We start from the raw sequence: 48025 nt of genomic DNA on the forward strand, positions 1-48025 counted from the left end.
TAATACCACTTATTAGCCAGGTTCCAGCAAGTGCTCCAACCATGAGTAAAATAAGAAGCGCACCGGTAGTCGATTTAATATTTTCGGCTACTTCTTCCATCATTTGTGCAAAGGTCACTTTATTAAAAAAACCAATGATGGCGGCAACAGCGCCTCCAAGTAATAATATAAACTGATTGGAGCCACTCAACGCATCATTACCAAAAACAAAGACATTATAAGCCAACATACCTACAAGTATGAATATAGGAATTAAGGCTTCCCAAATACTTAATTGTTTGTTTTCAACAATATGTTCGTCTTGTGGTAGTGTTGGTTTTATGTTTTGGCTATCCATATTATTCTAGAATTTATCCTCGTAATAATACAATTTTCGTAAACGCTATGCAAATGGTTACTGTTCTTAAATAAAAGCATGATGATATAAAGGGATTGAGTTTCTAATAATTAAAAATTAGCCATTAATTTCATTAAAACAACCGTTGAAAATATGAGTCGTGAAAATTTGCGTAATGCGTGTCTTGTTATTATTAATTTGGAGTAACCTTAAAAGGTTATCATAATAATTTTAGAATCTTTTTACTACTTTTAACCAACAATTTTTCCATCTAACCAAAATTAATCATGAAACACCTAAGCTATATTATTTTAGGAATTATTATCGGGGCAGTTCTTACTTATTATTTTTGTCCCAGAGTTGTGCAACCTCCAGAGAAGATTATAAAACCAAAAGGCGTTATTTCCATTGAACAGGCGCAAGCATTGAGTGATAACTGGACGCTATACCGAAAACCAGCTGTAGATTCCGCTGCCAAAAAGCAGGGCAGGGAGCAAGATGACCGCTCAACGTACTGGGATTTAGAAGATATTGAAAACTATTTAGGGTATGCCAAGAATTACTCAGATAGTTTAGGGTATACCATGACAGGTATTAGAGTGTATCTTGGTGAATATGGCGAAAATGCTGGACAAACTAAAAAAAATCTAACTACCATGATTATTGTGCCAACTGGGCATAAAGTTAAATCTCAGGCTAGCAGTCTTAATATGAATTTTCAAGGAGGTAAGGGAGGTATACCCGTGCCACCTTTAAATGAAGGTGAAGGAGGGGAGCAAGGTTACCCAAAATAAATATATGGATGAATTCATACTAAAAAATTACTCATTAATCACCCGTATGGTAGAGTTTACCGCTGCTATCACGGGTATTTTTTTGTTGCGTAAGTATAAAAATAAAGAAGTTAAACATTTTATTTATTTTTTGGTATTTGTAGCCATTTGCGATTTGTTGAGTTCGTATACAAGATATGTTCTTGATGATCGTTTTTTATCATTCTTAATTGGAACCAAAATAGAAAAGAACCATTGGTGGGCTACCTTATTTTGGAAAATAGGAGCCATTGTATTTTATTCTTATTATTATCAAAATATTTTGATCACACCCTTGTTTAAAAAAGTAATTAAAATAGCGATTAGTTTGTTTTTGATATTCTCGACATTTTATATCATTTTCCATTGGCAAGATTTTTTTATTCGCTTTTTTCCAATTATTAGTGTTTTGGGTGCTATTATTATCATTTTATGCACCATATTGTATTTCTTTGAATTGCTTCAAAGTGATAACATTTTAACATTTTACAAATCCATAAACTTCTATATTAGTGCTGCCATTTTCATTTGGTGGCTTATAATTACCCCTATTGTTTTTTTTGATCAATATCAAGCATATATATATAATGTTTACGAAAGGGATTGGGATTATATATATCTTAGAAGGTATATTTATTTATCATGCAATGTATTAATGTACGGTACTTTTACTTTTGCCTTAATATTTTGCAGACCAAAAACCCTAGAAAGTTGATTGTATGTTTTTCAATTCATTCTTAATGTTATTACAGAATAAATTACCAAAGAGTTCTGATGCAGAGCGCTATTTACTTATCTATATGATAGCTATTTTGGTACTTGTTTCCTCATTGGTTATCCTATTTTTTATAGTGTTTTTAAAGCGGAAAAACAAATTGCTTTTAGATCAAATAAAGCAGCAACAAGCTTTTGAAGCGGAAATTGCAAATGCACAAACGGAAACCCAAGAACAAACCTTAAAGAATATTGGTTGGGAACTTCATGATAATGTGGGGCAGTTATTGTCGTTTGCCAGTATGCAATTAAGTATTTTAAAAATGCAAGTATCAGATGATGTGAAAGAAAAATTTAAAGAAACCTCGGAGGCTCTAAAAGAAAGTTTAGCGGAAGTCAGGCTGCTTTCCAAAACACTAAATAATGAGGTGGTTCTTAATATTGGTTTTGAAAAGTCCATAACCAATGAATTGAACCGATTGAAGAAGATGAAGTTTACATCAGCCGAACTTCGGGTAATTGGTGAAAAACAGCCATTTGCCGACAGAAAACACGAAATCATTATTTTTAGGATTATTCAAGAGTTTTTATCTAACTCAGTTAAATATTCAGATGCCGAAAATTTAAGTATCATTCTGAATTATCAACAAAATAATCTTATCATCACAATGAAAGATGATGGTAAAGGATTTAATATTGACAGTGTTGAAAAAGGGTCTGGTTTGCTAAACATGAAGAGTCGAGCCACGTTGATCAATGCGAAATTGGACTTGACATCTGAACCCAATGAAGGCGTTACTTTAGTATTGAATTATTCATTTTAACAAGCATTCCAAATCGCATCATGAGGTGGAGGCGCAATAATGTTTATTACTTCATTACTTACGGGATGAATAAAGTTAATTTGCCTGGCATGCAGATGAATACTGGCATCAGGATTACTTCTATCAAAACCATATTTTAAATCACCTTTAATCGGGCAACCAATACTCGCTAATTGTGAGCGTATTTGGTGATGCCTGCCTGTTTCCAAATTCACTTCCAATAAAAAATAATTGTCTAGTTTTTTTAAAACCTTATAATGAAGAATCGCTTTTTTGCTATCAGTCACTTCTTTAATATGTGCAACTGATTTATTGTTTATTGGATTTTTTTTCAACCAGTGAATTAAAGTGTCCTCAAGCTTTTTAGGTTCATTTTTAACAATCGCCCAATATGTTTTTTTTGCTTCTTTGTCAACAAAAAGTTTATTTAATCTGGGTAGTGATTTACTTGTTTTTGCAAAAATAACAAGGCCGGTTGTAGGTCTATCAAGGCGATGTACCACCCCTAAATACACATTACCAGGCTTATTATATTTTTCGGCTATATATTCTTTTACAACCTCGCTCAAAGGCTTATCGCCCGTTTTATCCCCTTGTACAATATCCCCTGCACGTTTGTTGACAACAATGATGTGGTTGTCTTCGTAGAGAACTTGTAAATTAGACTTATTAGATAAGGTTTTAGACATGTTAGAATTTTAGACTGCTTAGAAATTTAGACTAGTTAGATGGTTAGATTGTTTGACTTCTTAGAATTGATAGATTTTTAGAGTTGATTTGAATTTGGAAATCATTTTGATAATTTCATCCAATTCTTTTGAAATCTCCTGTAATTCAAGTTCGGTAATAAATTTTAAATCGAAGGAAATAAGCAATTGTGTTTCAATTTCATAACAAGACCCTAGAGTGATTTCTAAAAACCTTGAAAAATCTTTATTGGATTTTCTAGAAGAACCTTCAGCAATATTAGAAGCTATTGAAACAGAAGCTCTACGAAGTTGATTAGTTAAACCAAATTTTTCTGATTCTGGAAAATTAGAAGTTAACTTATAAACCTCTGAGCAAAATAATCTACTTCTTTTCCAAATCTCCAGTTCTTTAAATCGATGCATTTTTTAATAGATTTTTAGATTGTTAGACTATCTTCGATCGTTAGATATTTATTTTTTAAAATTACCAGATTCTTTACTAACAAGTCTAAAATTCTAACAAGTCTAACTAGTCTAAGATAGTCTAACCTAATATTGTTCATTCCCATTAGGAAAATCAACGGCTTTTACATCGCTAACATATTGTGTAATAGCGGTAGTCATATCCTCATATAAATTCATATACCGACGTAAAAACCTTGGGTGGAATTCATGGGTCATTCCCAACATATCATGTAAAACCAAGACTTGTCCGTCCACATCACGTCCCGCACCAATTCCTATGATAGGAATACTAACGCTTTCAGCAACTTCCTTGGCAAGTTTGGCTGGGATTTTTTCCAATACGATTCCGAAGCAACCAATGCGCTCCAACATTTTGGCATCTTCAATTAAATCCATAGCTTCTTGTTCTTCCTTCGCCCGCACGGTATAGGTTCCGAATTTATAAATGGATTGTGGCGTTAAACCCAAATGCCCCATGACTGGAATCCCAGCATTTAAAATGCGTTTGATGGATTCCTTTATTTCTTTGCCACCTTCCATCTTTACGGCATGTCCGCCACTTTCTTTCATGATTCTAATAGCAGAACGTAAGGCTTCTTTCGGATCACTTTGGTAACTTCCAAAAGGTAAATCAACCACTACCAGCGCCCTGTTTATGGCACGAATTACGGAAGAGGCATGATATATCATTTGATCAAGTGTAATCGGTAAGGTGGTTTCATGCCCCGCCATTACATTACTGGCCGAATCCCCCACAAGAATCACATCTACACCAGCTCCATCAACGATTTTTGCCATGGTGTAATCGTAGGCCGTTAGCATCGATATTTTTTCGCCATTGGCCTTCATATCAACTAAGGTTTTCACGGTAATGCGCTTGTATTCTTTTTTTGCTGTAGACATCGTTTTTGTTTTAATAGAGTGTAAAAGTACTAAATATTATAAAGTTAAATTTCATTAGCAATCCGACATATTAACACCAATAGCTAAACCGCCCTCACTGGTTTCCTTATATTTAGAATTCATATCCTTTGCGGTTTCCCACATGGTATTAACTACTTTATCTAAGGGAACTTTGATATCTTTTGGATTGGTTTCCATTGCCAATTCGGCTGCATTAATCGCTTTTATGGCACCCATGGAATTGCGTTCAATACATGGAATTTGCACTAAGCCGCCAATGGGGTCACAGGTCAATCCCAAATGATGTTCCATGGCAATTTCAGCCGCAATCAATACTTGTTCTGCCGAGCCACCCATCAATTCGGTTAATGCGCCAGCAGCCATCGCCGCTGATACCCCAATTTCCGCTTGGCAACCACCCATAGCAGCAGAAATAGTAGCGCCTTTTTTAAAAATACTACCAATTTCGCCTGCAACCAACAAGAATTTTTTAATATGATTAAAATCGGCTTCATGGTTTTCAATAACCATATAATACATAAGAACTGCCGGGATAACACCAGCACTGCCATTGGTGGGCGCTGTAACGACACGGCCTAAGGAGGCGTTAACTTCATTGACACTTAAAGCAAAACAGCTAACCCATTTAAGAATGCCTCTGAATTTAATCTCTGTTTTACGAATGGCTTCCAACCATTCTTGTGGATTGGAATATAAATTGTTACCTATTAATTTTTCATGGATATCATGTGCACGGCGTTTCACGTTCAACCCACCGGGAAGATTGCCGTTGGTATGGCAACCAATATACATGCATTCTAACATGGTGTTCCAGATACGGCTTAATTCGAAATCTATTTGTTTTTCGGTCCTTATGGATTTTTCGTTTTCCAATACCACATCAGAAATGGATACGTTAAGTTTTTTGCAATAGTCCAAGAGTTCCGTCCCTAAGGTGATGGGGTAAGGAAACGTGTTAAAAATGGACTCTTTTATTTTAGCATTTTTACGTTTTTTCTTGACAACAAAACCACCTCCAATGGAGTAGAATGTGGATTTTTTGTTTTTCCCATTTATAGTTGCCCTGAAAGTTAAGGCATTGGCATGGAAAGGCAAAAAGGTTTTGTTGAATATGATTTGGGTTTTTGGATCAAAAACTATGGGTTTCTCGTTATTTAGATAGAGCGTTTTTGTTTGATGAATGTTATCAATAATCCTTTGGATGTTTTCAGTAGGCACATATTCTGGATCAGCACCACTTAATCCCAGCATGATGGCATAATCGGTAGCATGGCCTTTTCCAGTTAAGGATAATGAACCGTATAAATCAACAGTAATGTTTTCAATGTTGTCAAAACGATTTTTTTCCTTTAATTCCTTAATCCATCGTTCGGCAGCACGCCATGGACCAAGGGTATGGGAACTTGAGGGCCCAATACCAATCTTAAGCATGTCGAAAACTGAGATACATTCCATTTTACAGAAAAAGATTGAAACAAATATAACTTAAATAAAAAGGCTGCCTATAGATTTTCGACAGTCTTTAAAAAAACTATATTCTCTAAGATTAATAAACCTGAAGGAATTATAAAGGTAAGATTAACTTGTGGAAACTGTGGAGAAAACTTAACAAGTCGACTAACAATGGACAACGGGATAATATGACATCATGTCAGTATTTCTTAGTTGGCATAATCATTGACTTTAACACAACGAAGTTAAAAAAGAACATTCAACACAATTAAAAAACATACATATTATGAGTAAAATTATTGGAATCGATTTAGGAACAACCAACTCTTGCGTTTCTGTAATGGAAGGTAACGAACCTGTTGTAATCCCAAACGCAGAAGGTAAACGTACTACACCATCGGTGATTGCTTTTGTAGAAGGCGGCGAAATTAAAGTAGGAGATCCAGCAAAACGTCAAGCAGTTACAAACCCAACAAAAACGGTTTATTCCATTAAACGTTTTATGGGAAATAAATATTCTGAATCTCAAAAAGAAGCAGAACGCGTACCATATAAAGTTGTAAAAGGCGATAACGACACCCCAAGAGTTGATATTGACGGCCGTTTATATACACCACAAGAATTATCGGCTATGATTCTTCAAAAAATGAAGAAAACTGCTGAAGATTATTTGGGAACAACGGTAACAGAAGCAGTTATTACAGTACCTGCTTATTTTAATGACTCACAACGTCAAGCTACTAAAGAAGCTGGTGAAATTGCAGGTTTGAAAGTTCGTAGAATCATCAACGAACCTACGGCTGCTGCATTGGCTTATGGATTGGATAAAAAGGGAAAAGATCAAAAAATTGTGGTATTCGACTTTGGTGGAGGAACACATGACGTATCTATATTAGAGTTAGGCGATGGCGTATTTGAAGTATTGTCAACAGATGGTGATACCCATTTAGGTGGTGATGATGTTGATGAAAAAATCATAGGTTGGTTAGCTGACGAATTTAAATCTGAAGAAGGTATAGACTTGCGTAAAGACCCTATGTCTCTACAACGTTTAAAAGAAGCTGCTGAAAAAGCTAAGATTGAACTATCATCTTCAGCACAAACAGAAATCAACTTACCATATATCACGGCTACAGCAAGTGGACCAAAACACTTAGTGCGTTCATTAACACGTTCTAAATTCGAACAGTTAATTGACGACTTAGTAAAACGTACCATTGCACCTTGTGAATCTGCTTTAAAAGCTGCAGGATTATCAAAAACCGATATTGATGAAGTGATCTTGGTAGGTGGTTCTACACGTATCCCAGCAGTTCAAGCTGCTGTTGAAAAATTCTTCGGAAAAGTACCAAGTAAAGGTGTTAATCCAGATGAAGTAGTCGCATTAGGAGCAGGTATTCAAGGAGGTGTATTGTCTGGAGATGTAAAAGATGTATTGCTATTAGATGTGACTCCATTATCACTTGGTATTGAAACTATGGGTAATGTAATGACCAAACTTATTGAAGCTAATACAACGATTCCGACTAAGAAATCACAAGTATTCTCTACAGCAGCAGATAATCAGCCATCAGTTGAAATACATGTATTGCAAGGAGAAAGAGCTATGGCAGCCGACAATAAAACAATCGGACGTTTTCATTTAGATGGTATTCCACCAGCAAGACGTGGAACGCCACAAATTGAAGTGACTTTTGATATTGATGCAAACGGTATCATTCACGTAACCGCCGGCGATAAAGCTACAGGAAAAACTCAAAATATCCGTATTGAAGCATCTTCTGGTTTAACTGAAGAAGAAATCAAAAGGATGAAAGCAGATGCAGAAGCAAATGCAGAAGCAGATAAAAAAGCAAGGGAAACTGCAGAAAAATTAAATGCAGCTGATGCCATGATTTTCCAAACAGAAAGTCAGTTAAAAGAATTTGGTGATAAATTATCTGATGATAAGAAAAAGCCAATTGAAGATGCCTTGGAAGAACTTAAAAAAGCTTATGAAACTAAAGATTTAGCGGTTATAGACCCAGCTTTAGAAAAAATAAACGAAGCTTGGAAAGTGGCTTCAGAGGAAATGTACAAAGCTCAAGCGGAGGCGCAACAAGGTGGTGCAGCTCCAGGGCCTGATGCAAGCAGCAACGGACAATCATCTGAAAGTAGTGATGTTGAAGACGTAGATTTCGAAGAAGTAAAATAAAATCTTGTCATCCTGTCCCGATAGTTATCGGGATTGTTTCAGGATCTCATAAAAACAAAAACGCAATCAGAAATGGTTGCGTTTTTTTATTCATCAAGTTCTTTACTTAATATTTCATTAAGTATGTATTGAATAGAGCTGCCATCTGCGGGTGGATTATTTATTCTAATTTTGGAGACACTAATTTTATAGGTATAGCCAGTTTCGTATTGCTCGTCAAAACCTTCAATGACATCGTAGAATAGTAACCACTCATTGTCTTTAATAACAGTATTTTCTTGAATTCTATAACAAGTTTGTTCGGCAACACCCGTACAACTTACTCTTTGCGAATCTATCCAAAGGGTGGTATTAATAACATTTTCATTGTCAGAACATGAAATATTTAAAAAGATAAACGCGGCTAAAAAGGTGAATTTAATTTTCATCATCTTGTTTTCTAGAAGATGTAATTTATAGAAAATGGTTGCGTCCCATTTCAAATATATTCGTATTATCTTCCTGTAATAAAAATATTATATATTTACAAAAATTAATAAACCCAAGTTTCATGAAAAAAATCAACCTATTTATCATTGCAATAGTTCTCGTTTTATACTCTTGTTCAAACGAAGAAGTTACACCTCTAATATCTTCGGATATTTTAGGCACATGGATTGCTACCTCTGTAGATTATGGTGGACAAACCGTTACAGAAGTTTCAGGACAAATTTTATCAAATACTTTTACTGGTGAAGGCTATGATATTGATTTTACGGTTACATTTAACGATTCTCCAAAGACTTATATTTCAGATGGGAGTTATAGTATTCATTTAACCAATACAGTTCTAGGACAAACTTATACTCAAGATATTGAAAATCTAGAATTTCTACAAGATGGCTCCTGGGAACAAAATGGCAATAAGCTTATAATTGAATCTCAAGGAGAAGAAACTGAAGGTACTATTGAGAAATTAACACAAAATGAATTAGTTCTATCTGTAGAAACCATTGAAGATTTATCGGAACAAGGAGCAACTATTATAAGCACCATAGTGGCTAAAGTGACGTTTGTAAGAAATAATTAAATATACATATTGATTTTTATTAAGAGAAATTTTCTAATTCCTAGTTAGAAGGTTATCTTTTTAGTTTCATTGCATTCAAAGCAAAATAGATTATTATGCCCGCATGCTGTTTTTGTATATTTGTTTAAATGCAATCCATATGGCAACTAAACTCACCGAACTTCTTAATATAAAATATCCCATAATACAAGCACCCATGTTTTTGGTTTCCAATACAGCTATGGTAAAGGAAGCTATGAAAAGTGGTATTGCTGGTTGTATTCCAGCACTTAATTATAGAACCTTGGAGGAATTAAAATCAGCTATCAATGAACTTAAATTAGCCAAAGTAGACGGTGGTTCCTTTGGATTTAATTTGATTGTAAACAAATCCAATTTAAAATTTAGAGAACAACTGCGTGTTATTTGTGAAGTCGGTTGTGATTTTATCATTACATCACTCGGAAGCCCCGAAGAAACGATAAATCAAGCACATAAATATGGTATAAAAGTATTTTGTGATGTGGTGGATTTACAATTCGCAAAAAAAGTAGAACATTTAGGTGCAGATGCTATTATCGCTGTTAATAATGAAGCGGGAGGCCACAGGGGCAATATGAGTCCGAAAGATTTAATAACAGAATTGGTCACGCATTGCAATATCCCCATCATATCAGCTGGCGGTGTAGGTTGTAAAGCGGATGTAGATAAAATGTTGAGTTATGGTGCAGCTGGGGTTTCAGTTGGGAGTCCATTTATAGCTTCGATAGAATCTGGTGTGACCAATGAATATAAACAAGCTTGCGTAGATTATGGTGCCAAAGATATTGTGATGACCGAACGTATTTCCGGCACACCTTGTACCGTCATCAATACACCATATGTTCAAAAAGTGGGCACTAAAACTACTTGGTTAGAATCCGTTTTAAACAGAAACAAAAAACTAAAAAAATGGGTAAAAATGCTTCGTTTTGCTAAAGGCATGCGGGATACCCAAAAAGCAGCGAATGAGGTCACTTATAAAACCGTTTGGGTGGCTGGACCAAGTATTGAACAGACAAAGGCTATATTGCCTGTAAGAGACATTGTGGCTAAATTAACAATGTAAAGATTATTTTTTTAGAGCCTCCACCAATTCCAATTGCTCCAAGCTTACATTGGTCGTAAACATGCCATAATTAACAACCGCTTTGTTTTTTTCGATTTTATCAATGCTTCCAATCGCGCGGCCATCTTCCATGCGGACTCTGTCACCGACTTTTAAAATGGCTTTGGGCTTCGGGGTTTCAATCGCTTTTTTCTTGGCTTCTTTCTTTTTTTCTCGAATGACTTCAACCACTTTTTCAGCTTCCTGCTTCACAGCTTCTTCTTTGGCTTTGATGACTTTTTTCTCTTTAACCGTGACTTTTTTGCGCTTGGAATTTTCTATTTGAACCAATTTAAAGAGTTCTGCCATCAATTCCCTTTTTTGATTGTTTTCAAAGTATTTTTCGGAAATGTCATTTATTTTTTGTCCTAAATAGATTAAGCGTTGGTTGCTATCATATAATTCTTGGTAGCTTTCCAGTTTCTTTTGGATTTTAAGATTGATTTCCTCAAGCTTATCAGCTTCTTCAATCTTTTTCTTTTCATTGAGTTTTAAGGAAGCCCCTGTTTTTTCGAGTTTGCTGCGTTCTTTTTGAAGCTTTGCAATGGTTTCATCAAACCGAACTTTACTACGTTCTATTTTCTTTTTCGCTCGATTAATAAGTCCGAACGGAATACCGTTTTTTTGCGCGACTTCAAACGTAAACGAACTTCCAGCTTGACCTATAACCAGTTTAAACATAGGTTCTAACGAGCGTTCATCAAAAAGCATGTTGGCATTCAACATATACGGCAACTCATTTGCCAACATTTTTAAATTCGAATAATGGGTAGTTATGATTCCAAAAGCCTCCCGATGGTAAAACTCTTCTAAAAACGTTTCAGCCAAGGCACCACCGAGTTCGGGATCACTTCCTGTTCCGAATTCATCAATCAGAAAAAGTGTATTATTGTTGCACTTCTTTAAGAAATAATTCATTTGTTTTAATCGGTAACTATAGGTGCTTAAATGGTTTTCAATGGATTGATTATCACCAATATCGCTTAAAATCCGATCAAATAAACACACTTTACTACGTTCATGAACAGGAATCAACAAGCCACTTTGCACCATAACTTGTAACAAGCCAACGGTTTTTAATGTAATGCTTTTTCCGCCGGCATTGGGACCGGAAATGACTATAATCCGTCCTTCAGCATTCAATTCTATAGTCTGCGGATAGGTTGTCTTGTTCTCATGTAGATGATTTAAATAAAGCAGTGGATGATAGGCATCACGTAAATAAATATGTCTGTCATCTGTTATTTCTGGAAGAATGCCATTCATGGAACGGGCATATTTTGCTTTGGCAGCAATGACATCGATATTGATTAAAAAAGTCTGATAATCTTCTAATAATGGTAAAAACGGACGGATATAATTAGTGACTTCTTTTAAAATACGAATGATTTCTTCTTGCGCTTCGTACTCTAAATTGTTCAGTTCCCTAGAATATTGCAAAGTGGTTTCAGGTTCCATATAAACAATGCTTCCCGTTTTACTGCCACCCATAATGGCACCTTTTACCTTACGGCGGTACATGGCTTTTACGGCTAAAACTCGTTTGTTGTCCACCACGGATTCTCGAATATCATCCAAATAATCCAATCCGTGATACATGTTAAGTGCCGAAGTAAAACTTTGATTTATTTTTCCTTTTATGTTGTTAATGGACTGGCGTAATTCAAAAAGTAGATGAGAGGCATTGTCTTTAACATCTCCAAATTTATCAACAATCGTATCTATTTTTTCAATGATGGCTTTGGTGACGTTAATATGCGAAGCGAAATCACTCAACGTTGGATAATAGTCCTCAAACTTATTTAAAAAGATAATAATCTCATTGACTGTTGATGATATAGAAGATATTTTTTTTAAACTATGAACTTCCAAATAGGTGTTTTCAATCTTTAAAAGCTTTAATTCTTTGGTGATGGCATCAAAACCATGATTGGGAATGCGGTTATCGTTGTAGAATGACGATAGATATTCATTCGTCAATTTAAGCGCATAAAGCAAGTCTTCCTTCGTTTTTAAAGGAGCAATTTGTAAGGCACTTTCATTACCTAAAGGTGTGACACAAAGCTCACTGACCTGCTTTAAAACAGTTGGAAATTCTATATCGCGTAATGTCTTTTCGTGAATGTGTATCATTAAGTTTTGTGAAATCTAATAAAAGGGCAAAGTTAAAAATTCTTTAGGTAAATCATTTGCATATAATTTATATTAAATCATGCTATTTTTGATATAATACCTTGTAAAAACTAAAACTTTTAGGTTCTTTGTAACATTAATTTCTATTACACTACAAATATTAAAAAATATAAATCATGAATTTTATAAAACGTGTATTATCGACAGTAGTCGGCATTTTTGTGTTTCTGTTTATTTGTTTCGGATTGCTCATTATAGTTGGATTGGTTATTGGGTCATCTTCAGAAGAAATTGTAACTGTAAAGCCTAATTCTGTATTAGAACTCACTTTAGATTTCCCCATAAAAGATTATGCGGGCAAAGTTGAGTTTAAAGATTATACTTTTTTGAACGAAGACAGAAAAAATGGTCTTTTTAATATTATTGATGCTATAGAATATGCTGCTACCGATGATAAAATCAAAGGGATTACGATTGATAATAGTTATATTGATGCTGGCATTACCCAAACCAAGGAAATCCGTGATGCCCTTTTAAAATTTAAAAAATCAGGGAAGTTTATTACGGCGTATTCCGATATATATACCCAAAAAGATTATTATTTAAGCTCTGTTGCAGATACTATTTATATGAATCCCGCTGGGACTTTAGAGTTTAAAGGCTTGTATTCTGAACAGTTGTATCTTAAAGACATTCAAGATAAAACAGGCTTAAAAATGGAAGTCATCCGCTACGGAAAATACAAAAGTGCCGTAGAACCTTTTTTGGTAAATGAAATGAGTGATGAAAATAGGGAACAAATAAGTGTGTACTTAAATTCCATATGGAAGCAAGTTAAAGAAGAGGTTTCGGAGAGCAGACACATTTCAGTTGCAAATTTAGATACCATAGCTGATAATCTTTTGGCTAGAAATGCCACGTTAGCGAAAAGCAACAATCTCATTGATAAAATAGCCTATTATGATGAATATATTCATGGTTTAAAAGTGGCCTTGAATGTCGACTATGATGATGATATTGAGCGCATCACTATTGAAGATTATGCCATTCACACAGCTAATAAACTAAAATCAAAGAGCAGTAAAAATAACATTGCGGTCATTTTTGCCGAAGGCGATATCATTTATGGTGAAGGTGATGAGAATAGTGTCGGACAAGGCACAATGAGTATGGCCTTAAAAGAAGCTAGGGAAGACGACAAAGTAAAAGCCATTGTATTGCGTATTAACTCTCCGGGGGGTGATGCTTTGGCTAGCGAACTAATCTGGAGGGAGATTGAACTGACCAAAAAAACAAAGCCTGTTATTGTGTCTATGGGTGATTTGGCTGCTTCTGGGGGGTATTATATAGCTTGCAATGCCGATAAAATCATTGCAGAACCAACAACTATTACAGGAAGCATTGGCGTTTTTGGCATGTTGCCCAATGGTAAGGAATTAGCTGATAGTTGGGGTATTAATGCAGAACAAGTGGTAACCAATAAAAATGCCGTAACATACAGCTTTTTTGAGCCTTTAAGTGAAACACAACATGACTTTATTAAAGAAGGTGTTGTTGATATTTATGAATTGTTTACAAAGCGCGTAGCTGATGGCAGAAACATGAGCCAAGATGATGTTAAAATAATAGCAGAAGGACGTGTATGGACAGGTGCAGATGCTATAAATAATGGTTTGGTGGATGAATTAGGTGGTTTGGATGTAGCTTTAAAAAGAGCCGCCGAAGCTGCCAATATTGAAGATTACAAAATCAAGGAACTGCCTATTTTTGAAAAAGACTTAGATAAAATATTAAGAGGTTTTGGTTTGGTTAAAACCAAAGAAGATATCTTAAAAGAAGAGTTGGGTGAGGAAAATTATAAGATTCTTAAAAAAGTTAAATCCATGACAGAAAAAAAAGGGGTGCAGTTATTGTTTCCTTATAGCATAGATATTAAATAGAAATAAAATTTTCGTAAGATTTATCTTTTTTTTTCATAAATTTGGAAAAAGCATCATTGTTTTGAAGTTTTTTAAATTTTGATAAAATTTATGAAAAAAGCCATCTCTTACTTTCTAATATTTATCGTTTTAACATCATTTGCGGTTTTAAATAGGAGCCTTGTTGCTGAATTGGTTGAGGAAAAACTCAAAAATTACTCCGAAACCGAATGGCCCGAAAAAATTTATGTACAAACAGATAAACCTTATTATTCCTTAGATGATAACATTTGGTTTAATGGTTATTTAGTTAATGGCGTTACCCATGCCAAAAGCACAAAAAGCTTGGTAGTTTATGTAGAGCTTATCAATGATAGAGACAGCATCATTGATAAAAAGAAATTCTTTACCGAGGATATTAGCTTTTCAGGTGATTTTAAGATAGATAAAAATTGGGAATCGGGAAGTTACTTGCTTAGGGCTTATACCAACTACATGAGAAATAATGAGCCAGATTATTTTTTTCAAAAAGAACTTTTTATATGGTCCCCGGACAATACTAACGATTCAAGTTTAACAGAAACAATTGGAGATCCTGAGGTTTTAATCTCTGAGAAACCAGATCTGAATTTTTACCCCGAAGGAGGCCATTTAGTAGAGAATATAAGGGGCAAAGTAGCTGTAAAAGTTAAAAATGATTTATACAATAAAATAAACCTTTCCTCTTTTGTTACCGATAGTGATAATAATGTTGTTTCCCAATTTTCAACAACCGAATTTGGTCTCGGTTTCTTTTCGTTCGTTCCCGAACCAAACAAATCATACTATGCCCATGTTGAAGTTAATGGCTCAGAATATAAGTATCCATTGCCCAAAGCATTACCAAAGGGCTATACTCTAAACGTTACAAATAATGAGGGCCATTTTTTGGTAAATGTAAAATCGAATATACCCTTAGGCTTAAAGGGTTCTTATTTTGTGGCGCACCAACGTGGTCATATGATATTCAAAAAGCTGGAATCTGAAGCCGTAAATGATTATACGCTAAAGTTGTTTACCCATGAACTCAAAGATGGCGTAGTCACTTTAACATTGTTTGACCCCAACGGAAACCCTGTTTGCGAACGTTTAATTTTTGTAGATAATATAGATAATAAAGGTATTATAGAGATAACAAAAGCTAAAGAGAAAGTAGGGGTAAGGGAGAAAATCGCTTTAAATATTTCTACAAAAGATGTTGGTGGCAATACGTTGCCAAGCCAATTATCTATGAGTGTAAGGGATATGAATGCCTTACCATATAATAATAGGCAAGACAATATTAAAACATGGTTATTGCTCAACTCAGATTTAAGAGGAGAAGTCAAGGATCCTGGCTATTTTTTTACCAAGGATGCCGATTTTAGGACAAGGTTTCTTTTAGACCTGGTTATGATGACCCATGGCTGGAGGCGATTTACATGGCAAAATTTATTGCATCGTGAAGAGGCGGCTGATAAATTTCCTATCGAAAAAGGGATCACTATTTCTGGAACTACCAAATTGTTAAAAAAGCCCTATACCATTACTAGTGCGGCTACAAGGTTAACTTTTTTAGGAGATATATTATCCCAAGAACCAGTTCAAAAATCCAATTCGCAAGGAAAATTTAGTTTTGGCCCTTTTGTATTTTTTGATTCCATACCCATGATGATTGAATCGAGACTTACAGATTTTCAATCAAAGGAGTTAAATGATAGGAATGTTGAAATCCTTATTGATAAAGACAATTACCAAAGTCCAGGAGTAAATAGAAGTACTGTTTTAAAAAATAAAAGCGCTAATGAAACCCAGATTGCTAATTTTCTAAAAATGTCCCAATACATCAATCAGATTAATGCTGAATATGATAAAGATGTGGAAAGGTTGGAAGAAGTAACCGTGATTGCAGAAAGAAAAAGTATGTTACAGGAACGGCAAAAAGAAATGGACAATAGGGCTCTACATGGTGGATCGGCAAATACTAGGATAGATGTAGAAACTCGTAAATTGGATGAGTACGGAGCATTTACTGGCCGTAATCCGATAGACGCTTTAGTCGAGGTAATGGTTCCTGGCAGTAATCGAATGAGCTCACTATCTAATGATCATCCTACAGGTAGAATGTATTTATTAAATAACATGAAGGTAGATGTTGATGCCGTAGAGTCAATACCTTTACAGATGATTTCCTTTATAGATGTGCTTAAACCACCAGATGCACTTATGTACACTAGCCAGAATATTTGGGTTATTGCTGTTTATACCCGAGAAGGAGCAAGGGTTTTCGATGAGAAACGTAAACCAGGCATCACCGATTTTAAAGCCAAAGGATTTTATACAGCCAAGGAGTTTTATGCACCAGACTATAGTAAAGAATCCCATACTGTCATGAAAGCCGATGTTAGGACTACACTGCATTGGGAACCTAACATTAGGACTACATCGCAAAATCCTTCGAAGGACATTTCGTTCTTTACCAGTGATACTAAAGGTGATTATATTATAGAGATTGAAGGTATTTCAGATTCTGGTATACCATTGCATGAAATCACTACCTTTTCAGTGCAATAAAATAATTTCTTTTAATGTATTTTTGCCATTATGATTACAAACGAGCAATTTGCAGAGCTTACTAAAAGAAGTAAAAAACTAAAAACCTATTTAGAGATTGACAAAAAACAAATCCTGATTCAGAATGAAGAGGAAAAAGTTGCCAATCCAGCGTTTTGGAACGACCCCAAAGGGGCAGAAATAATAATGAAAAATCTGCGCTCATTAAAAAAATGGGTACAGGATTATCACACCATTGCCACTCAAATTGAAGAGCTGGAAATTCTTTTGGAATATTATAGAGAAGGTGAGGCCACTGAAAAGGAAATCAATGAGTTACAAAGCAAAGTCGTTTTACTTTTAGAAGAAGTAGAATTTAGAAACATGCTTTCTGATGAAGGTGATAGTTTAAGTGCTGTTTTACAAATCACGGCAGGCGCAGGTGGTACCGAAAGTTGCGATTGGGCAAGTATGCTTATGCGTATGTACTTGATGTTTGCCGAAAAAAGTGGTTATAAAGTGAAAGAACTCAACTTTCAGGAAGGCGATGTGGCAGGTATTAAAACCGTTACTTTAGAGATTGAGGGCGATTTTGCCTTTGGTTGGCTAAAAGGTGAAAACGGTGTGCACCGATTGGTGCGTATTTCTCCCTTTGATAGCAATGCCAAACGCCATACCAGTTTTGCTTCCGTTTATGTATATCCGTTGGTTGATGATACTATTGAAATAGAAATCAATCCAGCTGATATAGAAATCACCACCGCACGTTCTAGTGGTGCTGGCGGACAAAATGTGAATAAAGTAGAAACAAAAGTACAGTTAACGCATAAACCCACAGGCATTCAAATTTCTTGTTCAGAGACGCGTTCGCAACACGATAATAGGGCGAGAGCGCTTCAAATGTTGAAATCGCAACTTTATGAAATTGAGCTTCAAAAGCAATTATCCCAACGAGAAGACATTGAAGCAGGAAAAATGAAAATAGAGTGGGGCAGCCAAATTAGAAATTATGTGTTACATCCTTATAAATTGATTAAAGATGTTAGGACAGGTCATGAAACGGGTAATGTCGATACGGTTTTGAATGGTGACATTACGCCATTTTTAAAAGCCTATTTAATGACTATGGGACAAAAAGAAGAAGCTCCAGATTCTTTGTAAATTTATGAAACAGATTGATACTATTATATTCGACCTAGGTGGTGTGTTGATTGATTGGAATCCAGAATACGTTTTTTTGGATGTTTTTAATGGTGACAGACAAAAAATGAGGTGGTTTTTTGATACCATTTGCACGCATGATTGGAATGAAAACCAAGATGCTGGCTACCCAATCAGTCAAGCTACGGAAGATTTAGTGTTACGTTTTCCAGATTATGAAACTGAAATAAGAGCTTTTTACGGCAGATGGGAAGACATGCTCGGGGGCGCTATTCATGGAACGGTTGACATTCTTGAAAAACTCATCGCTTCAAAAAAATATAAAGTCGTTGCATTGACCAATTGGAGTCACGAAACGTTCCCAATCGCTTTAGATCGATTCGAATTTTTACATTGGTTTGAAGGCATATTGGTGTCTGGTGTAGAAAAAACAAGAAAACCGTTTGAGGAGATTTATCATTTAACACTCAACCGTTTCGACATAAAAGCTGAAAATGCGGTGTTTATTGATGATAATTTACGCAATATTGAAGCAGCGAATAGATTAAATATCAACGGCATTCATTTTAAAAATCCAGATCTGCTTTTAGAACAATTAAAAGCCTACAACATTCACTTATAATGATTAAAATATATCACAATAACCGATGCAGCAAATCACGCAGCGGATTGGAAGTTCTTGAAAAATCTGGAAAGCCTTTTGAAATTATTAAATATCTAGAAGATGTCCCAACTGAAAAAGAGTTAAAGGACATTATTAAACTTCTGGGTATAAAGCCTATTGATTTGGTTAGACAAAATGAATCCATTTGGAAAGAGAATTTCAAAGGAAAAGATTTGAGTGATAGTGAGATTATAAAAGCTATGATTCAAAATCCGAAGCTTATTGAACGTCCCATTGTGATTAATGGTAATAAAGCCGTGATTGGCAGACCAACCGTAGCTATTTTAGAGATTATTTAGAAGTTTTTATACCATCCATTTCCAATCCAAAAAACAATAACTTATGAAATGTTGGTAGCATGGCGCCCGTTTCTGTAGTTGTCCAATCCGTCCAAGTAGCTTCAAGGCCATCAATAGGTAAAATGGATGCCCAAATTTTAAAACTAATCGGTTTCCCTGTCTCATCTAGTTCCCATAAATAGGAGTCGCCCGGAGTATCTCCACCAGAATTGTAGGTGACCAATAAAGAATTATCGCCCACCAATTTTCTATCAACATCTTTATTAAAAACAGTGTAAGGGGCTGTAAGCCAAAAAGAATCGTTATAAAAATATTTTAATGCTTTTTCCTTAAGTTCTTTAGCGATGTCGTTTTCCACCTTAAAACTATGCACATAGGCTTTGCTTAAATCAGGATTGTTTAGATTGAGGGTGACTCTAAATTCTTTCCAATATACATCACAAATATGGTTTTGTTTTTGCCATTCGTAATGATGTCTGTTTTTAAAATCCCACTCAATATAATTGGTGTTTTCATAAGCTTCATGATTTAGGGAATTCAGCATTTTTTGTGCTAACATATCCGCTTTTTCTCCTGAAACGCCCATAGGTAAATCTTCATTATATTTAAATAAAACATATCCAAAAAGTAACAGACTGGGAAGAGTGAAAAAGATAATGATACCAGTAATTATTTTGAAAATGCTTTTAGATTTGGCGGTCATTACATTAGTTATCTTTTTGTTAGATAAGGTTTTACGAGTTCTAAAATATTAAATACGATTGACCTGTTCAAAGAATAATGTTAAAATCCGTTACAAGTAGCATCACTTCGATTATCGGTAATATCATTTGCATTTAATCTATGAAAAGAGAATTCTAACGAGCGTATATTTTTGATAATTCCTTTAATTTCTGCTTTGAAGAGAGGATGAGTTCTTCAAAAAAGTGTATGAATTCTGCTTCAAACGATTCGTAAAAAACTTCCAATTCGTAAACGGCCTCATTCATTCCAGAGCGATTTTTTGTTCGTCGGTTCATCCCTTCCAACACCCTAGAAATGCCATCAATAGACGCATAACTTAAAAGCCAATTATCAGCCATCATAAATGGCATCATTTTTTGGATGCCCATAGGTAGTAAATCATAATGTTCTTCTAAGGAATTATAAAAATTTTCAGCATAATCTTCTAAGGGAACATCAGAATACAAATGCCAATTTTTAGCCAAAAAGTGGTCGTATAAAATATCGACAATAATCCCAGAATAATGCCCGTATTTTTCATGTAAACGCTTCGTACTTTGCCTAACGGTTTCGTGGGCATCCGTAAAGGTATCTATATGCCGGTGCAATAAAATACCGATTTGAAACTCTTTATTGAAATTCTTATAGTCGTTGCCCTTAATGCCATCAGCAATAAAATTTCCAATAGTAACCAAGTCGTTGTCCCCTGAGAGATAAATATGTGCTAGAAAATTCATTGGTGTAATTTACAAATTGCAATTCTAGATTTACAATTTATTACTATTATATTTGTTAAAAATACGAAACTACATATGACACTTATAAAATCAATTTCAGGAATTAGAGGAACAATTGGCGGACATGTTGGCGATAACCTAACACCTATCGATGCCGTTAAATTTGCAGCCGCTTATGGGGTTTGGATTAAGCAACAGCGTGATAAAGACAGCTACAGAGTAGTTGTTGGAAGGGATGCTCGAATTTCTGGGGAAATGATTCAAAATTTGGTGATGAATACGTTAGTCGGACTCGGAATCCACGTTATTGATTTGGGATTATCCACTACACCTACGGTGGAAATGGCGGTGCCCATGGAACATGCTGATGGTGGTATCATTCTAACGGCAAGCCATAACCCAAAACAATGGAACGCTTTAAAATTACTGAATAATGAAGGCGAGTTTTTAAATGCTAATGAAGGTGCTAAAATTTTAGAGATTGCCGAAGGTGATACCATTGCTTTTGCCGATGTTGATAGCTTGGGAAAAATAACCAAAAACAAAGCTTATTTTGATTTACATATTATTGAGGTGTTGGATTTAGAGTTGGTAAATGTGCAAGCCATTGAAAATGCCAAATTTAAAGTAGTGGTTGATGGTGTAAACTCAACGGGTGGTATTGTGATTCCGTTACTTTTGGAACGTTTGGGTGTGCATGTGGTGAAATTGTACTGCGAGCCAAATGGTGAGTTTCCACATAATCCAGAACCATTGAAAGAACATTTAACTGATTTGTCCAAAAAAGTGGTGGAGACGGGAGCGGATTTAGGCATTGTGGTCGATCCAGACGTGGACCGTTTGGCGTTCATGGACGAAAATGGCGAGATGTTCGGAGAGGAATATACCTTGGTGGCTTGTGCCGATTATGTGCTGAGTAGAACACCAGGAAATACCGTCAGCAATATGAGTTCTACAAGAGCATTAAGGGATGTCACCGAAAAACATGGTGGCATGTATGAAGCAAGTGCCGTTGGCGAGGTGAATGTGGTAAGTTTAATGAAAAAAAATAAGGTTGTTATTGGTGGCGAAGGTAATGGAGGCATTATTTATCCTGAGTCTCATTATGGGCGCGATGCCTTAGTGGGGATTGCTTTGTTCTTAAGTTTGTTGGCGGATAAAAAAATGAGTGTTAGCGAACTGAGAAAGACCTACCCAAATTACTTTATGAGTAAAAAAAAGATAGAATTAACACCTAGTTTGGACGTAGATGACATTTTAAAAACCATTGAAAATCGTTACCAAAACGAGCAATTAACCACCATTGATGGGGTTAAAATAGACTTTTCTGAAAGTTGGGTGCATTTGCGTAAGAGTAATACAGAACCTATTGTTAGAATATACACAGAAGCCAAATCACAACAAGAAGCAGATACTTTGGCGGATAGATTTATTAAGGAAATTGGTGAGATTGCCGGTGTTTAACTTTTTCTAAAAAATATTTCTATTTATAAAAACAGAAATTCAGAAGTGAAATTAAAACGAAGAAGAAAATTAGTAACCTATTTAAACATTTTAGACCAACCAGTAAGGTTCAATCCTTTTGTTTTTAGCCGAACTTTTTTATTGTGGGCTTTTTTAGGATTAATTGGTGGAGTTATAGCTGGAATCTATTGGATTGGACTTGAATATTTGACTCATGCATTAGCATTTTTTGAAGACTGGAAAGTAATCCCTGTGATGGCAACTTGTGGGCTATTAGCAGGTTTGATAATTCATTTCATTGGTGATCCAGGAGAAATACATTTGATTGTAAATAATATCCGTTTTAATAAAGGGAAACTTGATCCTAAAAATAATCCATCAATGATTCTTTCTTCTTTATTGTGCGTAGCATCTGGAGGAAGTTTAGGTCCAGAAGCTCCTTTAGTTCAAGTTACAGGTTCAACAGGCACCTGGATAGGAAAATTATTCAGATTAAAGGGGGAAGAATTAAGGTCATTAAGTATAGCTGGAATGGCTTCGGGTTTTACGGCATTATTTGGAGCTCCTTTGGGTGGGAGTCTGTTTTCGTTAGAAATACTTCACCATAAACACGCAGTTGAATATTATAAAGCCATTATTCCTGCATTTGTGGCAAGTTGTTTTAGCTACTTGGTATTTGCTTTAATCATTCATTTAGGTCTAGGACCGATATGGGATTTGTCCGCGTATGAATATTCAGGAATATTTGATTTTGGTTATGCGGTTTTATTTGCCATAATTGGTGCTCTTTTTGGATGGGGCTTTATTTTCTGTACTAAATTTTTCAAATCAATTTTCGAAAAAAGACCCATCCCCATTTATATTAAAACCCTAATAGGTGGTATTCTACTTGGTATCATCGCATTTTATTTTCCAATAACGCGATATTTCGGGCATCACGAAATCAACGAATTATTAGCAGGCCATTTTTCTTTGACGTTATTGTTTGCCATTTTGATTTTTAAAATAATAGCTATTTCCATAACTGTGACATCAGGTTGGAGAGGAGGATTTATAATTCCCTTGTTCTTTGTAGGAGCAACATTGGGACTCATAATTCATCAATTATTTCCGTCAATAAATCTTTCATTAGCAATTGTCAGCTGTATGGCGGCCATTAATGCTTGTGTGACTCGAACACCAATGAGTACAACAATTTTATTAGCGACTTTAACGGGCTTCGGACATTTTGTACCAATCTTATTTGCGAGTTTGACAGGTTATTTTTTAGCACCAAGAATACCTTTTATACATTCTCAAATGGATAAAGAATGAAATACTTCCTAGAAAATTTAGTATTGGTAAGTTTTCATTGATATTTCTTAAATTTCTGGTCTTTAATTTATTGTAAATTATATTTGTTTATTTAGCTTTATCCAGATGTTGGTAATCATTAATAAAATAATCAATAATAAGATGAGGGATACTCTTATTGTTTTTAGTTTAGCTTTTTTATCATGGATGTCATGTAAAGAAAAAGAAATACCAACCGCTAATAAAATGGAAGTAGTAAGAGATAGTTTGGACTTCAAAAGTGGCTATTCAGAAGTGAATGGACTTAAAATGTATTATGAAATATATGGTCAAGGCAAACCTCTTGTTTTAATCCACGGTGGAGGTTCTACCATTCAGTCAAATTTTGAAAAGATTATTCCATTATTAGCTAAAAATAGAAAAGTGATAGCTATGGAATTGCAAGCTCATGGCAGGACAAACGATAGAAATACAGAAACATCATTTGAACAAGATGCTGATGATGTAGCTACACTTCTCAAAAACCTAAAAATTGATAGAGCTGATTTTTTAGGTTTCAGCAACGGCGGTACAACGACGCTACAAATTGCGATGCGCCTTCCTGAAATCGTTGACAAAATTATTTTAGGTTCGGCTCTTGCCAAACGTAACGGCGTTCCTGAACAATTTTGGGGATTTATGGAACAAGCAAGATTGGAAAATATGCCACAGCAATTAAAAGAAGCTTATTTAAAAGTGTCCCCAGACCTAAATGGTTTGCAAATGATGCATGATAGAGATGCCAAAAGAATGATTAACTTTAAAGATATTTCTGATGAACAAATCAAATCTATTAAAGCTCATACTTTGCTTATAATTGGCGATAAAGATGTGATTACCCCAGAACATGCTATTGAGATGCACAGACAAATTACTAATTCCGAATTGGCAATCATTCCAGGAGGGCACGGAGACTATATAGGAGAAGTAACAACCTTAAAATCTGATTTTAAAGAGCGTGATTTAGTTGTACCAATGATTGAAAAATTTCTCAATAAAAAAGCGAATTAGTTTTTTCCCGATGCATCCAAAATTAATATTGAGGATATTTCAATAACATAACGTCATTACGAAGGAGGCACGACTGAAGTAATCTCATGAAATTTACTAAAAAATGTTAAACAGATTGCTTCACTGCGTTCGCAATGACGGAAGCAATTAGCGAGTATTGCTCTCCCGATGTTTCCACCGTTTATGCGTCCAAAAATAATATTGGGAAATTAGAAGTATTGTTAATTAATTACTAAAGCCATACACGATTAGAGTTATTTTAAGCTTATTTGTAATTCGTATAAACAAACTGACAAGATATGAAAAAAATAATCTACATAATTTTCCTAATGTGTGGAATAAATTCACTTCTTGCACAAGTGGAGCAACATGTTTATGAGTTAATTGCCATAAATAATTTGCTAACAAAACAAGTAAAAGAAGTATTAGACAAAAATTTGGTATATAAAAAAGTGGTTTTCTTGGGAGAATCAGAACATCACATTGGTTCAGAATTTTTAGTTAAAACAGAATTTGTTAAGTACTTAGTAGTTGAGAAGGGATACAAGGATATTGCTTTTGAAAGTGATTTTTTTGGATTATTATTTGAACATGATAAAAAGAATATTTTAAGTATTTGGTCTCATTCTGTACAATGCCAAGAGCTTTTTGAATTTTTAGAAAAAAATAATGTAACTATCTGGGGGTTTGATAATCAAATGTTTTCTCCATATGCATATTTCAATTTCTCAAAAAACTTAGAAGAATTTTTAAATGAAAATAAAATTGGATATGATAAAAGACTTATTGAACTTTCAGATTTAGTAGTTAAAAGTAGATTTAAACTTAAAAAAAAGGTAAGTAAAAAAGATTTAGAATATTTAACAGTGACAATTGATAGACTTTTAAGTAATATAAAAATCCAATCAAACTCTATGTGGAATCATATTTTAAAAAGTTTCAAAACCACAATTCCAATGCTTACAGCGAAAAATGATATTGAAGGAATAGCCATAAGAGATGCCCAAATGGCAAAAAACTTAGACTTTCTAATCAAAACTATGCCGGATAAAAAATTTATAGTTTGGCTGGCTAATGCCCATATGACAAAATATGAGTATGATTTTATGAAAGGACAAACTATGGGAGGCCAATTTGTAAAGCTAAACCCTGAAATATCATATCATATAGCCGTATCTACCATATATATGCCTTATAGAAGTGGTATTGAGAAATTAAGTGAGGATAAAGAGAATCTATTGCACTTTTTACCATCAGTAAAGAATAATTATTTTATTGATTCAAAACAGTTAATAGTAGATTATCCTGAATTTTCTGAAAAGGAGTATCACGGAATGTTTAATCTAAGGAAAAATAAAACAAATTGGTTTAAGCATTTTGATGCGCTTGTATTTATATCAAAAGGAGAAAAAGTGAAATTTTTAGAATGATTGATTATTTATTAGTATTCTCCCGATGTTTCCACCGTTTATGCGTCCAAAAATAATATTCTGGGGCCTCATAAATTTGTTTTTCAACTTCAGCCAAAAACATATCAGTTAATTGGTAATCTTTATATTCTTTCGGGTTTTCAGCAAGTGTCATAATTTCAGCTTCATAAAAACCACGTTTCACTTTGGTCACTTTTAGGTAAGCCGTTGTTAAATCCAGTTTTTTTGCCAATCGTTCTGCACCTGTAAAGCAGGGTACTTTTACACCCATAAACCCTCCCCAATACACATCTTTGGTCAGTCGTGGGGATTGGTCACTTAAAAAACCGGTAATGGTTCTAATATTTTTAGCTTCATGGTCATTAATAACGCTAATGATTTCTTTGGTGCTTATTAAATCGGTGTTGAATTTGGAACGGATGTTTTTTACCAACCTATCAAAATATCTGTTTGCAAGCGGCTTATAAACAGCCAAACCTTTAAAATTAATATATTGCTGAAGGACGATAGACCATTCCCAACTGGCATAATGCCCAAAAATTAAAATGATGCTTTTATTTAAAGATTCCAAACGTTTAAACTCTTCTGGATTGGTGATTTTAAAACGTTTTTTTAGTTCGCTTTCAGAAATGGTCATGGTTTTAGTCATTTCTAAGAACATATCACTTAAATGATGATAGAATGCCTTTCTAATGGTTGCAATTTTCTTTTCCGATTTCTCAGGAAAGACCAATTTCAAGTTTTGGGTCACGGTTTTTTTTCTATAGCCAATAATGTAATACAACAATAAATAAACACCATCGGATACCAAATACAACAATCGAAAAGGTAATATGGAAACAAGCCACAAAAAAGGATAAACTAAAATATAAACTAGAAATTGCATGAATTAATTTTAGATTTGCAAATATAAGTTAATTTGACTTTAAACATTTAAGCCATGTACAATTTGGATATCATTACCATAGTTATTATAGCAGCCAATGTAATTATTTCTTATAAAGGATTCGGTGACTTTAATTTCTTTGAAAAATATAAATTTCAAGTAGGTCCCGTTCTAAGAGGAGAGAAAATCAGAATGATGAGTTCTGGGTTTTTACATGCCGATAATGCGCATTTATTCTTCAATATGTTTTCATTATACGCTTTCGCGAATGTGGTTGTAGAGCTATTAGGTGTTTTTAACTTTATTATTGTCTACTTAGGAAGTTTGTTATTAGGAAGTTTACTATCATTATATTTTCATAAAAACGAATATTATTACAGTGCTGTTGGCGCTAGTGGTGCTGTTATGGGTATTATTTATTCAGCTATTTTATTGCAACCCGGTATGAGCTTGATTATATTTTTTATACCCATCCCCATTCCTGCTTATATTTTTGGAATTGGTTACTTATTATATTCCATTTATGGTATGAAAAATAGAGTTGGCAACATTGGTCATGATGCCCACTTTGGTGGTGCCATTGGCGGTTATGCCATCACGTTATTGTTATCGCCGTGGTTATTTCAAACTAATTTATTGATGATTGGTTTGTTAGCTATACCTATTGTATTATTATTTGTTTTGAAGAAAATGGGGAAGATGTAGCAGGCTTTTCAATATGGCACAACTATTGAAATTATAACTCGAATAAAAGTTTTATTATTATTATAACTTTCTGATAATTAATACTTTTATGATTTTAATAATCAACATTATAAATAGTTTGGTTTGTTTTTAATGACAGATTGACTTAAATATATATATGAAGAAATCTAATTTTATAACACTTGACAGTTTGTCATTACAGGAATTTGATGAAAACTCAGAATTGATTCCATTAATGACACCTGAAGATGAAGAAGAAATAAATAACGAAAAACTACCAGAAACATTACCCATTTTGTCTTTAAGAAATACGGTGTTGTTCCCAGGTGTGGTTATTCCCATTACAGCGGGCAGGGATAAATCCATTCGCTTGATAAATGATGCCAACAAAGGCAATAAAGTTATTGGCGTGGTGTCCCAAAAAGACGAATCTCTAGAAGATCCTTCAGTAAAAGATATTTATGAAACAGGTACGGTTGCTAAAATTTTACGTGTTTTAAAAATGCCCGATGGGAATGTAACGGTCATCATTCAAGGTAAAAAGCGTTTTAAAGTTGCTGAAGTTATTACCGAAGATCCTTACATGTACGCCACCATCAGAGAACTCCCCGAGGCGAAACCAACGCTTAATAATAAAGAGTTTTTTGCCATCATAGAGTCTATTAAAGACTTGGCTCTGCAAATCATTAAAGAGAGTCCGAACATTCCAAGTGAAGCTTCGTTTGCCATAAAAAATATAGAAAGCAATTCATTTTTAGTCAATTTTGTATCGTCTAATATGAATCTGTCGGTTGCCGAAAAGCAAAAGCTCTTAGAGATTGACGATTTGAAAAAACGTGCTTTGGCTACCCTAAAGTATATGAATGTTGAGTTTCAAAAATTGGAACTTAAGAATGACATTCAATCTAGGGTCCAAATGGATATGAGCCAGCAACAACGTGAATATTTCTTGCATCAGCAAATGAAAACCATTCAAGAAGAATTGGGTGGGGTGAGTCATGATGAAGAAATAGAAGAAATGAAAATGCGTGCCTTGGATAAAAAGTGGGATGAAAAAGTAGCCAAGCATTTTGAAAAAGAGTTGGCGAAAATGCAACGCATGAATCCGCAAGTAGCAGAATATTCCATTCAACGTAATTATTTAGATTTGTTTTTGGATTTGCCTTGGAATAAATTCAGCAAAGATAAATTCGATTTAAAACGAGCTATGCGTATTCTGGACAGGGATCATTTCGGACTGGAAGATGTGAAGCGAAGAATCATTGAATATCTAGCAGTTTTAAAATTGCGTAATGATATGAAATCGCCTATTCTTTGTTTGTACGGCCCTCCTGGAGTTGGTAAAACATCTTTAGGAAAATCCATTGCTGAAGCATTAGGGAGGGAATATGTGCGTATCTCATTGGGTGGTTTGCGTGATGAGGCCGAAATAAGAGGTCATAGAAAAACCTACATTGGCGCCATGCCGGGACGTATCATTCAAAGTTTGAAAAAAGCTGGGACGTCAAATCCTGTGTTTGTTTTAGATGAAATTGATAAATTGTCTAACTCACATCAAGGAGACCCGTCATCTGCTATGTTAGAGGTTTTAGACCCTGAACAAAACAACGAGTTTTACGATAACTTTTTAGAAATGGGTTACGATCTTTCTAAAGTGATGTTTATAGCGACTTCCAATAATTTATCAACCATTCAACCTGCGTTAAGAGATAGAATGGAAGTGATTAATGTGTCTGGTTACACCATTGAAGAAAAGGTGGAAATAGCTAGACGTCATTTATTACCAAAACAATTAAAAGAGCATGGTTTAACAGAAACCCATCTTAAAATAGGAAAAGCCCAGCTAGAAAAAATAGTTGAAGGTTATACTAGGGAATCGGGTGTTCGTGGTCTGGAAAAACAAATAGCAAAAATGGTGCGCTATGCCGCTAAAAACATTGCTATGGAGGAAGAATACGTTGTAAAAATATCAAATGAAGATATTATTAAGGTATTGGGCGGGCCAAAAATGGAACGTGACAAATACGAAAATAATAATGTCGCTGGTGTTGTTACTGGATTGGCATGGACAAGTGTTGGCGGTGATATATTATTTATAGAATCTATTCTGTCCAAAGGAAAAGGACTGCTTACCATCACTGGAAACCTTGGTACGGTGATGAAAGAATCGGCGACCATTGCCATGGAATATATAAAATCCAATGCGAAAGAATTTGGTATAGAATCTTTGGTGTTTGAAAATTACAATGTACACATTCACGTACCAGAAGGCGCAACACCTAAAGATGGTCCAAGTGCCGGGATTACGATGTTAACATCATTAGTGTCATTATTCACCCAAAAAAGAGTGAAGAAAAGCTTAGCTATGACTGGGGAAATTACACTTCGTGGAAAAGTGCTGCCGGTTGGTGGTATTAAAGAAAAGATATTGGCCGCAAAACGTGCACGCATCAAAGAGATTATTTTATGTGAAGAAAACAGACGGGACATCGAGGAGATTAAAGCTGATTATTTAAAAGGATTGACGTTTCATTATGTAACCGATATGAGTGATGTTATTAAATTGGCATTAACAAATCAGAAAGTTGCGAATGCCAAGACATTATAAGATTTACGTTATTTTAGAAGAGGCTGAGTAAAGGCTAAAATTTGTCATTCTGAATTTATTTCAGAATCTCATCATAATGATTATACATCACTATGAGAACCAGAAACGAGTTCAGGTTGACAAAAGAATCCATTTTACTCAGCCTCTTTTTTGTTTAAAATAAATAATACCTGACACCGTTTTAAGATAGATTTGCTTTCTTTGTATTCTATATGATTAGAAAAATCAGCTTTCTTTTTTGTTTGCTTTTCAGTTACTTAACTATGGCGCAAGTTGGGGGTGAATCTACATACCAATTTCTGAATTTGGTATCATCACCTAGGCAAGCAGCTTTAGGGGGCAAAGTGCTTACCAATGTAGATTATGATGTGACTCAAGGACTTTTTAATCCGGCTACCATAAATGCGGATATGGATAATCAATTAGCTGTAAATTATGTAAGTTATTTGGGAGGTATCAGTTATGGTTCTGCGGCGTATGCTTACACGTTTGATAGAAGAACCCAAACATTTCATGCAGGCATTACGTATGTTAATTATGGTGATTTTGAGGGCTATGATGAAAATGGAAACGAAACAGGAACATTTACAGGAAGTGAAGCAGCTCTGTCACTTGGGTATGCAATGCAAATAGGCTATTCTGATTTCTATTTTGGAGGCAATCTAAAATTAATAACATCCAAATTAGAACAATATTCATCTTTTGGTATGGCAGCAGATTTAGGTTTGTTGTACATTAATGAAGACATAAATTTTAACGCAGCCCTAGCAATAAGAAACTTAGGAACTCAAATTACCACGTATGCAGGACAAAACGAGCCATTACCTTTTGAGGTTGATTTTGGAATGTCGCAACGTTTGGAAAATGTCCCCATAAGATGGCATGTCACTTTAGAGAATTTACAGGAGTGGCCTATTGCCAGACCAAATCCAGCACGTAGCACGAGTGATTTAGGCGGGAATCAAACCTCAGAAAAAATCGGCTTTTTTGGTCAAGTTATTAGGCATACCATTTTGGGGGCCGAATTATTTCCCGAAAAAGGATTTAATATCCGATTGGGCTATAATTTTAGAAGAGGCGAGGAGCTTCGGATTAATGAGCAGCGAAATTTTTCAGGCATATCGGCAGGATTTTCAATAAAATTGAATAAGTTGAGATTTAGTTATACTCATGCAAAGTATACCAGTGCTGCCAATTCCAATTTTTTCGGATTACAAATAGATTTAAGATAAAAAGTTAAAAGTTAAAAGTTAAAAGTTAAAAGTTAAAAGTTAAAAGTTAAAAGTTAAAAGTTAAAAGTTAATTTTGTTTAATCATCTACCAAGAACCAAGAACCAAGAACCAAGAACCAATGAACAAAATAACCATAGCCATAGACGGATTTTCATCTACTGGGAAAAGTACGGTAGCTAAACGCTTGGCTAAACATTTGGGTTATACGTATGTAGACTCTGGGGCTATGTATAGAGCGGTGACTTGGTACGCCATGAAGCACAATTTCATAAATAGAGAAAGGTTTGATGTGGATTCACTGGTTTCCCATTTAGATGATATTCATATTAGCTTTGTGTTTAATAAAGATGTTGGTTTTGCCGAGGTATATTTAAATGATGAAAATATAGAAAAATACATACGAAGCTTGGAAGTTTCCAGTTTTGTAAGTCGGGTAGCCGAAGTTTCAGAAGTTAGAAGTCAGTTGGTCAAACAACAACAAAAACTTGGCAAAGTAAAGGGTGTTGTGATGGATGGAAGGGATATAGGTACTGTCGTTTTTCCTAATGCAGAACTTAAATTATTTTTAACCGCAAGTCCTGAAAATAGGGCAAAAAGACGTTTTAGTGAACTTGTTAAAAAAGGTGATGCCGTTTTGTACGACGACGTTTTAAAAAATGTTGAAGGGCGTGATTATATTGATTCACACAGAAAGGATTCCCCATTGATCAAAGCTGAAGATGCTATAGAAATTGATAATTCCAATATGTCCAAAGATGAACAATTCCATGTTATTTTGGACATAGTAAATAGAAAATTAAAAGAAAACGCATAAAAAAAGAGGTTTTTAACCTCTTTTTTTATTTATAAGTTTGGAATAATTAACTCCTGTCCCGGATGAATTAAATCTGGATTTTTTAAAATATCTGAGTTGGCCTTAAATATTGCTTGATATTTTGATGGGTCTTTGTAATAATGCTTTGCTATTTTACCTAAAGTTTCTCCACTTTTTACGGTATGTCTGTGGTAAACGCTTTCATCGGCAACTTTAATATTTGCCATGATATCAGAAGGGTTTTCGCCGCCAATTTCCTTGATTTTATCCCAAAGCAAGTTTTTTTCATAGTTGGTTTTAGCGGTTCCTTTAACTTTTAAAACACCATTTTCTTCTTTAACATCACCATCCTTAATGTTTAAAGTTTCGCCTAGATCGAGTACTCGTTGATATTTTGCTTTTACTGTCATAACTGTATATTTTATAATTTATTAAATATACTAAGGTTTAATGCATTTTCAAATTAATTCTATCACAAATATTCCTACATAAAATATTTCTTTTCTAATTAGGCTAATTTATTGAAATTGTGTATTTTTGCACTCCTTTTGGCAATTTACAGGAACGACAGAAGGAACGAGACAAAACATATTTATAACACTTCTGTGTGTAAATTGCTTAAATCTTCCGAAGCATGCAGAATACAAAATGTAGTGTAATGGTGTTACGCGAAAGCGGGCAAATTATATTACTTAAATTATCTTAAATGGCTGAAAAAGCAAAACAAGCTGAAGTTGATGCAGTAGATGCAGCAACCGTAGAAGCTCCAGTAGTATCTGAAGCTCAAGCAAATACTGAAAAATTCTTAGCAAGCTTTAACTGGCACAATTACCAAGAAGGTATTGATGAGGTTGATGACAAACAACTTAAAGAATTTGAAAAGTTAGTAGCAGAAAAATTTGTTGACACACTTAATGACGAAGTGGTGATTGGTACCGTAGTACACATTTCTGATAGAGATGCTATTATTGATATCAACGCAAAATCTGAAGGTGTTATCTCTTTAAATGAGTTTCGCTACAATCCTAACTTAAAAGTTGGGGATAAAGTAGAGGTATTAATTGATGTTCGTGAAGATGCAACAGGACAATTAGTATTATCTCACAGAAAAGCACGTGTTATTAAAGCATGGGATCGTGTTAATGCAGCGCATGATACGGGTGAAATCGTTAATGGTTTTGTTAAATGCAGAACGAAAGGTGGTATGATTGTAGATGTTTTTGGCATTGAAGCATTCTTGCCAGGTTCTCAAATTGATGTGAAACCAATTAGGGATTACGATCAATATGTAAACAAAACTATGGAATTCAAAGTGGTTAAAATCAACCATGAATTCAAAAACGTAGTAGTATCTCATAAAGCGCTTATTGAAGCGGATATTGAAGTTCAGAAAAAAGAAATCATTGGTCAATTAGAAAAAGGTCAAGTATTGGAAGGTGTTGTTAAAAACATTACCTCTTACGGTGTGTTCATCGATCTTGGCGGTGTTGACGGTTTAATCCATATCACAGATTTATCTTGGTCTAGAATTAACCATCCAAACGAAATAGTAGAATTAGACCAAAAAATTAATGTGGTAATCCTTGATTTTGATGAAAATAAATCAAGAATCCAATTAGGTTTAAAACAATTAAGCAAACACCCATGGGAAGCTTTAGCAGATACTGTTACCGTTGGTGATAAAGTAAAAGGAAAAGTAGTTGTTATTGCAGATTACGGTGCATTTATTGAAGTTGCCGATGGTGTTGAAGGTTTAATCCACGTGTCTGAAATGTCATGGTCTACCCATTTACGTTCTGCACAAGATTTCGTTTCTGTTGGAGATGAAGTTCAAGCGGTTATCTTGACTTTAGATAGAGAAGAGCGTAAAATGTCACTTGGTATCAAACAATTAACGTCAGATCCTTGGACAGATATTACAACCAAATATCCATTAGGTTCTAAGCATGTTGGAACCGTGCGTAACTTTACAAACTTTGGTGTTTTTGTTGAATTGGAAGAAGGTATTGATGGATTGATTTACATTTCAGATTTATCTTGGACCAAAAAAATCAAACATCCAAGTGAGTTCTGTGCCGTTGGTGATAAATTAGATGTGATCGTATTGGAGTTGGATGTTGAAGGACGTAAATTAAGTTTAGGTCATAAACAAACGACTGTAAATCCTTGGGATGAATACGAAACAGATTTCGCTTTAGAAACAGTTCATACAGCTGTTATTTCTGAAATAGTTGATAAAGGAGCTACAGTTGAGTTTAACGAAGATATCGTTGCTTTTGTTCCAACACGTCACTTAGAAAAAGAAGATGGTAGCAAACTTAAACAAGGTGACAAAGCTGAGTTTAAAATTATAGAGTTCAATAAAGAGTTTAAACGTGTTGTAGCATCTCATACTGCTGTATTTAAAGCGGAAGAAGTAGCAAACGTAAAAGCAGCTGTTAAAAAGGCAGAAGCTCAGGCAGCAGAAGCAAAACCAACTTTAGGTGATGCTAATGATGTTTTACAAGCTCTTAAAGATAAAATGGATGGCAAACCTGCCAAAAAAACAAAAAAGTAATTTTTTTGTCATTCCTGCGTAGGCAGGAATCCATATATAAAAATAAAAGCCTTCAAGAAATTGAAGGCTTTTTTTATGCCATTAAACTTAATTATAAAGGTGTTTGACAAAAATACTGATTAATTAAAATATAAATAAAAAAAGTAGTATTATTGTTACATAACAGAAGTTCTACAAATGAAATATTTTTACATCGTTTTTTGTCTATTATTCTCAATTTTTCATGTTTCCGCTCAAGTCATTGCATACCCTTCAATAAATGATTCTAAAGTTTTGGGAGCTAATTGTGCCGATTTGCATTTTGTAAATCCAATAGTGATTGGGCATCAATTAAATGTTTCAGTATCTTATTATGTTTCTTTATCTGATGCTCAAAATGAAGCTAATGCTTTAGAACGTTTTTATGAACCCATTTCAAACCCACAAACAATATATGTCCGTGTAGATAGTAATTTAAATAGTGATTTTGCTATAGAAGAATATATAATTGATTCGGCTGTTTCTGATGGTGGGCCACCGCCTGGTATATCTCCGTGTTATTTTGATGCTTGTGATGTTGATGGGAATGGTAGTGAAATTATTTATTTAAACAATTTAAGATGTAAATATGATGGATATGGATTTCCTACTACCGCATTCTGTGGAAGTCTAGACAATGAAATTGAGACAACCTATTATCTTACCGAGAACGATGCTGTAAATGAAACAAATTCAGTTAACCCAATATATACATTAACATCGTCCCAAACCTTTTATAGAAAAATAAAAAACATAACAACAAACGAATTTCTTATTGATGATTTATTGAATGTTAATCTTGTTAGTTGTATAACAGACACAGATTTGGATGGAATACCTGATTTAGCTGAAGATTCCAATAAAAATTTATTGTATGATGACGATGATACAGATCAAGATGGTTTAAAAAATTATGAAGACGCAGATGATGATGGCGACGGAATACTAACGATAAATGAAGATTATAATAATAATGGAGACCCATCGGATGATGATATAGATGGTAGTGGTGTGGCAGATTATCTGGAATTTAATGTGACGTTATCATTAGAAGATATAAAATTTAATAGTGTTACTATATATCCCAATCCAGCATATGAAAGTCTCTTTATTAATTCAAAAGAAGACCTAGAATCAGTTACAATTTATAATGTTTCAGGAATAGCCATTCAAAACGTTTCATTTAAAAAAATCAGTCAAACCGATAAGATTTCTACAGAAAATCTATCTCAAGGAGTTTATTTTATTAAAATTAAGTCAGGGTCAAGAAATGAATATCATAGATTCATTAAGAATTAGACTTTAGTAAACATAATTTAATATTTCACTATTTAATTTTTTACACTACATTTGTACCCCAGATACGTTTGGACAGCATATGAGTCAAAAAGTTTTACTTAACGCAAAAGAGGTAAACATCATTCTTCACCGATTGGCTTGTCAACTTATTGAAAAACATAATGACTTCTCTGATACCGTTTTAATTGGTTTGCAGCCAAGAGGGATTTTTTTAGCAAATAGAATCGCCAAAATATTGCGCGAGGATTATAAAGTAAAAAATATCCAATTAGGTCATTTGGATATTACCTTTTATAGAGACGATTTTAGAAGAGGGGACAAACCTTTAGAAGCAAATAAAACAGAAATTAATTTTATAGTAGAAGATAAAAACGTGGTTTTTATTGATGATGTTTTGTACACTGGCAGAAGCATTCGATCGGCACTTACAGCCATACAATCCTTCGGTAGGCCAAAAGAGATAGAACTGTTAACATTGATAGACAGACGCTTTAGCAGACATTTACCCATTCAACCCGATTATAGAGGCCGGCAAGTAGATGTTATAAATAACGAAAAAGTAAAAGTGCATTGGTTGGAAAATGAAAACGAAGATTCTGTGTACTTAATTGAAAAATAACTAATTACCAATGAGCGAATTAAGTGTTAACCACTTATTAGGAATTAAATATCTTAACAAAGAAGATATTCAACTTATTTTTGAAACCGCTGATCATTTTAAGGAAGTGATTAACAGACCCATTAAAAAAGTGCCTTCGCTTCGAGATATTACCATTGCAAACCTCTTCTTTGAAAACTCCACCAGAACCAAATTATCTTTTGAATTAGCCGAAAAACGATTATCTGCCGATGTCCTTAATTTTTCATCATCGCAGTCTTCAGTCAAAAAAGGGGAAACACTTATAGATACTGTAAATAATATTCTTTCCATGAAAGTGGATATGGTAGTGATGCGCCATCCCAATCCGGGAGCAGGCGTATTTTTATCAAAGCATGTGAAAGCAAGTATTATTAATGCAGGTGATGGCGCACATGAACACCCCACACAGGCTTTATTGGATTCTTATTCCATAAGGGAAACGCTAGGCGACGTAAAAGGGAAAAAGGTGGTTATCGTAGGTGATATTTTGCATAGTAGAGTTGCTTTATCAAACATATTTGCCTTGCAGCTTCAAGGAGCTCAAGTTATGGTTTGCGGTCCAAAAACATTGATACCGAAATACATTGATAAACTTGGAGTAAAGGTTGAAACGAATTTAATTAAAGCATTGAATTGGTGTGATGTAGCAAATATGCTTCGTGTGCAGAATGAACGCATGGACATTAATTATTTTCCTTCTACAAGAGAATATACGCAACAATATGGAGTGAATAAAGAACTTTTGGATTCTTTGGATAAAGAGATTATTATCATGCACCCAGGCCCCATCAATAGAGGTGTGGAAATCACTAGTGATGTTGCAGATTCAAAGCAATCCATCATTTTAAATCAGGTTCAAAATGGCGTAGCGATTAGGATGGCGGTTATTTATTTGTTAGCTTCGAAAATTAAACAGTAAATTATGATTATAGATCAAGACGGAAATATTTCGATAATTACTCAAGAAAAAGCAACTATTGTAGAGTTAGTAAAGAAAATCCAAAGCTTATATCCTAAATTTAAAAACGACAATATCATTGTAAGTCTCTCAACCCTCCATATATTAAATATTCAAGACATTCTTGAGTTTCTCGAATTATCTAACAACCACAGGGCAACAAAACATTCTTTTGTCATTGTTTCCGATAAATTTGATTTAGATAGTGTTCCAGAAGAATTAGTAGTGGTTCCAACTGTACAGGAAGCCTACGATATTATTGAGATGGAAGAGATGGAACGTGATTTAGATTTTTAATGTTTACTTGTTGGATGGTCAACTAAACGACAAACAACTAAACAACAAACCAAAATAATTAATGAAGTTAACTATTTTAGGCTGCTATAGTGCCACCCCAAGAGCTCTTACAAATACAACTTCCCAGGTATTGGAAATAAACAACCATATGTTTTTGATAGACTGTGGAGAAGGCACGCAAATTCATTTAAGAAAGCATAAAATAAAATTCAATCGCATTAAGCATGTCTTTATTTCCCATTTGCATGGTGATCATTTTTTTGGATTGGTTGGCTTGATTTCCACATTCAGATTACTTACAAGGGAAGCAGATCTTCATATTTATGGTCCTGAAGGTATTAAGGAAATAGTAACACTTCAAATGAAATTGGCTGATTCTTGGACGGACTATAATCTGATTTTCCATGAGCTAAAATCGCATGATTCAGAATTGATTTTTGAAGATGAAAGCGTAGAAGTGTATACCATTCCTTTAAATCATCGCATATATACCAATGGTTTTCTTTTTAAGGAAAAAGAAGGCGAGCGAAAATTGGATATCGATGCTGTTGAAGATGCCCATATCAATTTAGCTTATTTCAGAAAATTGAAGCAAGGTTTTGATGTGATAAATGAAGATGGAGCCCTTATAAAAAATAAAACCGTAACCACTCCCGGCGCTAAACCAAAAAGTTATGCCTTTTGTAGCGACACCATGTATAAAGAAGATATTGTACCAATAATTAATAATGTTGATGTGCTGTATCACGAATCTACCTTTTTAGAAAAGCATGCTAATTTAGGACCCAAAACAAAGCATTCCACTGCAAAAGAAGCCGCTAGAATAGCTAAAAAAGCCAATGCGGGTGTTTTGTTGTTGGGGCATTATTCAACGCGTTATGATGGGTTAAATGCTTTTAAAGAAGAAGCAATGGAGGTATTTGATAATGTTGAATTATGCGAAGACGGAAAAGTATTTGAGTTTTAGTTGAGTTCCTTAATATTTAATATCCAATCTACTGCTTCCTCTATAGAAATACATCTTTTAAGACTTTTTTTTGTGAACCGCTTTTCAATAGTAGCATTCATATATGACAAGTCACTATAAACAACATATGCACTTGCTGCAATCATGTTAAATTCTTGATCAATTTTATTGTAAACGTGCGGATCTAAAGAATAAGGATTAATTCTGTTAGAAATAAATCCAATCTTTCTATCCTTTCCATAATAACCCACAAGTTCAATCATTAAACTTATAAGTTTATCATAATCAAGATGAATACCTTCATTAATTTCAGCTAAATAGAATTTTTCACAGAAATAAAAATCGCCATAGGGCATGGTGATTTTATGGGGTTTTAAAGTATTAAAATAGTTTGATTCTTCAAATTTCATGATTAAGTTTTAAGGCATGTTAAAATAGTGAGTTTTTTATAATCACAAAAATTTAAATTTTAGAATTTAATTTTTTTGTTATTTTGTGTACTATGGAGAACGACTTGAGTAATTACCGAAAATCTTATGAGAAGCATGAATTGCTTGAAAGCAACGTGCCAGAAAATCCTATGGAATTGTTTATAAAATGGTTTCATGAAGTGGATACTTTATTTGCGGGCGAAACCAATGCCATGACCATTTCTACATTGGGTCTAGATGGTTATCCGAAGAGTAGGGTAGTGCTGCTTAAAAAATACACTTATGAAGGCTTTATCTTTTACACCAATTATGACAGTGAAAAAGGAAAAGCCATTGCTGCAAACCCAAATGTTTGCTTGTCTTTTTTTTGGCAAAGTGCCGAACGCCAAATCATTATTAAAGGCAAAGCAGAAAAAATTGCAGAAAACTTAAGCGATGGTTATTTTGAATCCAGACCACGAGGTAGCCAATTAGGGGCTTTAGTGTCTAACCAAAGTCAAGTTGTGGAAAGCAAAGACGTGCTTGAGCAACAATTAAAAAAACTTGAAAAGGACTATGAAGGCAAGGAAATACCACGGCCAAAAAATTGGGGTGGATACATTATAAAACCTATTGAAATAGAGTTTTGGCAAGGCAGGCCCAACAGACTTCATGATAGAATTAGATACACACTTCAAGACGATTATAATTGGTTAATTAATCGACTATCTCCTTAAAATAACGTCTAAATACATTTTTTTTATAGTTAAAATTGTATTTCAACGATTAAATGCATTAAAAAACGATATAATGCTTGTTTTTAATCGATTTTAACATTTCGTTAACATTCGCTTCAAGGTTAGGGCACTAAATTTATAGTACCAAATCTAAATTTACTTAACCTATGAAGTTATTAACTAAGCTGTCACTAGTGGCATTGTTAGCTGTGTTGACCTTCTCTTGTTCAACAGACAGCATTGATGATAAGGCTGAATACCTAACAGCCAATCTTGTTGTTCCTACACCAACACCATTTGAATTAGAAATTCTAGAACTTATTAATAATCATAGATTGTCAGTAGGCTTAAACCCGCTACAAAATATGGATCTTATTAAGTCACAAACATTTAATCATAGTGATTATATGGCTGAGAATCAAAAAATGTCCCATGACTATTTTTTTGAAAGAAGTGCCTTTTTAAAACAAAACGCAGGGGCTACAAGAGTTTCTGAAAATGTAGCCTGGGGTTTTACATCAGCTCAATCGTTAGTAAGCGCTTGGTTAAAAAGTGAGAGTCACAAAACTAATATAGAAGGTGATTTTACCAACTTTGATATTTCGGCTGAAAAAGGATCCGATAACAAGTGGTATTATACCAATATATTCATAAAAAGATAAAATCTAAATACGCATCGTATCGATTTAAAAACATAACCTTTTTTATAGGTTATATAATAACTTAGTTGTTATTGAATTTAGCTTTAGGTATAAAATCCTCTCAGTAATGGGAGGATTTTTTTGTTTTACAGAGTTTCTTATATGAAATTTTGTTTTATGAAAAGTAAAATCGGAGGCCAGCAAACCAGAAAATTAAATTTGTGTTAGCTAAAACTAGCATTTTTTTATACACTGTATTGCCATTTCGTTGTTTTTTTTTAATTTTTAGTCAGTCGTAAAATCTTGTTTATAAGCTTTAGTAAGGTCAGATGTTTTCTCAATTCCGCAAACTTCTTGAAATCCCGGATTAATAAAGATTGTTATCAGAATTCCGCTTTTCTTTTTCAAAGGATTTTGTCAAAGTTTCCAATTCCGTGAATTTTTCAGATTCAGTCAAATTTTTGTTGTCATTAATTCTCTTTCTTAAAGAATCATACTTTTTCTTTAGAGATTCAAGATGGTTATTTTGTCCAAAAGAATGCAATTTTAATTCTTCCATAATTTTCGATTTTGAGTTCTTTCCTCAATGAAATGGCAACTAGGGATAAGATAACCCCATAATCAAATATAATCAAAAAACCCATTAGCAATTGGTTTTGCTAATAGGTTTTAAACACTAATTATTATTGAATTTTGGCTTAGTTAATTTGTAGAACGATAAACTGTGTGCGTCTGTTTAATTGATGCTCTTCTTCGGTACAAGGCACCGCTCCATCACAGTTATTGGTTAATTTGTGCTCGCCATAACCTTTGTATTCGATGATTCTTGAGGCTTGAACACCTTTAGATATCAAATACTCATATGTTGATTTCGCGCGCTCTTGAGACAACCTGTCGTTATAGTGTTCTGGACCTCTTGAATCGGTATGCGATTCAATTTTGATGGACATTGTAGGATGCAGATTCATCATCATATCTACAATTTTATCCAATTCAATGGAACTATCCTTGTTAATATCATATTTATCAAAATCAAAATAAATGGTGTTTAACTCGTTGATTGGAAGTCCTTTTTCTATAGGATTTAATGTAATATTTTTTGTAATGCTAGTAATGCTATCCTCAATGCCTTTAGATGTTACAGGAATGGTGATGTCCATATAATTATCGTTATTAACTTTAAGGTAATAATTGGCATCTCTGTCTATATTAATATCATAACGGCCATTTTCATCAGTTGCTACTTGGGCAAGTTCATTGCTAGTGGCATCTAATAAACTAACAGTAGCATTTGCTATAGGGTTTCCATTAGATGAATCGGTTACAGTGCCTTCAACCTTAAGTTCTGGTAATTTATAATAGGCATAAATATCATCATCGCCAATACCACCATCCCTGTTTGATGCCATGTATCCGGTTAATCCGTCTTCATTCATAAAAAATGAAAAATCATCTTTATTGGAATTGACAGGGACACCTAAATTTAAAATGCTTACAATGGTGTTATCTTTATCTGAAACAGTTCCGAAAATATCTAAAAGCCCGAGTCCTAAATGACCATCAGACGAAAAGAAAAGCACATCTTCACTATTAACAAAAGGAAACACTTCATTTTTATTAGTATTGACTGTATTTCCCAAGTTTTTTGGAGTTCCTAAAGAACCATCAGTATTTATATCTACATAATAAATATCCGTTCCGCCAAAACCACCTGGCATATCTGATGCAAAATATAATTTGCTTCCATCGGCATTTAAGGCTGGATGCCCAATAGAATAATCATCATTATTAATGCTAAGTTCTTCAATGTTTTCCCAAGCACCTTCAATGAGTATCGCTTTGTATATTTTTAAATTACTTAAGCCATTTTCATCTGTCTTTAATTCATTTCCAATGAAATTGGTTCTAGAAAAATACAGGGTTTGACCATCTTTTGAGATGGTTAATGGCCCATCGTGGTAATTGGAATTGATTTTTCCTTTAATTTTGGATTTATGGTGAATGATGGTGTCACTATCTTTAGCAATTGCATAAACATCTAAAAAAGGTTGATTGTTCCAACCGTACACGTGTTTTGTTGAAACGCCTTCATCTGAAGACGATGCAAAATAAATAGTACCATCACGTTCATAAGCGCCAAAATCACTGTGTTTGGAATTAAACTTAACTTCAGAGAAGAAATACTGTTGCTTAGCATTAAACACCGCCGTTATAAAATCGGCGTCTTCAGATATTTTTTTGTCATTTAAAACACCGCCAGCATCTTTAAATTTTTTCATCCAAATTCTGGACTCATCATAATCTTTAATGCCTCGTAAAGCTTCACTGTATTTATAATAATATTCTATAGGAACATTTGGTTGTTCTACTACTTTTTTAAAATAAGTAACAGCAGTTTCTGGATTTCTTAAATAGGCATAGCAATCTGCTAATTGTCGTGTGTTATAAGCTGAATTATAATTTTTACTTATTAATTCTTCATAGACTTCAATAGCATTATAAAATGAAAATTTGTTAAATAAATTATCCGCTTTCTTTTGCAAACCAGATTGGGCAAATGAGAACATGCTTATAAATAATACGATACAAATTGATATGTAATTTTTTAATTTCATGATTATTAATTAAAAAACAACTTGTTTTTACAAGACATTTTGTTTACATCATTTTCATACTGCTGACCGAAACAACTTACTCCATTTTAACAACAATAAAATCGGTACGTCTATTTAGTTGATGATCGGTTTCTTCACACGTTTCATCATCTTCACAGCCGTTGGTTAATCTTCGTTCCCCAAAACCTTGATGTTCAGTGATTCTGGAAGCATCAATACCTTTAGATACTAAATATTCATAAGTTGAATTTGCTCTATCTATGGATAGTTTATCATTATATGATAGTTCACCTCTTGAATCTGTATGGGATTCTATACGTATTACCATTTCGGGATAATCGTTTTTCATTAAATTAACAATTTTATCAAGTTCTAAAGCGGCATCCGGACGAATGTTGTGCTTGTCGTAATCAAAATAGATGGTATTTAACTCAGCTAATATCACAACATTTTGGACAGGATTTAGAATTAAGTTAGCAGTAATTGTGGACTCTATACTTTTAAGGTTTTTAGAGGTAAATACTCTATAATCATCGATGTATTTAGCTTGACTGGCGACAATTTTATAATCTTTATTTCTATCTATGTTAATGGAATAGTCTCCATTTTCATCAGTCATCATATCTGCTATTTTATTTTCCTTGTCATCATAAAGTGTAATTATGGCATTAGGAATTGGTCTTGTATTTATAGCATCTATAACTGTACCTTTTACATGTAGCAAAGGCACTCTGTAATAGCTGTAAATATCGTCATCACCTCTGCCTCCTGGTCTGTTGGAAGAAAAATAACCTGTAAGACCATCAGCATTCATAGTAAATGAAAAATCGTCTTTATTTGAATTTATGGGCACCCCAAGATTTATAACATTTGTAATATCTCCATTTTCATCGGCACTGGTGCCGAAAATATCCAATAAACCTAAGCCCACATGCCCATCAGAGGCAAAGAATAAGGTACCTTCATTATTTACAAAAGGTGTTCCTTCCGTAAATCTGGTATTGACAACATTACCTAAGTTTTTAGGTATCCCAAGGGTTCCATCAGGATTAATATCGACCACATAGATGTCTGATCCTCCATAGCCACCGGGCATATCAGAAGTAAAATATAATTTTTTGTTGTCCGGACTTAACGCAGGGTGTTGGGTTGAATATTCTTTATTGTTTATTGAAAGGTCTTCAATGTCAGTCCAAATACTATCCTTAAAGGTAGCTCTGTAAATTTTTACATTGCTTATACCTTTTTTATCGTATTCTTTACCTAAATCATTGGCATTGTTCCTTGAGAAATACATGTTTTTTCCATCATTCGTAATAGTAACAGGGCCATCATGGTAAATTGAATTAACATCTCCTTTAAGTTTGGACGTATGGTCAACTTGCTTTTTAGAGTCTTTACTAGTAACATAAACATCTAAAAAAGGTTGTTCGTTCCATCCATATAATCGCTTTATGGATACACCTTCATCTCTTGAAGATGTAAAATATATTTTTCCATCATGTTCAATAGCACCAAAATCACTAAACTTTGTATTGATATTTAATTTGTTTAAAAAATATTGCTGTTTAGCATTGAAAACATTTGAGATAAAATCAATGTCCTTATCAAAATTATTTGAATTGGTAATACCTCCAGAATCTTTAAAGCGTTCTAGCCATATTCTAGATTCATCATATTCCTTATTCCCTCTTAAGGCCTGGGAATATTTATAATAATATTCTATTGGTACATTTTCTTGTTGAACTACTTGTTTGTAATATCGAGATGCCTGATTAGGATTTCTTAAATAGGCATAGCAGTCAGCCAACCGCCTGGTAGCATAATCTTTATTGTAATTGTTTTCAATAAGCTCATGATACACTTCAGCAGCTTTTACAAAAGAAAATTTATTAAAAAGAGTGTCTGCTCTCTTTTGTTTTCCTTCTTGAGCAAATCCTGCCAAACTTAGTATTAAAGCAAAGTAAACTATGATGTAATTTTTTGATTTCATGGTTAGGTCTTTTTGTTTTAGAAATACCTTGGAGATTTCAATTTAGAACTCAAGAATTTAAATTCATAAATAAGTAAAACTTCATGTGTTCCAGAAGTGTATCTGGCAATATCTGAAATGGGTTTTTCATAGGAATAACCTAGACGTAACTGGCGTGATATTTGAAAGTCAACAAGACCTCCTATAGCTCCTGTTTCGTTATTTAGCCTGTAAGATCCACCAAACCAAAACTTTTCATCAAATAGAAAGTTGGCTGTAAAATCATAAGACATAGGTGCACCGTTTGTCCCTTTTACCATAACGGCAGGTTTAAATTTAAATTTATCAGACATATCAAGAACATATCCAGCTGTACCATAGTAACTTATACGCTCTAATGCTTCAAAGCCTTCATTTTTATTAACATCAGAATTTAATACTCTTGGAGTTGATAAACCTACATAGAATTTATTTGTGCTGTAATAAACTCCTAATCCAATATTTGGAGTCCAAAGACTTCTATAACCTCTAAAGTAAGGGTCTTCCATAACTGAAGGGTCATTTAGGAAATCGTTGTCAAAACTGTATTGAGTAAACCCACCTTTTATACCAAAGGCCAATTTTCCTTCAACGCCAACAGGGATTGAATATGAGAAATCAGTATAAACAAATGTAAAGTTTTGAGGACCTAAATCATCTTCTATAAATGATAGCCCTAAACCAATCCTATCGTTCCTTAATGGTGTATGTATAGAAAGGGTTTGTGTAACTGGGCCACCATCAAAGCCAACCCATTGGCTTCTATGTAATCCAATAATGCTTAAGGCTTCTCTACTGCCTGCGTATGCGGGATTTATAGAGATAGTATTGTACATATACTGTGTAAATTGGGGTAGTTGTTGGGCAACTCCAACCGTACAGCTAAACAATACTAAAGCGAATATATGTTTTTTAATACGTTTCATAGGTTAATTGATTTATTTGGTTCCAAGATATAAGGGGCCTGTAAAAGGTTTTAATCCACTATTTTCTAATACGATGATATAGTAATAAGTTCCATTAGGTACTTGGTCGGCACTACCAACTGATGATTGAGCTCTACCTGCAAAACCACCCATGTTTTTACCGATTCTATAATCGCTACTTTCATATATTAATGCACCCCATCGGTTAAAGATTTTCACATTAGCTTTGAAGCCACAAGTTGAATCAAATATGATATCAAAAGTTTCATTGTAGGCATCGCCATTAGGCGTTACAGCTTTAGAAATCTCAATATCTTCAGCCCCGCAAGGTAAAACATCACATTTCGCATCAATTATAATCGATAATTCTGTAACGCTTTTACAACCATCAACAATAGCTGTATGTCTAAAAATATATTCTATACCATCTGTTGTAGGCAAGAACTCTGGTGTTAATTGTAGGTTAGTTGGATCAAAAATGTTATCAGTAAGTGTAGCATCAGGATTTCCTTGAATCATTTCCCATGTACCACCAGTACTGGATATGTAAGTATCCAAATCAATGATACCATCTTTATAACATCTATCTTCAGCGGTTAATTGTGTAAGGATTTCATCCAAGGTTACATTGATGGTTTGTGTAAACTCATCAGTGTTTCCGCATGCATCTGCTACTTCCCAAGTTCTTACTATTTGATAATCTTGGAAAACATTTTCATCATAGGTACTAGTTTCGCTGAATTCTACAATAACATTTGAAGAACAGTTGTCTTCAAATTCTAATGAAGGTACTTCAGGGATAGCGGTACAACTTACATTTAATACATCATCATATGGTGCAACTGTTGGGGCTTTGGTGTCCTGAACTGTAATGGTTTGAGTTACGGTAGATGTATTATTACATGCATCCGTAAAACTCCAAGCACGGCTTATGATAATCCTACAAGGATCTGAATTATCAACGGTATCAACACCTGCAACAGTAATATCACCAACACAGTTATCAACAGCTGTTAAATTCCCTGCGACTGGTACATCCTCTATGCATTCATAAGTCATATCTAATGGAGCATTTGGAGCTATTGGGGCTATCGTGTCTTGAACTTTATATGTATAAACCCAATCAGCAGTATTGCCGGCACAGTCGGTATATGTAAAGGTATATATTTTCTCGCCCTCACATGCAGGATCATTACTTTCGGCCATAACAGGAACTACCTCATTGTTGTTGGCATCAAAAACAGTAGGAGGTGTTGGTGCGGTAGCATCCACAATACATTCCACGGTAGAGCCTGCATTTGCGGGAACCGTGAAAGGAGCCAGAATAACGGTATAGGTATATGTCCAATCAGCAGTATTACCGGCACAGTCGGTATATGTAAAGGTATACACAATAGAGCCTTGACAATCAGGAGTGTCAGTTTTGACCGCGGGAGATGGCGTGATCGTATTTCCACAGTTATCGGTAACCGTAGGAGGTGTTGGTTCCACGGCATCCGCTAGGTTTCCAACAGCGCTTAAGCCATTGGCAGGCAATATGAAGCTGTCAAGCTCAATGGTATAGGTATAGGTATATACTGATTCGTTGCCTGCGCAGTCGGTATACGTAAATGTATATACCTTGCTGCCCTCACATGTAGGATCGGTATTTTC

General features: G+C 34.3%; 44 protein-coding genes (1 of these 44 running past the window's edge). 27 read left to right on the forward strand and 17 right to left on the reverse strand.

Annotated features, from left to right (window positions below):
* Positions 1–337: the beginning of a Na+/H+ antiporter NhaC gene (gene nhaC, locus CDH49_RS10125; RefSeq protein ID WP_100615396.1), read on the reverse strand. Its footprint begins 1145 nt before the window's first position; 337 of the gene's 1482 nt are visible here — the first part of the coding sequence; the start codon lies at positions 335–337; the stop codon falls past the left edge of the window.
* 287 nt (positions 338–624) lie between these two features.
* Between nhaC and CDH49_RS10130 the strand changes: the two genes are divergently transcribed.
* From CDH49_RS10130 to CDH49_RS10140, 3 genes are read left to right on the forward strand one after another with little or no spacing between them, the layout of a single operon-like run.
* Positions 625–1131, forward strand: a complete 507-nt coding sequence (locus CDH49_RS10130; RefSeq protein WP_100615397.1) for a hypothetical protein — start codon at positions 625–627, stop codon at positions 1129–1131.
* Positions 1132–1135: 4 nt separating this feature from the next.
* Positions 1136–1864: a hypothetical protein gene (locus CDH49_RS10135; protein WP_100615398.1), complete on the forward strand. Its 729-nt coding sequence runs from the start codon at positions 1136–1138 to the stop codon at positions 1862–1864.
* 25 nt (positions 1865–1889) lie between these two features.
* Complete coding sequence (locus tag CDH49_RS10140) at positions 1890–2687, forward strand: sensor histidine kinase (protein ID WP_100615447.1); 798 nt, start codon at positions 1890–1892, stop codon at positions 2685–2687.
* On the opposite strand, the gene CDH49_RS10145 is transcribed toward CDH49_RS10140, so the two are convergent.
* The 4 genes from CDH49_RS10145 to CDH49_RS10160 all read right to left on the reverse strand — a co-directional run bounded on the left by CDH49_RS10145 (position 2684) and on the right by CDH49_RS10160 (position 6220).
* The gene (locus CDH49_RS10145) at positions 2684–3376 is read right to left on the reverse strand and encodes an RluA family pseudouridine synthase (RefSeq protein ID WP_100615399.1); all 693 of its coding nucleotides are present in this window, start codon (positions 3374–3376) and stop codon (positions 2684–2686) included. The genes CDH49_RS10140 and CDH49_RS10145 overlap by 4 nt on opposite strands.
* 60 nt (positions 3377–3436) lie before the next feature.
* The gene (locus CDH49_RS10150; RefSeq protein ID WP_100615400.1) at positions 3437–3799 is read right to left on the reverse strand and encodes a four helix bundle protein; all 363 of its coding nucleotides are present in this window, start codon (positions 3797–3799) and stop codon (positions 3437–3439) included.
* A gap of 126 nt (positions 3800–3925) precedes the next feature.
* The gene (panB, locus tag CDH49_RS10155) at positions 3926–4744 is read right to left on the reverse strand and encodes a 3-methyl-2-oxobutanoate hydroxymethyltransferase (RefSeq protein ID WP_100615401.1); all 819 of its coding nucleotides are present in this window, start codon (positions 4742–4744) and stop codon (positions 3926–3928) included.
* A gap of 54 nt (positions 4745–4798) precedes the next feature.
* Positions 4799–6220 carry an L-serine ammonia-lyase gene (locus tag CDH49_RS10160; RefSeq protein WP_100615402.1) on the reverse strand — a complete coding sequence of 474 codons (1422 nt, stop codon included), beginning with the start codon at positions 6218–6220 and terminating at the stop codon, positions 4799–4801.
* Positions 6221–6503: 283 nt separating this feature from the next.
* Here CDH49_RS10160 and dnaK point away from each other — a divergent pair, with 283 nt between their 5' ends.
* Positions 6504–8411, forward strand: a complete 1908-nt coding sequence (gene dnaK / locus CDH49_RS10165; protein ID WP_100615403.1) for a molecular chaperone DnaK — start codon at positions 6504–6506, stop codon at positions 8409–8411.
* Positions 8412–8497: 86 nt separating this feature from the next.
* On the opposite strand, the gene CDH49_RS10170 is transcribed toward dnaK, so the two are convergent.
* A complete protein-coding gene (locus CDH49_RS10170; protein ID WP_204524819.1) occupies positions 8498–8842 on the reverse strand; it encodes a DUF4377 domain-containing protein in 345 nt (114 codons plus the stop codon).
* Between the two features lie 119 nt (positions 8843–8961).
* Between CDH49_RS10170 and CDH49_RS10175 the strand changes: the two genes are divergently transcribed.
* Both CDH49_RS10175 and CDH49_RS10180 read left to right on the forward strand, forming a co-directional pair.
* Entirely contained in the window at positions 8962–9480 is a 519-nt protein-coding gene (locus CDH49_RS10175) for a hypothetical protein (RefSeq protein WP_100615405.1), read from the forward strand.
* 139 nt (positions 9481–9619) lie between these two features.
* Complete coding sequence (locus tag CDH49_RS10180) at positions 9620–10567, forward strand: NAD(P)H-dependent flavin oxidoreductase (protein ID WP_100615406.1); 948 nt, start codon at positions 9620–9622, stop codon at positions 10565–10567.
* A 3-nt stretch (positions 10568–10570) separates the two neighbouring features.
* Here CDH49_RS10180 and CDH49_RS10185 read toward each other — a convergent pair whose 3' ends face one another.
* Complete coding sequence (locus tag CDH49_RS10185; protein ID WP_100615407.1) at positions 10571–12739, reverse strand: endonuclease MutS2; 2169 nt, start codon at positions 12737–12739, stop codon at positions 10571–10573.
* A 176-nt stretch (positions 12740–12915) separates the two neighbouring features.
* Between CDH49_RS10185 and sppA the strand changes: the two genes are divergently transcribed.
* The 5 genes from sppA to arsC all read left to right on the forward strand — a co-directional run bounded on the left by sppA (position 12916) and on the right by arsC (position 19353).
* Positions 12916–14679: a signal peptide peptidase SppA gene (gene sppA / locus CDH49_RS10190; RefSeq protein WP_100615408.1), complete on the forward strand. Its 1764-nt coding sequence runs from the start codon at positions 12916–12918 to the stop codon at positions 14677–14679.
* A gap of 90 nt (positions 14680–14769) precedes the next feature.
* Entirely contained in the window at positions 14770–17250 is a 2481-nt protein-coding gene (locus CDH49_RS10195) for a hypothetical protein (protein WP_100615409.1), read from the forward strand.
* Between the two features lie 30 nt (positions 17251–17280).
* Entirely contained in the window at positions 17281–18390 is a 1110-nt protein-coding gene (gene prfB / locus CDH49_RS10200; protein ID WP_100615410.1) for a peptide chain release factor 2, read from the forward strand.
* 4 nt (positions 18391–18394) lie between these two features.
* On the forward strand, positions 18395–19012 hold the full coding sequence (locus CDH49_RS10205; protein ID WP_100615411.1) for an HAD family hydrolase: 618 nt from the start codon (positions 18395–18397) through the stop codon (positions 19010–19012).
* The gene (gene arsC, locus CDH49_RS10210; protein ID WP_100615412.1) at positions 19012–19353 is read left to right on the forward strand and encodes an arsenate reductase (glutaredoxin); all 342 of its coding nucleotides are present in this window, start codon (positions 19012–19014) and stop codon (positions 19351–19353) included. Before CDH49_RS10205 ends, arsC begins: the two co-directional genes overlap by 1 nt.
* Here arsC and CDH49_RS10215 read toward each other — a convergent pair.
* Positions 19346–20056 (reverse strand): hypothetical protein, encoded by a 711-nt coding sequence (locus tag CDH49_RS10215; RefSeq protein ID WP_100615413.1) that lies wholly within the window; start codon positions 20054–20056, stop codon positions 19346–19348. The genes arsC and CDH49_RS10215 overlap by 8 nt on opposite strands.
* A 154-nt stretch (positions 20057–20210) precedes the next feature.
* On the reverse strand, positions 20211–20813 hold the full coding sequence (locus tag CDH49_RS10220) for an acyl carrier protein phosphodiesterase (protein WP_100615414.1): 603 nt from the start codon (positions 20811–20813) through the stop codon (positions 20211–20213).
* A 75-nt stretch (positions 20814–20888) separates the two neighbouring features.
* On the opposite strand from CDH49_RS10220, the gene glmM reads away from it, so the two are divergent.
* From glmM to CDH49_RS10240, 4 genes are all read left to right on the forward strand, one after another.
* Positions 20889–22277: a phosphoglucosamine mutase gene (gene glmM, locus CDH49_RS10225; RefSeq protein WP_100615415.1), complete on the forward strand. Its 1389-nt coding sequence runs from the start codon at positions 20889–20891 to the stop codon at positions 22275–22277.
* A 45-nt stretch (positions 22278–22322) separates the two neighbouring features.
* A complete protein-coding gene (locus CDH49_RS10230; protein WP_100615416.1) occupies positions 22323–23591 on the forward strand; it encodes a chloride channel protein in 1269 nt (422 codons plus the stop codon).
* 141 nt (positions 23592–23732) lie between these two features.
* Complete coding sequence (locus CDH49_RS10235; RefSeq protein ID WP_204524820.1) at positions 23733–24620, forward strand: alpha/beta fold hydrolase; 888 nt, start codon at positions 23733–23735, stop codon at positions 24618–24620.
* Positions 24621–24919: 299 nt separating this feature from the next.
* On the forward strand, positions 24920–26050 hold the full coding sequence (locus CDH49_RS10240) for a TraB/GumN family protein (protein ID WP_157805297.1): 1131 nt from the start codon (positions 24920–24922) through the stop codon (positions 26048–26050).
* Between the two features lie 4 nt (positions 26051–26054).
* Here CDH49_RS10240 and CDH49_RS10245 read toward each other — a convergent pair whose 3' ends face one another.
* The gene (locus CDH49_RS10245; protein WP_100615418.1) at positions 26055–26936 is read right to left on the reverse strand and encodes a lysophospholipid acyltransferase family protein; all 882 of its coding nucleotides are present in this window, start codon (positions 26934–26936) and stop codon (positions 26055–26057) included.
* Between the two features lie 54 nt (positions 26937–26990).
* Here CDH49_RS10245 and CDH49_RS10250 point away from each other — a divergent pair, with 54 nt between their 5' ends.
* The 4 genes from CDH49_RS10250 to cmk all read left to right on the forward strand — a co-directional run bounded on the left by CDH49_RS10250 (position 26991) and on the right by cmk (position 32296).
* Positions 26991–27641 carry a rhomboid family intramembrane serine protease gene (locus CDH49_RS10250; RefSeq protein ID WP_100615419.1) on the forward strand — a complete coding sequence of 217 codons (651 nt, stop codon included), beginning with the start codon at positions 26991–26993 and terminating at the stop codon, positions 27639–27641.
* A gap of 157 nt (positions 27642–27798) precedes the next feature.
* Positions 27799–30249, forward strand: coding sequence for an endopeptidase La (gene lon, locus CDH49_RS10255; protein ID WP_100615420.1), 2451 nt, complete (start codon positions 27799–27801; stop codon positions 30247–30249).
* 212 nt (positions 30250–30461) lie between these two features.
* Positions 30462–31481 (forward strand): type IX secretion system protein PorQ, encoded by a 1020-nt coding sequence (gene porQ / locus CDH49_RS10260; protein ID WP_100615421.1) that lies wholly within the window; start codon positions 30462–30464, stop codon positions 31479–31481.
* Between the two features lie 119 nt (positions 31482–31600).
* Positions 31601–32296 carry a (d)CMP kinase gene (gene cmk / locus CDH49_RS10265; protein ID WP_100615422.1) on the forward strand — a complete coding sequence of 232 codons (696 nt, stop codon included), beginning with the start codon at positions 31601–31603 and terminating at the stop codon, positions 32294–32296.
* A gap of 29 nt (positions 32297–32325) precedes the next feature.
* Here cmk and CDH49_RS10270 read toward each other — a convergent pair whose 3' ends face one another.
* Positions 32326–32706 carry a LysM peptidoglycan-binding domain-containing protein gene (locus CDH49_RS10270; protein ID WP_100615423.1) on the reverse strand — a complete coding sequence of 127 codons (381 nt, stop codon included), beginning with the start codon at positions 32704–32706 and terminating at the stop codon, positions 32326–32328.
* A gap of 296 nt (positions 32707–33002) precedes the next feature.
* Here CDH49_RS10270 and rpsA point away from each other — a divergent pair, with 296 nt between their 5' ends.
* The 6 genes from rpsA to CDH49_RS10300 all read left to right on the forward strand — a co-directional run bounded on the left by rpsA (position 33003) and on the right by CDH49_RS10300 (position 39032).
* Positions 33003–34853 carry a 30S ribosomal protein S1 gene (gene rpsA, locus CDH49_RS10275; RefSeq protein WP_100615424.1) on the forward strand — a complete coding sequence of 617 codons (1851 nt, stop codon included), beginning with the start codon at positions 33003–33005 and terminating at the stop codon, positions 34851–34853.
* Between the two features lie 177 nt (positions 34854–35030).
* Complete coding sequence (locus CDH49_RS10280; protein ID WP_100615425.1) at positions 35031–36170, forward strand: T9SS type A sorting domain-containing protein; 1140 nt, start codon at positions 35031–35033, stop codon at positions 36168–36170.
* 79 nt (positions 36171–36249) lie between these two features.
* Positions 36250–36789, forward strand: coding sequence for a bifunctional pyr operon transcriptional regulator/uracil phosphoribosyltransferase PyrR (gene pyrR / locus CDH49_RS10285; protein ID WP_100615426.1), 540 nt, complete (start codon positions 36250–36252; stop codon positions 36787–36789).
* A gap of 10 nt (positions 36790–36799) precedes the next feature.
* Positions 36800–37729 carry an aspartate carbamoyltransferase catalytic subunit gene (locus CDH49_RS10290; RefSeq protein ID WP_100615427.1) on the forward strand — a complete coding sequence of 310 codons (930 nt, stop codon included), beginning with the start codon at positions 36800–36802 and terminating at the stop codon, positions 37727–37729.
* A gap of 3 nt (positions 37730–37732) precedes the next feature.
* Positions 37733–38065, forward strand: coding sequence for a ribonuclease Z (locus CDH49_RS10295; protein WP_100615428.1), 333 nt, complete (start codon positions 37733–37735; stop codon positions 38063–38065).
* Between the two features lie 61 nt (positions 38066–38126).
* The gene (locus CDH49_RS10300) at positions 38127–39032 is read left to right on the forward strand and encodes a ribonuclease Z (RefSeq protein WP_100615429.1); all 906 of its coding nucleotides are present in this window, start codon (positions 38127–38129) and stop codon (positions 39030–39032) included.
* Here CDH49_RS10300 and CDH49_RS10305 read toward each other — a convergent pair.
* Positions 39029–39442, reverse strand: a complete 414-nt coding sequence (locus CDH49_RS10305; RefSeq protein WP_100615430.1) for a hypothetical protein — start codon at positions 39440–39442, stop codon at positions 39029–39031. The genes CDH49_RS10300 and CDH49_RS10305 overlap by 4 nt on opposite strands.
* 92 nt (positions 39443–39534) lie before the next feature.
* Here CDH49_RS10305 and pdxH point away from each other — a divergent pair, with 92 nt between their 5' ends.
* Entirely contained in the window at positions 39535–40179 is a 645-nt protein-coding gene (gene pdxH / locus CDH49_RS10310; protein WP_100615431.1) for a pyridoxamine 5'-phosphate oxidase, read from the forward strand.
* A 167-nt stretch (positions 40180–40346) separates the two neighbouring features.
* Positions 40347–40841: a CAP domain-containing protein gene (locus CDH49_RS10315; RefSeq protein ID WP_100615432.1), complete on the forward strand. Its 495-nt coding sequence runs from the start codon at positions 40347–40349 to the stop codon at positions 40839–40841.
* Between the two features lie 346 nt (positions 40842–41187).
* On the opposite strand, the gene CDH49_RS10320 is transcribed toward CDH49_RS10315, so the two are convergent.
* The 5 genes from CDH49_RS10320 to CDH49_RS10340 all read right to left on the reverse strand — a co-directional run.
* Positions 41188–41379: a hypothetical protein gene (locus CDH49_RS10320; RefSeq protein ID WP_100615433.1), complete on the reverse strand. Its 192-nt coding sequence runs from the start codon at positions 41377–41379 to the stop codon at positions 41188–41190.
* A gap of 139 nt (positions 41380–41518) precedes the next feature.
* Positions 41519–43435: an OmpA family protein gene (locus CDH49_RS10325; protein ID WP_100615434.1), complete on the reverse strand. Its 1917-nt coding sequence runs from the start codon at positions 43433–43435 to the stop codon at positions 41519–41521.
* A 76-nt stretch (positions 43436–43511) separates the two neighbouring features.
* Positions 43512–45428, reverse strand: coding sequence for an OmpA family protein (locus CDH49_RS10330; protein WP_193434728.1), 1917 nt, complete (start codon positions 45426–45428; stop codon positions 43512–43514).
* A gap of 17 nt (positions 45429–45445) precedes the next feature.
* On the reverse strand, positions 45446–46372 hold the full coding sequence (locus tag CDH49_RS10335) for a PorP/SprF family type IX secretion system membrane protein (RefSeq protein ID WP_100615435.1): 927 nt from the start codon (positions 46370–46372) through the stop codon (positions 45446–45448).
* 12 nt (positions 46373–46384) lie between these two features.
* Positions 46385–48025: HYR-like domain-containing protein (locus CDH49_RS10340; protein ID WP_162296717.1), on the reverse strand; the 1641-nt coding region annotated here is incomplete at its 5' end.

The organism is Confluentibacter citreus, from assembly GCF_002807055.1.
GTDB lineage: Bacteria > Bacteroidota > Bacteroidia > Flavobacteriales > Flavobacteriaceae > Confluentibacter > Confluentibacter citreus.

Coding starts and splice junctions, on each gene's coding strand:
- CDH49_RS10130 (WP_100615397.1), top strand. CDS start 625: ATGAAACACCTAAGCTATATTATTTTAGGAATTATTATCGGGGCAGTT.
- CDH49_RS10135 (WP_100615398.1), top strand. CDS start 1,136: ATGGATGAATTCATACTAAAAAATTACTCATTAATCACCCGTATGGTA.
- CDH49_RS10140 (WP_100615447.1), top strand. CDS start 1,890: ATGTTATTACAGAATAAATTACCAAAGAGTTCTGATGCAGAGCGCTAT.
- CDH49_RS10145 (WP_100615399.1), bottom strand. CDS start 3,376: ATGTCTAAAACCTTATCTAATAAGTCTAATTTACAAGTTCTCTACGAA.
- CDH49_RS10150 (WP_100615400.1), bottom strand. CDS start 3,799: ATGCATCGATTTAAAGAACTGGAGATTTGGAAAAGAAGTAGATTATTT.
- panB (WP_100615401.1), bottom strand. CDS start 4,744: ATGTCTACAGCAAAAAAAGAATACAAGCGCATTACCGTGAAAACCTTA.
- CDH49_RS10160 (WP_100615402.1), bottom strand. CDS start 6,220: ATGGAATGTATCTCAGTTTTCGACATGCTTAAGATTGGTATTGGGCCC.
- dnaK (WP_100615403.1), top strand. CDS start 6,504: ATGAGTAAAATTATTGGAATCGATTTAGGAACAACCAACTCTTGCGTT.
- CDH49_RS10170 (WP_204524819.1), bottom strand. CDS start 8,842: ATGATGAAAATTAAATTCACCTTTTTAGCCGCGTTTATCTTTTTAAAT.
- CDH49_RS10175 (WP_100615405.1), top strand. CDS start 8,962: ATGAAAAAAATCAACCTATTTATCATTGCAATAGTTCTCGTTTTATAC.
- CDH49_RS10180 (WP_100615406.1), top strand. CDS start 9,620: ATGGCAACTAAACTCACCGAACTTCTTAATATAAAATATCCCATAATA.
- CDH49_RS10185 (WP_100615407.1), bottom strand. CDS start 12,739: ATGATACACATTCACGAAAAGACATTACGCGATATAGAATTTCCAACT.
- sppA (WP_100615408.1), top strand. CDS start 12,916: ATGAATTTTATAAAACGTGTATTATCGACAGTAGTCGGCATTTTTGTG.
- CDH49_RS10195 (WP_100615409.1), top strand. CDS start 14,770: ATGAAAAAAGCCATCTCTTACTTTCTAATATTTATCGTTTTAACATCA.
- prfB (WP_100615410.1), top strand. CDS start 17,281: ATGATTACAAACGAGCAATTTGCAGAGCTTACTAAAAGAAGTAAAAAA.
- CDH49_RS10205 (WP_100615411.1), top strand. CDS start 18,395: ATGAAACAGATTGATACTATTATATTCGACCTAGGTGGTGTGTTGATT.
- arsC (WP_100615412.1), top strand. CDS start 19,012: ATGATTAAAATATATCACAATAACCGATGCAGCAAATCACGCAGCGGA.
- CDH49_RS10215 (WP_100615413.1), bottom strand. CDS start 20,056: ATGACCGCCAAATCTAAAAGCATTTTCAAAATAATTACTGGTATCATT.
- CDH49_RS10220 (WP_100615414.1), bottom strand. CDS start 20,813: ATGAATTTTCTAGCACATATTTATCTCTCAGGGGACAACGACTTGGTT.
- glmM (WP_100615415.1), top strand. CDS start 20,889: ATGACACTTATAAAATCAATTTCAGGAATTAGAGGAACAATTGGCGGA.
- CDH49_RS10235 (WP_204524820.1), top strand. CDS start 23,733: ATGAGGGATACTCTTATTGTTTTTAGTTTAGCTTTTTTATCATGGATG.
- CDH49_RS10240 (WP_157805297.1), top strand. CDS start 24,920: ATGAAAAAAATAATCTACATAATTTTCCTAATGTGTGGAATAAATTCA.
- CDH49_RS10245 (WP_100615418.1), bottom strand. CDS start 26,936: ATGCAATTTCTAGTTTATATTTTAGTTTATCCTTTTTTGTGGCTTGTT.
- CDH49_RS10250 (WP_100615419.1), top strand. CDS start 26,991: ATGTACAATTTGGATATCATTACCATAGTTATTATAGCAGCCAATGTA.
- lon (WP_100615420.1), top strand. CDS start 27,799: ATGAAGAAATCTAATTTTATAACACTTGACAGTTTGTCATTACAGGAA.
- porQ (WP_100615421.1), top strand. CDS start 30,462: ATGATTAGAAAAATCAGCTTTCTTTTTTGTTTGCTTTTCAGTTACTTA.
- cmk (WP_100615422.1), top strand. CDS start 31,601: ATGAACAAAATAACCATAGCCATAGACGGATTTTCATCTACTGGGAAA.
- CDH49_RS10270 (WP_100615423.1), bottom strand. CDS start 32,706: ATGACAGTAAAAGCAAAATATCAACGAGTACTCGATCTAGGCGAAACT.
- rpsA (WP_100615424.1), top strand. CDS start 33,003: ATGGCTGAAAAAGCAAAACAAGCTGAAGTTGATGCAGTAGATGCAGCA.
- CDH49_RS10280 (WP_100615425.1), top strand. CDS start 35,031: ATGAAATATTTTTACATCGTTTTTTGTCTATTATTCTCAATTTTTCAT.
- pyrR (WP_100615426.1), top strand. CDS start 36,250: ATGAGTCAAAAAGTTTTACTTAACGCAAAAGAGGTAAACATCATTCTT.
- CDH49_RS10290 (WP_100615427.1), top strand. CDS start 36,800: ATGAGCGAATTAAGTGTTAACCACTTATTAGGAATTAAATATCTTAAC.
- CDH49_RS10295 (WP_100615428.1), top strand. CDS start 37,733: ATGATTATAGATCAAGACGGAAATATTTCGATAATTACTCAAGAAAAA.
- CDH49_RS10300 (WP_100615429.1), top strand. CDS start 38,127: ATGAAGTTAACTATTTTAGGCTGCTATAGTGCCACCCCAAGAGCTCTT.
- CDH49_RS10305 (WP_100615430.1), bottom strand. CDS start 39,442: ATGAAATTTGAAGAATCAAACTATTTTAATACTTTAAAACCCCATAAA.
- pdxH (WP_100615431.1), top strand. CDS start 39,535: ATGGAGAACGACTTGAGTAATTACCGAAAATCTTATGAGAAGCATGAA.
- CDH49_RS10315 (WP_100615432.1), top strand. CDS start 40,347: ATGAAGTTATTAACTAAGCTGTCACTAGTGGCATTGTTAGCTGTGTTG.
- CDH49_RS10320 (WP_100615433.1), bottom strand. CDS start 41,379: ATGGAAGAATTAAAATTGCATTCTTTTGGACAAAATAACCATCTTGAA.
- CDH49_RS10325 (WP_100615434.1), bottom strand. CDS start 43,435: ATGAAATTAAAAAATTACATATCAATTTGTATCGTATTATTTATAAGC.
- CDH49_RS10330 (WP_193434728.1), bottom strand. CDS start 45,428: ATGAAATCAAAAAATTACATCATAGTTTACTTTGCTTTAATACTAAGT.
- CDH49_RS10335 (WP_100615435.1), bottom strand. CDS start 46,372: ATGAAACGTATTAAAAAACATATATTCGCTTTAGTATTGTTTAGCTGT.